This is a genomic window from Allobosea psychrotolerans (genome assembly GCF_002917105.1).
Taxonomy (GTDB): domain Bacteria; phylum Pseudomonadota; class Alphaproteobacteria; order Rhizobiales; family Beijerinckiaceae; genus Allobosea; species Allobosea psychrotolerans.
The window spans coordinates 1-42,952 of record NZ_PQFZ01000031.1 but is presented as its reverse complement, the minus strand read 5'-3'; the positions used below and the strand labels follow the sequence as shown (position 1 = coordinate 42,952).

The 42,952-nt window shown below is 66.2% G+C and carries 40 protein-coding genes and 1 pseudogene; 22 read left to right on the top strand and 19 right to left on the bottom strand.

The features are described 5' to 3' along the window. Positions 1–84, top strand: a pseudogene (locus CYD53_RS28390) (IS5/IS1182 family transposase); the annotation flags it as partial. Positions 85–121: 37 nt separating this feature from the next. Here CYD53_RS28390 and CYD53_RS28385 read toward each other — a convergent pair. Both CYD53_RS28385 and CYD53_RS28380 read right to left on the bottom strand, forming a co-directional pair. Then, positions 122–586 (bottom strand): Lrp/AsnC family transcriptional regulator, encoded by a 465-nt coding sequence (locus tag CYD53_RS28385; RefSeq protein WP_069690296.1) that lies wholly within the window; start codon positions 584–586, stop codon positions 122–124. A gap of 160 nt (positions 587–746) precedes the next feature. Then, on the bottom strand, positions 747–1,259 hold the full coding sequence (locus CYD53_RS28380; RefSeq protein ID WP_103721439.1) for a tyrosine phosphatase family protein: 513 nt from the start codon (positions 1,257–1,259) through the stop codon (positions 747–749). A 118-nt stretch (positions 1,260–1,377) separates the two neighbouring features. Between CYD53_RS28380 and CYD53_RS28375 the strand changes: the two genes are divergently transcribed. Continuing rightward, positions 1,378–1,938 carry a thioesterase family protein gene (locus tag CYD53_RS28375; protein WP_103721436.1) on the top strand — a complete coding sequence of 187 codons (561 nt, stop codon included), beginning with the start codon at positions 1,378–1,380 and terminating at the stop codon, positions 1,936–1,938. On the opposite strand, the gene CYD53_RS28370 is transcribed toward CYD53_RS28375, so the two are convergent. From CYD53_RS28370 to CYD53_RS28360, 3 genes are all read right to left on the bottom strand, one after another. Beyond that, positions 1,927–2,439 carry an HPP family protein gene (locus CYD53_RS28370; protein ID WP_103721435.1) on the bottom strand — a complete coding sequence of 171 codons (513 nt, stop codon included), beginning with the start codon at positions 2,437–2,439 and terminating at the stop codon, positions 1,927–1,929. The genes CYD53_RS28375 and CYD53_RS28370 overlap by 12 nt on opposite strands. Positions 2,440–2,448: 9 nt before the next feature. Beyond that, positions 2,449–6,030: a hybrid sensor histidine kinase/response regulator gene (locus CYD53_RS28365; RefSeq protein WP_103721434.1), complete on the bottom strand. Its 3,582-nt coding sequence runs from the start codon at positions 6,028–6,030 to the stop codon at positions 2,449–2,451. A gap of 318 nt (positions 6,031–6,348) precedes the next feature. Continuing rightward, on the bottom strand, positions 6,349–6,642 hold the full coding sequence (locus CYD53_RS28360) for a hypothetical protein (RefSeq protein ID WP_103721433.1): 294 nt from the start codon (positions 6,640–6,642) through the stop codon (positions 6,349–6,351). 303 nt (positions 6,643–6,945) lie between these two features. On the opposite strand from CYD53_RS28360, the gene mscL reads away from it, so the two are divergent. The 3 genes from mscL (at position 6,946) to CYD53_RS28345 (ending at position 9,873) form a co-directional block, all read left to right on the top strand. Beyond that, complete coding sequence (mscL, locus tag CYD53_RS28355) at positions 6,946–7,365, top strand: large conductance mechanosensitive channel protein MscL (protein WP_103721432.1); 420 nt, start codon at positions 6,946–6,948, stop codon at positions 7,363–7,365. Between the two features lie 120 nt (positions 7,366–7,485). Beyond that, positions 7,486–8,679 carry a pyridoxal phosphate-dependent aminotransferase gene (locus CYD53_RS28350; RefSeq protein ID WP_103721431.1) on the top strand — a complete coding sequence of 398 codons (1,194 nt, stop codon included), beginning with the start codon at positions 7,486–7,488 and terminating at the stop codon, positions 8,677–8,679. A gap of 129 nt (positions 8,680–8,808) precedes the next feature. After that, the gene (locus CYD53_RS28345; RefSeq protein WP_181012065.1) at positions 8,809–9,873 is read left to right on the top strand and encodes an AbrB family transcriptional regulator; all 1,065 of its coding nucleotides are present in this window, start codon (positions 8,809–8,811) and stop codon (positions 9,871–9,873) included. A gap of 170 nt (positions 9,874–10,043) precedes the next feature. On the opposite strand, the gene CYD53_RS28340 is transcribed toward CYD53_RS28345, so the two are convergent. From CYD53_RS28340 to CYD53_RS28330, 3 genes are all read right to left on the bottom strand, one after another. Beyond that, positions 10,044–11,633 carry an ABC transporter substrate-binding protein gene (locus CYD53_RS28340; protein WP_103721429.1) on the bottom strand — a complete coding sequence of 530 codons (1,590 nt, stop codon included), beginning with the start codon at positions 11,631–11,633 and terminating at the stop codon, positions 10,044–10,046. A gap of 308 nt (positions 11,634–11,941) precedes the next feature. Continuing rightward, on the bottom strand, positions 11,942–12,868 hold the full coding sequence (locus CYD53_RS28335) for an SMP-30/gluconolactonase/LRE family protein (RefSeq protein WP_103721428.1): 927 nt from the start codon (positions 12,866–12,868) through the stop codon (positions 11,942–11,944). 73 nt (positions 12,869–12,941) lie between these two features. After that, positions 12,942–13,847: a LysR family transcriptional regulator gene (locus CYD53_RS28330; RefSeq protein ID WP_103721427.1), complete on the bottom strand. Its 906-nt coding sequence runs from the start codon at positions 13,845–13,847 to the stop codon at positions 12,942–12,944. Between the two features lie 232 nt (positions 13,848–14,079). Here CYD53_RS28330 and CYD53_RS28325 point away from each other — a divergent pair, with 232 nt between their 5' ends. The 4 genes from CYD53_RS28325 to glcF all read left to right on the top strand — a co-directional run bounded on the left by CYD53_RS28325 (position 14,080) and on the right by glcF (position 18,976). Continuing rightward, positions 14,080–15,516, top strand: a complete 1,437-nt coding sequence (locus CYD53_RS28325; protein WP_103721426.1) for an FAD-linked oxidase C-terminal domain-containing protein — start codon at positions 14,080–14,082, stop codon at positions 15,514–15,516. Positions 15,517–15,687: 171 nt separating this feature from the next. Continuing rightward, positions 15,688–15,975, top strand: coding sequence for a GIY-YIG nuclease family protein (locus CYD53_RS28320; protein WP_103721438.1), 288 nt, complete (start codon positions 15,688–15,690; stop codon positions 15,973–15,975). Positions 15,976–16,147: 172 nt separating this feature from the next. Continuing rightward, positions 16,148–17,461, top strand: a complete 1,314-nt coding sequence (locus CYD53_RS28315) for an FAD-binding protein (protein WP_245928471.1) — start codon at positions 16,148–16,150, stop codon at positions 17,459–17,461. A 138-nt stretch (positions 17,462–17,599) separates the two neighbouring features. After that, complete coding sequence (gene glcF / locus CYD53_RS28310; protein WP_103721424.1) at positions 17,600–18,976, top strand: glycolate oxidase subunit GlcF; 1,377 nt, start codon at positions 17,600–17,602, stop codon at positions 18,974–18,976. A gap of 247 nt (positions 18,977–19,223) precedes the next feature. Here glcF and CYD53_RS28305 read toward each other — a convergent pair whose 3' ends face one another. Beyond that, a complete protein-coding gene (locus CYD53_RS28305) occupies positions 19,224–19,925 on the bottom strand; it encodes a DUF3053 family protein (RefSeq protein ID WP_181012064.1) in 702 nt (233 codons plus the stop codon). A 361-nt stretch (positions 19,926–20,286) separates the two neighbouring features. Here CYD53_RS28305 and hisS point away from each other — a divergent pair, with 361 nt between their 5' ends. From hisS to CYD53_RS28285, 4 genes are all read left to right on the top strand, one after another. Further along, a complete protein-coding gene (gene hisS, locus CYD53_RS28300) occupies positions 20,287–21,849 on the top strand; it encodes a histidine--tRNA ligase (RefSeq protein WP_103721422.1) in 1,563 nt (520 codons plus the stop codon). Positions 21,850–22,115: 266 nt separating this feature from the next. Beyond that, a complete protein-coding gene (locus CYD53_RS28295; protein WP_103721421.1) occupies positions 22,116–23,228 on the top strand; it encodes an ATP phosphoribosyltransferase regulatory subunit in 1,113 nt (370 codons plus the stop codon). Beyond that, positions 23,225–24,199 carry an ATP phosphoribosyltransferase gene (gene hisG / locus CYD53_RS28290; protein WP_103721420.1) on the top strand — a complete coding sequence of 325 codons (975 nt, stop codon included), beginning with the start codon at positions 23,225–23,227 and terminating at the stop codon, positions 24,197–24,199. Before CYD53_RS28295 ends, hisG begins: the two co-directional genes overlap by 4 nt. Before the next feature lie 261 nt (positions 24,200–24,460). Then, on the top strand, positions 24,461–24,943 hold the full coding sequence (locus tag CYD53_RS28285; RefSeq protein ID WP_103721419.1) for an META domain-containing protein: 483 nt from the start codon (positions 24,461–24,463) through the stop codon (positions 24,941–24,943). A 181-nt stretch (positions 24,944–25,124) separates the two neighbouring features. On the opposite strand, the gene CYD53_RS28280 is transcribed toward CYD53_RS28285, so the two are convergent. From CYD53_RS28280 to groES, 3 genes are all read right to left on the bottom strand, one after another. After that, a complete protein-coding gene (locus tag CYD53_RS28280; protein WP_103721418.1) occupies positions 25,125–27,212 on the bottom strand; it encodes an ABC transporter ATP-binding protein/permease in 2,088 nt (695 codons plus the stop codon). Between the two features lie 188 nt (positions 27,213–27,400). Continuing rightward, positions 27,401–29,038 (bottom strand): chaperonin GroEL, encoded by a 1,638-nt coding sequence (gene groL / locus CYD53_RS28275; RefSeq protein WP_103721417.1) that lies wholly within the window; start codon positions 29,036–29,038, stop codon positions 27,401–27,403. 47 nt (positions 29,039–29,085) lie between these two features. Beyond that, positions 29,086–29,373: a co-chaperone GroES gene (gene groES / locus CYD53_RS28270; protein ID WP_069690314.1), complete on the bottom strand. Its 288-nt coding sequence runs from the start codon at positions 29,371–29,373 to the stop codon at positions 29,086–29,088. A 215-nt stretch (positions 29,374–29,588) separates the two neighbouring features. On the opposite strand from groES, the gene CYD53_RS28265 reads away from it, so the two are divergent. The 3 genes from CYD53_RS28265 (at position 29,589) to CYD53_RS28255 (ending at position 31,097) form a co-directional block, all read left to right on the top strand. Then, positions 29,589–30,044, top strand: a complete 456-nt coding sequence (locus CYD53_RS28265) for a MarR family winged helix-turn-helix transcriptional regulator (protein ID WP_181012063.1) — start codon at positions 29,589–29,591, stop codon at positions 30,042–30,044. Positions 30,045–30,110: 66 nt separating this feature from the next. Then, complete coding sequence (locus CYD53_RS28260) at positions 30,111–30,587, top strand: PaaI family thioesterase (protein ID WP_103721416.1); 477 nt, start codon at positions 30,111–30,113, stop codon at positions 30,585–30,587. Positions 30,588–30,740: 153 nt separating this feature from the next. Further along, positions 30,741–31,097, top strand: a complete 357-nt coding sequence (locus CYD53_RS28255) for a response regulator (protein ID WP_103721415.1) — start codon at positions 30,741–30,743, stop codon at positions 31,095–31,097. Between the two features lie 9 nt (positions 31,098–31,106). Here the strand turns inward: CYD53_RS28255 and CYD53_RS28250 are convergent, their stop codons facing one another. Continuing rightward, positions 31,107–31,469: a sensor histidine kinase gene (locus tag CYD53_RS28250; RefSeq protein WP_181012062.1), complete on the bottom strand. Its 363-nt coding sequence runs from the start codon at positions 31,467–31,469 to the stop codon at positions 31,107–31,109. A 258-nt stretch (positions 31,470–31,727) separates the two neighbouring features. Between CYD53_RS28250 and CYD53_RS28245 the strand changes: the two genes are divergently transcribed. Then, on the top strand, positions 31,728–31,937 hold the full coding sequence (locus CYD53_RS28245) for a cold-shock protein (RefSeq protein WP_057193656.1): 210 nt from the start codon (positions 31,728–31,730) through the stop codon (positions 31,935–31,937). Between the two features lie 216 nt (positions 31,938–32,153). On the opposite strand, the gene CYD53_RS28240 is transcribed toward CYD53_RS28245, so the two are convergent. Then, on the bottom strand, positions 32,154–33,098 hold the full coding sequence (locus CYD53_RS28240; RefSeq protein WP_103721414.1) for a helix-turn-helix domain-containing protein: 945 nt from the start codon (positions 33,096–33,098) through the stop codon (positions 32,154–32,156). 84 nt (positions 33,099–33,182) lie between these two features. On the opposite strand from CYD53_RS28240, the gene CYD53_RS28235 reads away from it, so the two are divergent. Continuing rightward, a complete protein-coding gene (locus CYD53_RS28235) occupies positions 33,183–33,683 on the top strand; it encodes a hypothetical protein (RefSeq protein WP_103721413.1) in 501 nt (166 codons plus the stop codon). A gap of 23 nt (positions 33,684–33,706) precedes the next feature. After that, positions 33,707–34,081: a VOC family protein gene (locus CYD53_RS28230; protein WP_103721412.1), complete on the top strand. Its 375-nt coding sequence runs from the start codon at positions 33,707–33,709 to the stop codon at positions 34,079–34,081. Positions 34,082–34,211: 130 nt separating this feature from the next. Here CYD53_RS28230 and CYD53_RS28225 read toward each other — a convergent pair whose 3' ends face one another. The 3 genes from CYD53_RS28225 to CYD53_RS28215 all read right to left on the bottom strand — a co-directional run bounded on the left by CYD53_RS28225 (position 34,212) and on the right by CYD53_RS28215 (position 36,382). Next, a complete protein-coding gene (locus CYD53_RS28225; protein WP_103721411.1) occupies positions 34,212–35,054 on the bottom strand; it encodes a DMT family transporter in 843 nt (280 codons plus the stop codon). Then, complete coding sequence (locus CYD53_RS28220; protein WP_103721410.1) at positions 35,051–35,554, bottom strand: GNAT family N-acetyltransferase; 504 nt, start codon at positions 35,552–35,554, stop codon at positions 35,051–35,053. The genes CYD53_RS28225 and CYD53_RS28220 overlap by 4 nt, the downstream gene beginning before the upstream one ends. A gap of 63 nt (positions 35,555–35,617) precedes the next feature. Continuing rightward, a complete protein-coding gene (locus tag CYD53_RS28215) occupies positions 35,618–36,382 on the bottom strand; it encodes a sulfite exporter TauE/SafE family protein (protein ID WP_103721409.1) in 765 nt (254 codons plus the stop codon). A 300-nt stretch (positions 36,383–36,682) separates the two neighbouring features. Here CYD53_RS28215 and CYD53_RS28210 point away from each other — a divergent pair, with 300 nt between their 5' ends. Together CYD53_RS28210 and CYD53_RS28205 are read left to right on the top strand one after the other, a co-directional pair. After that, positions 36,683–38,101 (top strand): lipopolysaccharide biosynthesis protein, encoded by a 1,419-nt coding sequence (locus CYD53_RS28210; protein WP_103721408.1) that lies wholly within the window; start codon positions 36,683–36,685, stop codon positions 38,099–38,101. 206 nt (positions 38,102–38,307) lie between these two features. Then, positions 38,308–39,108: a L,D-transpeptidase gene (locus tag CYD53_RS28205; RefSeq protein WP_103721407.1), complete on the top strand. Its 801-nt coding sequence runs from the start codon at positions 38,308–38,310 to the stop codon at positions 39,106–39,108. Between the two features lie 270 nt (positions 39,109–39,378). On the opposite strand, the gene CYD53_RS28200 is transcribed toward CYD53_RS28205, so the two are convergent. Then, positions 39,379–40,188 carry a DUF2076 domain-containing protein gene (locus CYD53_RS28200; protein ID WP_103721437.1) on the bottom strand — a complete coding sequence of 270 codons (810 nt, stop codon included), beginning with the start codon at positions 40,186–40,188 and terminating at the stop codon, positions 39,379–39,381. Positions 40,189–40,391: 203 nt separating this feature from the next. Beyond that, positions 40,392–41,135 carry a L,D-transpeptidase gene (locus CYD53_RS28195; protein WP_103721406.1) on the bottom strand — a complete coding sequence of 248 codons (744 nt, stop codon included), beginning with the start codon at positions 41,133–41,135 and terminating at the stop codon, positions 40,392–40,394. Positions 41,136–41,654: 519 nt separating this feature from the next. Here CYD53_RS28195 and CYD53_RS28190 point away from each other — a divergent pair. Continuing rightward, a partial coding sequence (locus CYD53_RS28190) for a HAMP domain-containing protein (protein WP_181012061.1) occupies positions 41,655–42,952 on the top strand: 1,298 nt, incomplete at its 3' end.

Here is a 42,952-nt window from a genome sequence, read left to right as displayed (position 1 = left end):
AGGGTCGCAACCCGCTTCGAAAAGACCGCCAGGAACTACCTCGCCGTCGTCACTCTCGCCGCAACCGTCCTATGGCTCCGATAAGTGTCCACAGGACCTAAGGGATGTCCTTGGCGCGGCGTTACACCGGCAGTGCCGAGCTCTTCTTGATGGTGCGCAGCGTCAGCGTCGATTGCACGCGGGTGACGCCGGGCAATTGCGTGATGATGTCGGTGTGGATGCGCTCGAAATCGGCGCTGTCGCGGTAGATCACGCGCATCAGATAATCATGCGCGCCGGCGAGCAGATGGCATTCCAGGATCTCGGGCAGGTTCTGCACCGCCTGCTCGAAGCCTTCGAGCGAGGCGCGGCCCTGCTGGTCGAGCGTGACGAAGACGAAGGCGGTGCCCGGAAAGCCCGCGATCTTGTCGTCGAGCAGCATCGCATAGCCACGGATCAGCCCGCTCTCCTCGAGCTGGCGGACCCGGCGCAGGCAGGCCGAGGGCGACAGATGCACCTTCTCGGCAAGGTCGGAATTGGTGATCCGCCCGTCCATCTGCAGGATGCGCAGGATGGAGCGGTCGCGGGAATCGAGTTCGATCGTCATGGCGCTGGCAAAACCCCTCTTGCCGGATGCATTGTCGCAAAATCCGGCGGGCGCAAGCAATATTCTGCGTCGGAACGGAAAAATCGCGCCGTCTTCGACGCGAGCTGCGCTGCAACCCGCACGATGCTGCCGGGCCTGAGGGCCGGATTCCGCCCGTCTTTCAGGCCAGGGCGAGCCGAAACGGCGTGCCCTCGAAGGCGTCCTCGCCGCGGCCGATCCGGTCGATCGCGGCGCTCATCCGGCCCTGCCGGCCGAGCATCCCGTCGGCGATGGCGACGAGGCGCGCATTGGGCGTCGCCGAGGGCGAGGCAGTGCGCAAGGCGGTGGCGATCTCCTCCTCATCGCGCTTCGGCCCGAGCGCGCAGGCGGCGATGAAGGCGGCCGCCGTCGAGCGGCTGATGCCCGCCCAGCAATGGATCACCAGCGGTGCGGCGCGGTCCCATTCGCTGACGAAGCCCAGGAAGCGCTCGACATGCGCCTCGGCCGGCGCGACGTGCCCGTCCATGGAGGCGACGATATCCGACATGCCGAGGAAGAGATGGCGTTCCGGCGCGATGCCGGCGGGCCGCTCGACCACCGTGTTGACGTTGATCAGCGTCACCACATGGCTGGCGCGCACGGCCGCCACGGTCTCGTGGAGCCGCGACAGCGAGGAGACGTGCAAGGTCGGCATGCCGAAGGTCCTGTGGGTCGCAAGCAGCATGAGCCGATCTCGACGGTCTAGCCAAGCGGGATCTGGTCACATATGCGCAAACGTTTACAAGTAAACCATCGAGAATCGGGACGCTGCCATGAATCTCTGGTTCCGCCTGCTCTGGCTGCTCCTGACCAGCCCGTTGCGCCCAAGGCTCAAGCCGCTGGAGGCGCCCTCGCTGCTAGCCTTCCGCGTCTGGCCGCATGATCTCGACTCCAGCCTGCACATGAATAATGGCCGGTACTGGACGCTGATGGATCTCGGCCGCACCGACCTGATGCTGCGCACCGGGCTGTGGCGCGCCGTGCTGCGCCATCGCTGGGTGCCGGTGGTGAATGCGGGCACCATCCGGTTCCGCCGGGAATTGCGGTTGTTCCAGCCCTTCCGTCTCGAGACCACGATCCTGTGCTGGAGCGATAGCTGGCTGGTGATGCAGCATCGCATGCTGAGCCGGGCGCGTGACGGCAGCGAGATCGTCGCGGCCGTCGCGCTCGTCCGCGCCGCGCTGTACGACCGCGCCAGCAAGAGCTATGTGCCCGTCGCGACGCTGATGGCGGAGGTCGGCGTCGGGGCGCCGAGCCCGGAGCCGGGCCCCGAGGTCGTGGCCTTCCTCGCTTCGGAGGAGGCGATGCGGCAGGCGAGTTACTCAGGGCGCTGAGGCGCGCGAGATCCTGCTCCAGAGCGCGGCGAAGCCGGCGAGCAGCAGCGCTCCCGGGATCACGACGAAGCCCAGGAAATCCAGGCCGAGCTGCTGGTGGACGATCAGCAGCGGGTCGATGCCGGCTGGCGGGTGCATGGTCCGGGTCAGGTGCATGGCCGTGGCTGACAGTCCGACCGCCAGCGCAACCGCGAGAGCTGTGTCTCCGAGCAGCCAGAACACGCCATAGCCCACGAGGCTCGCGACCAGATGGCCGCCGATCAGCGCGCGTGGGCGCGCCGGCTCGGCCGTGGGCAGGCACAGCACCAGCACGATCGAGGTCACGAACGGGATCAGTGCCAGCGGCTTGCCGAAATGGTTGGCGATGAATTCCATCGCGCCGATGGCGAGCGAAGTGCCGAGGCCGCCCAGCACGCCGAGCCGCAAGCGTCGCGGCAATGCGCGTGCCGGCGAGAGCCGGTTGCGGAAGGCGTCGCGCCAGGCAGGGGAGGTGTCGGCCATGGGGCGACGCTACTCCGCCGCCAGTCGCGTCGCCCGCCACTGCGCCAGGAGCGCGCGCAGGGCGGCGGGCTTCAGCGGCTTGTTCAGCAGGTGGACGTCGAGCGCGGCGGCCGCCTCGCGCACCTGCGGCGTGCGGTCGGCCGTCAGCAGGATCGCCGGCAAGGCCGTGCTGGTACGCTGGCGCAGCGTGCTGATCGCGGTCAGGCCGTTGCCATGATCGAGGTGGTAATCGGCGATCAGCACGTCGGGATCGCCCTTCGTGCGCAGCAACAGTTGGGCCTCCTCGACGCTGGCCGCGGTCGCGACGACGCAGCCCCAGCCGCCGAGCAATTGCTTCATGCCGTCGAGGATCGCCGGCTCGTTGTCGAGCACCAGCAGCTTCAGCCCGGCGAGCTGGCCTGCCGGCGCATGGCGCGGCGCGGCGCTCGTCGACATCGCCGGCAGCGGCGAGGCGCGCGGCACCAGAACCGAGAAGCGCGTGCCGCGCCCCGGCGTCGAGACCAGGGTCAGCCTGTGGTCGAGCGTGCGGGCGATGCGCTGGACGATGGAGAGGCCGAGCCCCAGGCCGCGCGCCACCTTCGCCCCCTGGTCGAGCCGCTGGAACTCGCGGAACACCGTCTTCTGCTTGCTTTGCGGGATGCCCAGCCCGGTATCGAGCACCTCGACCGAAACCTGTGCGCCGCGCCGCCTGCAGCCGACCACGATCTTGCCGCTGGGGGTGTATTTGATCGCGTTCGAGACGAGGTTCTGCAGCAGGCGGCGCAGCAGGCGCCGGTCCGAGCGCAGCGCCAGCGCCGTTGGCATGAAGATGAGCTTCAAGCCCTTCTCCTGCGCGCTCGGCTCGAATTCGCGCTGGAGCTGGCGCATCAATTCGTCGACGCGGAAGGCTGTGATCTCGGGCTTCAACGCGCCGCCGTCGAGCCGTGAGATCTCGAGCAAGGCGGTCAGGATCTCCTCGACCGCGTCGAGCGAGGCGTCGATGTTCTCGGCGAGGTCGGGGCTGCCGGCGGCGCGGTCGCGCTCGACCAGAGAGGTGGCGTAGAGCCGCGCCGCGTTCAGGGGCTGCAGGATGTCGTGGCTCGCGGCGGCGAGGAAGCGGGTCTTCGAGGCGTTGGCCTCGTCGGCCTCGGCCTTGGCGCGCTGCAACTCGGTGTTGACCCGCAGGATCTCCTCGGTGCGCTCGGCGACGCGCCGTTCCAGGGATTCGTTGGTGCGCTCGAGCTCCTCATGCGCCTCCACCGCCTGGGTGATATCGGTATAGGTCGTGACCAGGCCGCCATCGGGCAGCGGGTTGGAGCGGATCTCGATGACCTTCTTGGACGGGTAGAGCTTGAGCCGCACCGGCTCGCGATCCCTGACGAAGCTCTCCAGCCGCGCCGCCATCAATTCGTCCTGCTGACCGTCGCCATAGGCGCCGCGCGCCGCATTGTAGCGCACGACCTCGTCGAGGCCGGTGCCGAAGCGCACCAGCGAGGGCGGCAGGTCGTAGAGCTGGATGAAGGCCTGGTTCCAGGCGAGCAGGCGCAGGTTCCGGTCGAGCACGGTGATGCCCTGGCCGGCATGGTCGAGCCCGTGCTGGAGGATGTCGCGGTTGTATTGCAGCGCAGCCGAAGCATCGTCGAGCAGCTTGAAGGCGGCTTCCGTCGAGAGGTTGCGCCGCCGCAGCAGCAAAGACAGCACGAGGCGCGACGAGGCCGCGCCGATTGCCGAGGAGAGCAGGTGCTCGCCGAAGCGCAGCATGTGGATATCGGCTTCGCGATTGGCGTTGGGCTCTTCGCCGCGCCCGCTGGCGAAGCCCTCGAAGGCCCGCTGCGTCCGCTCCTGGCCGAGATAGCGACCGATGGTCGATTGCAATTCGGCTTCCGTGACGCTGGAGCGCCAGAGCGAGAAGGATTGTGCCATCGTCGCCTTGTCGGATTCGACGAAGGCGTTGGCCTGCAGCCGCTCCATCGCATTGGCGGGCCGCAGCAGGGAGAAGCCGATATAGGCGAGGATGTTGAGGCCCAGGCTCCAGACCACGCCATGCGGCAGAGCCGGCAGGTCGAGCCCCAGCAGCGCTTCCGGCCGTAGCGCCGCGATGCCATAGGGCCCCTTAGTGACCACCGCCTCCCAGATGCTGCCGACATGGACAAGGCTCGGCAGCAGGAGCGTATAGGTCCAGGCCAGGATGCCGATGGTCAGGCCCGCCGCGGCGCCGAGCGCCGTGCCGCGCCGCCAGACCAGCCCGCCGAAGAAGGCCGGTGCGATCTGCGCCGTCGCGGCGAAGGAGAGCAGGCCGATCGAGACCAGGGCGGCTTCGCCGGCGACGCGGTAATAGGCATAGCCGAGCAGGATCACGAGCAGGATCGCGGCCCGGCGAATGATCACGACCTGCGAGCCGAGATCGCCGCCCGTCGTGCCGTTGCTGCTGCTGCCGCCGCGCTGCGCGGTCAGCATCGCCATGGATCTCGCGGGGTCGCTCAGGCCGCCGCGCCCGCGCAGCAGCAGCGGCATGACGAGGTGGTTCGAGATCATGATGGCGAGCGCGACGGAGGCGACGATCACCATCGCGGTCGCGGCCGAGAGCCCGCCGACGAAGACGACCAGCGCGAGCAGGCTGGCCTCGCTCTGCAGCGGCAGCAGCAGCACGGTCATGTCGCGGTCGATTTCGGCGCCCGGCATCAGCAATTCGCCGGCCATCGCCAAGGGCAGCACGAAGAGATTGATCAGGATGAGGTAGAGCGGGAACATCCAGGCCGCGCGGCGGACGTCGCGGGCGTCGCGGTTCTCGACGATCGTCATGTGGAACTGTCGCGCCAGCAGCAGCGCGGCGCAGGAGGAGAGCAGGGTCAGGGTCAGGAAGGTCGGCCAGCTCGAGGTCCGCTCCCAGAGCGGCGGCGCGCCGTTGGGCAATCGCGCCGCCTTGGCGAGGAGATCGCCGGCACCGTCGAACAGGCCGTAGACGATGAAGACGCCGAGCACGAGAAAGGCCACGAGCTTGATCAGCGACTCGACCGCGATCGCGAGCACGAGGCCGTCCTGGTGCTCGGTGGCGTCGATATGGCGCGTGCCGAAGGCGCAGGCGAAGCCGGCCAGCACCATCGCCACCAGGAAGGCGAGGTCGTTCAGGACCGGAACCTCAGGCGTCAGCGCTTGGCCGCCGGTCGCGATCAGGAAGACCGAGAGCGAGTTCGCCACCGCCTTGAGCTGGAGCGCGATATAGGGCAGCGCCCCGATGACCGCGACGATGCAGACCAGCGCCGCGACGCGCTCGCTCTTGCCGTAGCGCGCGCCGACGAAATCGGCGATCGAGGTGATGTTCTGCGATTTTGCGATCTCGACGATGCGACCGACGAAGCGGTGGCCGAAGCCGATCACCAGGATCGGACCGACATAGATGCCCAGGAAGTCGAAGCCGGCCCGGTTGGCGAAGCCGACGGAGCCGTAGAAGGTCCAGGAGGTGCAGTAGACGCCGAGCGCCAGCGCGTAGATGGTCGCGCGCGCCCGGCCGGTGATCAGCCTGTGCCCGGAGGTGTCGGCGATATGGGCGACCGCGAACAGGCCGCAGAGATAGGCCAGCGCCACCAGGACCACGGACCAAGCGGGGATCATTGCGCCTCCAGCGCCGCAATTCGGCGTTCCGCAACCTAACCTCGCTGCGTGCCCCTCGCCATAGCGCTTTCGGCGTGGCCACGAGGCCGGACCAGCCAGCAGCCGATGATGTCAGCCTCCCGCGCGAAACGCATGGACACGACGTTGCGCGTCTTGGTCGGGCTTGTCCCGACCATCCACGTCTTCGTCGGGCGAAGGTGGTGTTCAAGACATGGATGCTCGCCACGAGGGCGGGAGTTCACCAAGACCGGCACGCGATCCCGGCGATAATTCAGGTCCGTTCTTCAGGCGGGTGACGTTGCCTGCTTTCGACCCATCTCAGACATCCCGCAGATAGCTGTCTAAAGTTGCTAATGCGGCGTCCGCCAAAGCCTTCAGGTCATTGTAGTCATACCGCTCGAGGCGGTGGTCCACGCCGGGGCCAGCGAAATTTACACCGTCCGGGTAGATATCCATACGAACCGAACTCCCGCCCCAGCGGAGCGTGAAAGAACCATCACCGATATTAAAGGGTGTTGCGTCGAATTGATCGATCGATCCGAGGACAAATCGCTGCACTGCGCCGGCGGCGACCGCCGACATGAACTCCGGACCAGCCTTCACGATCATCATTAGCAGCCTCTCGCAATGAGGCCGCTTATAGCATCATTTACTCCGTCAGCTTCCGACCCTGAGTTGACACCTGGAACGGCAGCTTTCCGGGTTTGTGTCCGTTGCTGTGGAGATCTCACCACAGGGAAAGCATGACGAGTTCGAGCGGCCTTCTGATCAGGGGCGCGCTCTAGCTATCTGTGCAGGCTGCAACTTTGCGGCGAGCGGGGTCTTCTAACGCCCGCCCGACTCCGTTAGCGTTTCAAGTTCGGCTCGGAGCTAACGCGCGCCGCGAGCAAGACAGCCACGAGAAGGGGGCAGACCATGCTTGAGGAATTCAAGAAATTCGCATTGAAGGGCAATGTCGTCGACCTCGCCATCGGCGTGATCATCGGCGCGGCTTTCGGAAAGATCGTCGATTCGCTTGTCAGCGACGTGATCATGCCTTTCATCGGGGCGCTTGGCGGCGTCGATTTCTCGAACTACTTCATCGGCCTCAACAAGGCCGTGACCTCGCCCATCCTCGTCGAGGCCAAGAAGCAGGGCGCGGTCTTCGCCTATGGTTCCTTCGTGACCGTGGCGATCAATTTCCTGATCATCGCCTTCGTGCTTTTCCTGGTCGTGCGGGGCATCAACAGGCTGCAGCGCACCAAGGCCACCGAGCCGGCGCCGCCCGCTCCCCCGGCCGAGGACATCGTCCTGCTCGCCGAAATCCGCGACCTTCTGAAGAAGCAGTCGGCCTGAAGACCTTCGACCGGTTGCGGCGATTCATCACCGCGACCGATCGACCCGATCTCGCGATTTCATGCTTGCCCGCGCCGCTATCGGCTAAAGGAAGGGGGTCACTTTCGCGAGGTTCAGTTCATGACCACCACGACGTTGCCGGGCGCCAGCCTGATCGCCGATCTGAGGCCCGAAGCCCGCAACGCACCCGAGAGCGGCATCGTCGAGGTGGTCAATCACGGCCGCCTCAAGCAGGGCTTGATCCCGCTCTGGGTCGGCGAGGGCGACCTGCCGACGCCCGATTTCATCGTGCGCGCCGCCAACATGTCGCTGGCCGATGGCGAGACCTTCTACACCTGGCAGCGCGGCATCCCCGAATTGCGCGAGGCGCTCGCCCGCTACCACACCGCACTTTACGGCCAGCCCTTCTCCTCCGACCGCTTCTTCGTCACCGGCTCGGGCATGCAGTCGGTCCAGATCGCGATCCGCATGATCGCCGGCCCCGGCGACGAACTGGTGATCCCGACCCCGGCCTGGCCGAACTTCGCCGCCGCGATCGGCATCGCCGGCGCCAAGGCCGTCTGCGTGCCGATGGATCTGGAGCATGGCCGCTTCAAGCTCGATCTCGACAAGCTCGCCGCCGCGATCACGCCCAGGACCCGCGCTCTGGTGATCAACTCGCCGGCCAACCCCACGGGCTGGACCGCGACCAAGGCAGAGATGGGCGCGCTGCTTGCGCTTGCCCGCAAGCACGGCATCTGGATCATCGCCGACGAGATCTATGCCCGCTTCGTCTATGACGGCTCTCCGCGTGCCGCCTCGTTCCATGATGTGATGGAGCCCGACGACCGCGTCCTCTTCGTCCAGACCTTCTCGAAGAACTGGGCCATGACCGGCTGGCGCATCGGCTGGATCGAGGCGCCCGCTGCGCTCGGCCAGGTGATCGAGAACCTGATCCAGTATTCGACCTCGGGCTCGCCCGTTTTCGTCCAGCGCGCCGCCATCGCCGCGCTCGAGGAGGGCGAGCCCTTCGTAGCCCAGCAGATCGCCCGCGCCGCCGAGGGCCGCAAGATCATCTCCGAGGGCTTGCTGGCGACCAACCGGGTCTCGCTCGCGGCGCCTGATGGCGCTTTCTATCAGTTCTTCAGCGTCGATGGCCGCAGCGACTCGCGGGCGCTGGCGATCGAACTGGTCGACAAGGCCAATGTCGGCCTCGCGCCGGGAACCGCCTTCGGCCCGGGCGGGGAGACCGGCTTGCGGCTCTGCTTCGCGCGCAAGGCGTCCGACCTCGTCGAGGTCGTGGCTCGGCTCCAGACGGCGCTCGCCGCGCGCTAGATCTAGCGCCCGCGCGCTTTCGCTGCAGGGTATGGTTGCGCTGCCGGCGCAGCGGCGAAATTGACCTCACCGCGCCCCGCGTTCATGAGTGCGCCGGAGCCGCCCGCTTCTGGCGCGGTCGTGGATGCGATGGCGCTTTTCGGTTATCCCTCGACGCGGCCGGCTGTTCTGGGTCGCGAGGCCGTGACCATTGGCATCGCCTGGCTTGGCGGTGCCGCCTTCGCCCTGCTGGGTGCGCCTGCGGCCTGGCTGTCAGGCTCGATGATGCTGAGCGCGACGGTCGCCTTCCTGCGCCCGCTCCCTGTTCTGCGCCGGTCGTGGTTCGATTCGACGGTGCTCCTGTCCGGCACGATCATCGGCTCGGCGGCGACGCCCGAGGCACTCGCCGCCGCTGCCCGCTACCCGGCCTCGCTCGCCGTGCTTCTGCTCGGCATGGCGGCGATCATGATCTTGACCGGAGCGTATCTGCGCTATGTCGCGCGCTGGTCCTGGATCGACGCCCTGCTCGCCTCGGCACCGGGCGCGCTCGCCACGGTGCTGGCCGTGGCGCAGGCGAAGGGCGCGAATATCGGCCGGATCTCTGTGGTTCAGCTCTTTCGCCTGCTCGTCCTGGTGGCGCTGCTCCCGGGTGCAATGCAGCTGAGCGGGGTCCATTCGGCGGCGCCGGTCCCGCCCGCCGATATCGTCGGGGCCGACACGATGCTGCTCGTGCTGCTCTGCGGCCTGGCGGTCGGGCTCGTCTTCGAGCGGCTGCGCATGGCGGCGCCGATGATGTTCGGCGCGACCTTCGCCAGCGCCGTCCTGCACGGCACGGGCCTCGTCCACGGCACTTTGCCGCCCGAGATCCAGACGGCCGTGCTGGTGTTGCTGGGCTCCACCATGGGCGGGCGTATCGCGCATATTCCCCGGCCGGAGCTGCTGGGATTGTTCCCGCTCGCGGTCGGCGGCTTCTTCGTCTCGATCGCGGTTGCCTTCGCCTTCGCCTGGCCGGCGGCCCGGCTGGCCGGTGTGCCCTATGCCAGCGCGATGACCGCTTTCGCGCCGGGCGGGCTCGAGGCGATGGCGATGCTCGCCTTCGCCATGGGGCTCGACACGCTCTATGTCGGCTCCCACCATCTCACGCGCTTCCTGCTGATCGGCCTGGCGATGCCGTTCATCGTGGCGAAGATGAAGGAGGAGCCGCCGAAGGGGTGAGGCGGCAGATCTGTCCCATCAGTTCGGGCGATCCTGTCATTCCGGGGCGGCCAAAGGCCGAACCCGGAACCCACGGCCGGGCGGAGCGGGATCAAACCGATCACAAGCTCTCACCCGGTCGCGGGTTCCGGGTTCTTCGCTTTCGCGAAGCCCCGGAATGACAAAAGGGATCAGTCCACCCCGATCGTGGTCAGGTCCTGGAACCAGTGCTGGGCCAGCACGAACGTCTTGATCTTCGGGGACAGCACATGCGGGTTGGTGTCGTGCACCACCCAGACCAGCACGGCGTCGTCGACGATCTGGGCATGGGCCTTGGCGAGCAACTCGTCCTGCTTGGCGACGTCGAAGGTCTTCATCGCCTCGTCGAGATAGCCGTCGACCACCGGGCTCGCATAGGTTCCCCAGTTCACGCCGACCGGCGCAACCTGGTTGGAGTGGAAGAAGCGGATGATCGCGTAGAGCGGGTCGGAGGTGACATAGGCGATGTTGTTCGAGGTCACATCGGCGTTCATCTCGTCCTTCGCGCCCTTGCGCCAGCGCGTATAGAGCACCTCGAGCTCGACGACCTTGAACTCCAGCTCGATGCCGACATCCCTGAGGTTCTGCTGGATGAACTCGTTCATCGGCAGCGACTGCATTTGCCCGGTGCCGCCCTGGGCAATGACGAAGGTCGCCTTCAGCGGCTTCTCCTTGGAATAGCCAGCCTCGGCGAGCAGCTTCCTGGCGGCATCGGGATCATATTTGATCTGGAAATTCGGCTTGCCGAACCAGGGGCTCGCCGGATCGACCTGGCCGACCGCCGGCTTGGCGAGGCCGTTGAGCAATTCGACGATGCCGTTGCGGTCGATGGCGAGGTTCATCGCCTTCCGCAGGCGCAGATCCGTCCAGGGAGAGCCTGGGGCGACGCTGAGATGGTAGTTCCAGACATGGGGCGTGACGTTCTCGACGATCCTCATGCCGGCCTGCTTGAGGCGCGGCACGGTGTCGGGAGCCGGCGTCTCGATCAGGTCGACCTGGCCGGTGATCAGCGCATTGGTGCGCGCCAGCACCTCGGGGATCGGCAGCAGGATCAGGCGGTCGACCTTGGCGAGGCGGTTCTTGTTCCAATAATCCGGGTTCTTGACGAGCTCGGCGCGTTCGCGCGGCACGAACTTGTCGAGCTTGAACGGTCCGGTGCCCGAGGGCGTCAGCGCGAACTTGTCCCAGTCCTTGCCGAGCTTTTCATATTGCGCCGGGCTCGAAACCAGGAACCAGAGCATCTGGTAGGGGAAGAACGAGTCGACCGCCTTGGTGGTGATCTCGACGGTCTTCGCATCGATCTTGCGGTAGCTCGCGATCGACGGCAGGCGCGGCTTCACCTGCGCGGCCTGGCGGCGGTCGTAATGCGGGGCGTTCTCGTCCAGGACCTTGTCGAGGTTCCAGACCACGGCGTCGGCGTCGAAGGCGCTGCCGTCATGGAATGTCACGCCCTCGCGCAGGGTGAAGAGCCATTTCTTCTGGTCGGCGGCGTCGACCTTCCACTCGGTCGCGAGCCCCGGCACGAGCTTGCCCGGCCTGTCGGCGATATCCATCTCCCAGGCGACCAGCGGGTCGTAGAGCGTATAGCCGGTGAATTTATAGGCTCCGGCGCCGCGGTCGGGCTGACCTGAGGTCAGCGGGATGTCGGCGAGCGAGATGCCGTAGCGGACGACCGACTCCGCCTGTGCCGCACTGGCCACGGAAAGGGCGAGGGCGACCGAGATTGCCAAGCGTTTGAACATGCATGCACCTCTATGGGGGAAGCTGCATGCCGTTCAGCAAGGCCTATGCCACGAGCGGCCGGCAAGTACGATGAGGTGATCTGGAGCCACCGCCGTCATTCCGGGGCGATCCGAAGGATCGAGCCCGGAACCCAGAACCGATGCGGGTTCTCCATCATGCGCTCGCATGGTGAGCTTCACTGATCGAGCGCATCGGTTCTGGGTTCCGGGCTCAGGCCTGCGGCCTGCCCCGGAATGACGGCGTGGTTCAGGCCAAAATCATCAACCCTACGGCGTCAGACCCAATACGGCGTGATCTCGCCCCTCGCTCAGCGCGCGCCGTTGGTGTGCGTCATCACCGCATAGAGCGAGGTCGTGCCGCAGATGAACAGGCGGTTGAGCTTGGGGCCGCCCCAGGCGACATTGGCGACGATCTCGGGGATCGTGACCTTGCCGATCAGCGTGCCGTCGGGGTGGTAGATGTGCACGCCATCGGCAGCGCTCGTCCAGATCCGGCCGGTCACATCGAGCCGGAAGCCGTCGAACAGGCCGGCCGTGCAGGTCGCGAAGATCTCGGAGCGCCCGAGCGTCGCGCCATCCGCGCCGAGCCGGCAGGCGCGGATATGGCGCGGGCCGTTGACGGGATCATGACTCGCGCCGGTGTCGGCGATGTAGAGGATGCTTTCGTCGAGGGAGAAGGCGAGACCGTTGGGCTTGATGAAATCATCGGCGGCGATGGTCACGGCGCCTGACTGCGGGTCTATTCTATAGACGTTGCAACGCCCGATCTCGCTGTCGGATTTGTTGCCCTCGTAATCGGTGAGGATGCCGTAATCGGGGTCGGTGAACCAGATCGAGCCGTCCGACTTGACCACGACGTCATTGGGCGAGTTCAGCCGCTTGCCGTCGAAATGGCTCGCCAGCACGGTGACGGAGCCGTCATGCTCGGTGCGCGTCACCTGACGTCCGCCATGTTCGCAGGTGACGAGCCTCCCTTCGCGATCCACCGTATTGCCGTTGGCGTTCCGGGCCGGCTGGCGGAAGACGCCGACCTGGCCGCTCAGCGCGTCGTAGCGCAGTATCCTGTCATTGGGGATGTCTGACCAGACCAGCGTGTTGTGGGCGGGAAACCAGGCCGGCCCTTCCGACCAGCGCGCTCCGGTCCAGAGCCGCTCGACGCGGGCGGAGCCGGGGACGATGCGATGGAAGCGCGGGTCGAGAACCTCGACGCCGGTGCCTTCGAGAACGCCGAACATGATGTCCTATCCCTGGGCTGTTTTGGTGTCGGCTATCGGGAGCACAGATCGGCGGCTTCGCCAACCATGTGCCTCACAGCCCCAACCCCTCATCCCAATACGGTGTCGCGCCATAGAGCTCGCCGAGATAGTCGACGAAGGCGCGCACCTTCTGCTCCATATGCCGGCGGCTCGGATAGACCGCATAGACCGCGACGCGCTTGCCGACGGAATACTCCGGCAGGACGCGCTGCAGGGCGCCCGATTTCAGCTCCGGCCCGACATCCCAGGTCGAGCGCAGCGCAATGCCGAGGCCGGCCAGCAGCGCCTCGCGCACCACCTCGCTCGAATTGGTCCGCAAGGGCCCGTTGACGCGCACGCTGACCGGCCCGCCCGGCCCATCCAATCGCCAATGGTCGGCGTTGTGCGCGATCAGCGTATGGCGCGCCAGATCCTCGATGCTGCCGGGCGTGCCGTTCGCGGCGAGATAGCCCGGCGTGGCGCAAAGCACGCGGTGATTCGGCGCGAGCCGCTTTGCGACGAGGCTCGAATCCTGGAGGTCGGCGATGCGCACCGCCAGGTCGAAGCCCTCGCCGACGATGTCGACGAAGGCGTCGCTCAGGATCAGGTCGACCGTCACCTGCGGATGCGCATCGAGGAAGGGCTTGAGATGCGGCGCGATATGCAGCCGCCCGAAGGAGGTCGGCGCCGAGACGCGCAGGGTGCCGCGCGCCTGCCCGGCGCCGCTGGCGACCCAGGCCTCGGCATCCTCGATCGAGGACAGCACCGAGACCACGCGCTCATAGAAGCCCTGGCCGGCCTCGGTCAGCGAGAGCTGGCGCGTCGTGCGCTGCAGCAGGCGCACGCCGAGCCGCTCCTCCAGGCGCCGGATGCGCTTGGAGATGACGGCCGGCGAGAGGTTGAGCTGGCGGCCCGCCGCCGACATGCTCTTGGCCGTGACGACATGGGCGAAGACGTCGAGATCGCCGAACCGGTCCATAGCGCCCTCATCTTTTCCGAATTGGAAATAATCATGGACGTTGGTTGCACTGCAAGCCAGTTGGAATTGGTCTAGAGTCTCAATCGCTCCGTCCCGTGAGCCCTCATCCTGAGGAGCCGCGAAGCGGCGTCTCGAAGGATGCTCCAGCGCGCTCTGGACCATCCTTCGAGACGCGAGCTTGGCTCGCTCCTCAGGATGAGGGCTGGTGTGGCGGGCGACGCAGGAGTTCACAATGTCCGCCATCGCCTTTCCCGTGCCCGACGAGAGCATCCTCGCTCGGCGCGACGAGATCATCGCCGGCCTCAGCCGTCTGGTCGCGCCGGAGGCGCTGATCACCTCGGCTGATGAGCGCCGGCCTTACGAGACCGATGCGCTGACCGCCTATCGTCGCCTGCCGCTCGCCGTCGTCTTGCCCTCGACCACGCAGGAGGTCGCGGCGGTGCTGAAATTCTGCAGCGCTCAGGGCGTGCCGGTCGTGCCGCGCGGGGCGGGCACTTCGCTCGCCGGCGGCGCGATCCCGCAGGAGGATGCGGTCGTCATCGGCGTCTCCAAGATGAACCGCATCCTCGAGATCGACTACGCCAACCGCGTCGCCAAGGTGCAGGCCGGCGTCACCAACCTCGCGGTGACCGGCGAGGTCATGGCGGAAGGCTTCTTCTACGCGCCCGACCCGTCCTCGCAGCTCGCCTGCTCGATCGGCGGCAATATCGGCATGAATTCGGGCGGAGCGCATTGCCTGAAATACGGCGTCACCACCAATAATGTGCTCGGCGTCACGCTGGTGATGCTCGACGGCAGTATCGTTGAAATCGGCGGCGCTCATCTCGATTCCGGCGGGCTCGACATCCTCGGCCTGATCGTCGGTTCGGAAGGCCAGCTCGGCATCGTCACGGAAGCGACCGTGCGCATCCTGCGCTCAGCCGAGGGCGCGCGGCCGGTGCTGTTCGGCTTCCCCACGAGCGAGCAGGCGGGCGAGGCGGTCGCCGCCATCATCGGCGCCGGCATCATTCCCGTCGCGATGGAGTTCATGGACAAGCCGGCGATCGAGATCTGCGAGGCCTTCGCCCATGCCGGCTACCCGATGGATGTCGAGGCGCTCCTGATCATCGAGGTCGAGGGCTCGGATGCCGAGATGGACGCCCAGCTCGCCCGCATCGTCGCGATCGCCCGCGAGCATGGCGTCAAGACGGTCAAGGAGAGCAAGTCGGCGATGGAGACGGCGGCGATCTGGAAGGGCCGCAAATCCGCCTTCGGCGCGACCGGTCGCATCGCCGACTATATCTGCATGGACGGCACGATCCCGACGGGACAATTGCCGCATGTGCTGCGGCGCATGGACGAGATCGTGAAGGGCTATGGGCTTCGCGTCGCCAATGTCTTCCATGCCGGTGACGGCAACCTCCACCCGCTGATCCTGTACAACTGCAACGACCCGGTCGAGGCGCAGAAGGCAGAGGATGCCGGCATGGACATCCTCAAGCTCTGCGTCGAGGTCGGCGGCTGCCTGACCGGCGAGCACGGCGTCGGCATCGAGAAGCGCGACCTGATGACGGTGCAGTTCAATCCCGAGGATCTGCAGCAGCAGATGCGGGTGAGGGCGGTGTTCGACGGGCAGTGGCTGCTCAATCCCGCGAAGGTGTTTCCGCTCGAGGGCAGGGTGGCAGCGTGAGGAACCTCCCCGTCATTCCGGGGCGGCCCGAAGGGCCGAGCCCGGAACCCAGAACCGATGTGAGAAATCGCTTTCGAGGCCCGATCGATCGGCTTCATTTTGAGGCGGTATCGGTTCTGGGTTCCGGGCTCGCTGCTTCGCAGCGCCCCGGAATGACGGGGGAGGGTGTTCTTGCCGTTTCACGTCTATCTTTTGGCGAGCGGTCAGCATGGCACGCTCTATCTCGGCGTGACGCGAGATCTGGCTCGTCGTGTCCACGAGCACAAGTCCAAGGTGCTGCCGGGATTCTCACGCAAATACGAAGTCCATCGGCTGGTTTGGTACGAGGAGCATCCGACTGCCCAAGACGCAATCGATCGCGAGAAGGACATCAAGAAATGGCGTCGGGACTGGAAGGTTCGCCTCATCGAGGAGCACAATCCGCTTTGGATGGATCTCTATCCGCTTCTGGCGCGGTAAACCTCCGCCGTCATTCCGCGGCGCGGCAAAGCCGCGAGCCTGGAACCCAGAACCGATGCCTGGTCCTGGTAGGGCTCTCCGGCCTGCAGCGCCCATTTCCCAGACGCATGGGTACTGGGAGCCGGACACGCTACTTCGCTGCGCGAAGCCCCGGAAAGACAGGAGGTGGCGCGTGATCATCCACACCCCCACCACCGAGGCGCAGGCCTGCTTCGTCGTCAAATCCGTGGTCGCCAGCGGCATACCGCTCGCCATTCGCGGTGGCGGCACGCGCAGCGGTCTCGGGCGGCCGTCGCAGGCGGCGAGCACGCTCTCCAGCGCCGGCCTCACCGGCATCACGCTGTATGAGCCTGCCGAGATGGTGATCGGCGCGCGCGCCGGCACGCCGCTTTCGCTTGTGCAGGAGACGCTGGCCGAACGCGGCCAGATGCTGCCCTTCGAGCCGATGGACCATCGTTTGCTGCTGGGCACGGAAGGAGAACCGACGATCGGGGCGGTTGCGGCGGGCAATATTTCCGGCCCGCGCCGCATCAATGCCGGCGCGGCGCGCGATTCGCTCATCGGCATCAGGCTGATCAATGGCCGCGGCGAGGCGATCAAATCCGGCGGGCGGGTGATGAAGAACGTCACCGGGCTTGACCTCGTGAAGCTCGTCGCCGGCAGCTTCGGGACATTGGGCTTCCTCACCGAGGTCGTCTTCCGCGTGCTGCCGAAGCCGGAGCGCGTGGTCACGCTGGTCTGGCGCGGCTTGCCGGACGAGGCGGCGGTCGCGCTGCTCTCGACGGCGCTCGGCTCGCCCTTCGAGCCTTTCGCGGCGGCGCATCTGCCGGCCGGCATCGGCGCTAGAGCGTTTTCGAGCGAAGTGGACACCGGTTCCCCGGCGACAAACGCGAAGCGTTTGCGTGAAGAAAACGCGTCAAAACAAGGAGCTGGAGCTGTTGAACGATCCAATTGGATCGGAAACGGCTCGAGCGAGGCCCGCACGCTGCTGCGGCTGGAGAATTTCTCCGCCTCGATCGACTATCGCTCGGCCGAGCTTGCCGCCCTCCTCACCGCCCATGGCGCGCCGGAGATGCTGGAGGGCGCGGACTCCGAGGCGCTGTGGCAGGATGTGCGCGACGCAGGCTTCTTCGCGGGCACGCAGGAGGCAGTCTGGCGCCTGTCGCTGGCGCCGACAAACGGACCCAGGGCGACGGCCGCGATCGCGAATGTGCTGCCACAGGCGCGCTGGTTCTATGATTGGGGCGGCGGGCTGGTCTGGCTCGCGGTTCCCGATGCGGATGACGCCGGCGCAGCCGCGATCCGGGCTGCGATCAGGCCGCTCGGCGGCCACGCCACGCTGGTGCGCGCGCCGGACGCGATCCGCGCCAGCGTGCCGGTGTTCGAGCCGCTGGCGGAACCGCTGCTACGGGTGACGGCGGGCATCAAGACGAGTTTCGACCCGGCCGGGATTTTCGAGCCGGGCCGGATGTATGCGGGGATATGAGAGGGCCGTCATACTCGAGCGGAGCCCTCGGTCCGATCTTCGATCGGCTCTAGGATAAACTCCGCGCAGACTCGAGAAACTCGGGACGAGATGGTCGGGTCAAGCCCAACCATGACGGGCTAGCGAAACGGACAGACCATGCAGACCAACTTCTCCCCCGCCCATCTCGCCTCCGATCCGCGTCTGCCGGCTTCGGAGAAGATCTTGCGAACCTGCGTGCATTGCGGCTTCTGCACCGCGACCTGCCCGACCTATCTCTTGCTCGGCGACGAGCTCGATAGCCCGCGCGGGCGCATCTACCTGATCAAGGACATGCTGGAGAACGGCAAGCCCGCCACCGAAGAGGTGGTGAAGCATGTCGACCGCTGCCTCTCCTGCCTCTCCTGCATGACGACCTGCCCCTCGGGGGTGAATTACATGCACCTCGTCGACCATGCCCGCGCCCATATCGAGGAGACTTATCAACGCGGCTTCGCCGACAAGGCGCTGCGCCGCCTGCTCTCAGTGATCCTGCCGCATCCCGGTCGCTTCAGGCTCGCCATGCTGGGCGCGATGCTGGCAAAGCCATTCGCCGGCGTGCTTGGCAGCCTGCCGGGGGTCGGCGCGCGCCTGAGGGCGATGCTGGCGCTGGCGCCTGCCCGCCTGCCGTCGCGCTCGACGATGGAGGGGCCGCAAAGCTTCCCCGTCACCGGCGTGCGCCGCAAGCGCGTCGCGCTCCTGTCGGGCTGCGCCCAGCCGGTGCTCGATCCCGCGATCAACGAGGCGACGATCCGCCTGCTGACGCGCCATGGCGTCGAGGTCGTGCTGCCCAAGGGCGAGGGCTGCTGCGGCGCGCTCGTCCACCATATGGGCCGCGAGCATGACGCGCTTGCCTTCGCCCGCCGCAACATCGACGCCTGGATGGCCGAAATCACCGGCGAGGGGTTGGATGCGATCCTGATCACGGCCTCGGGCTGCGGCACCACGATCAAGGATTACGGCTTCATGTTCCGCAACGAGCCGGCCTACGCCAAGACGGCGACCACGGTCTCCGCGCTGGCCAAGGACGTGACCGAGTTCCTCGAGACCATCGACCTGCGCCATGCGCGCGATCTCGCGATCCCGATCGCCTACCACTCCGCCTGCTCGATGCAGCATGGCCAGCAGCTCAAGGACGGTCCCAAGCGCCTGCTCTCGGCCGCCGGCTTCAAGGTCAAGGAGGTGCCGGAGGGGCATATCTGCTGCGGCTCGGCCGGCGTCTACAACATCCTCCAGCCTGAGATCGCCGGGCAGCTGCGCGAGCGCAAGATCGGCAATATCGAGAAGACCCGGCCGATGCTGGTCGCGACCGGCAATATCGGCTGCATGACCCAGCTCGCCAAAGGTTTTGCCGACAAGGGCGCGACGACGCCGGTCGTCCACACAGCCGAACTGCTGGACTGGGCGACGGGCGGCCCCTTGCCCGACAAGCTGGCGGCAGCGGGGATCGCCGATGTGCCGGTGAGGGAGCCGGCGCGGCTGCTCGCGGCGGAGTAGCGGGTTTCGTTCCTGCTCGCGCAGTGCCTCTGCCTGAAATCCAGCGGACGCGGGGAACCCTCTCCCGTAGGGAGAGGGCAGGGTGAGGGGTCGGCCGTTTTGACGCTTTGGCCGCGACCTCACCGCGGCTTCGCTGTGAGGTGTCCACGCCACTGGTCCAGGGGCCGACACCTCACCCCTACCCCTCTCCTTACAGGAGAGGGGTTCCCCGCGCCCTTCTCGTCATTCAGAACCCAAACAGCGCGCCCTAACTCCCGTAAACTGCCCGGCGCAGCGTCTGCTGCGCCTCGGTCATGCCGCGCTGTTTGGCGTTCATCGCTTCGAGCGCGGCTTGCACTTTCGTTCGCAGCGCGGGGTTGGAAATCTCCATCTGCGAGCCGTTGAGCTTGATCGCCGCTCGGTTGTTCTGGATCAGCTCGGCAAGCGCGATGATCGCTGCAAAGGCGTCGTCGGCGGTCGGGAAGATCTGGCGGAATGCGGTGGCGGGCGCAGTGACGGCCTTGTCGTAGACCGCAGCATAGACACCAGCGAGATCCTCGGGCTGCTTCAACGCCGCCTTCTCGCTGCCGGCTGCCGCGAGCGCCTGATCGAGCGCGTCGCGCATGCCCACGAAGCCGCTGCGCACGGTGACGAGATCGGTCTTGCGCGCGACGATATCCTCGATCGAGCGCGGCATGCTCTTGGCCAGCGTCTCCTGCATGGGCTTGGCGACGGAGGCGTTCATGCGCTCATGGAAGCGGGAGATGACGGCATAATGCTCGGCATAGGCGCCGAAGGATTTCTGCTTTTCGGCGTCGGGTTGCGGCAGGCGCAAGCCGGTCTTGGCGAGCACGTCATCCCGGAGGAAGGCGATGAAGGCCTTGCGCTGGTCGGCCTCGCTGGGGCTGCAGGCCGCCAGCAGGACGGCGGCGAAAAGGCAGGCGAAGACGCCCAGGAGCCGGCGGGTCATCATGTCTTCCCCCTGTTGAAGGCGCCAATCCTAGAGCATGCCGTCTTTGCTGGGAAACGCGCCGTCATCCTGGGCGTAGCCGTCGGCTCCGATTTTCGATCGGCTCAAGGATGAACTCTGCGGAGGCTCGGGATCCGAAGTGCATCATGGTCGGGCTTGATCCGACCATCTCGTGATGGAGAGCTTGCCTTTGCCGACACCCCTTCCGGCATGAGATTCTCGGGGCGCAGGCCCGAGAATGACGCTCTATGATGGATCCCCGAGCCGCCGCGCTTGCCCCCTTCGCGCCAGCGGGCTAACCCCTCGCGCAACACTTATGGCGCCCGCAAGCGCCCGGCACGATTGAGAGAAGCGAAGTTCCATGTCGAAGCCCGACAAGCTCAAAGCCCGCCAGCCGCGCGGTTTCGTCGATCGCGGCCCCGCCGACGTCGCGGCGACCGAGCGCATGCTCGGCGTCATCCGCGAGAGCTTCTCGCGTTACGGCTTCGATCCGGTCGAGACGCCCTTCGTCGAGTTCTCCGACGCGCTCGGCAAATTCCTGCCCGACCAGGACCGGCCCAACGAGGGCGTCTTCTCCTTCCAGGACGATGACGAGCAGTGGCTCTCGCTGCGCTATGACCTGACTGCGCCGCTCGCCCGCTATGTCGCGGAGAATTACGACGCGCTGCCAAAACCCTATCGCAGCTATCGCGCCGGCTACGTCTTCCGCAACGAGAAGCCGGGTCCGGGACGTTTCCGCCAGTTCATGCAGTTCGACGCCGATATCGTCGGGGCGGGCTCGGTCGCCGCCGATGCCGAGATCTGCATGCTCGCCGCCGATACGATGGAAGCGCTCGGGATCAAACGCGGCGACTATGTCGTCAAGGTCAACAACCGAAAAGTGCTCGACGGCGTGATGGACGCCGCTGGTATTGATGCTGTTCAGCGCCTAGGCGTTCTGCGTGCCATCGATAAGGCTGACAAATTCTCTCTCGACGAAGTTGGGAAACTGCTTGGCGAGGGGCGCAAGGACGAGAGTGGAGACTTCACCAAAGGAGCGGGCCTTTCGGCAGCGCAGACAGATAAAATCCTTCGCTATCTCGACATAGGCAAGAATCTGGCTGATCTCGGCAAGGCTTACGGGCACAATCTAGCCAAATCAGCTGAGCTGTCGTCTGCGGCTCTACAGGAGTTGCGCCAGCTCGTTGTTGGCGCAGATGCCGGGGGCGAAGGGATTGATGAGCTAGAGCAGATAAATGCGCTCATTAGCGGAGCAGGCTACCTTGGCCGCATCATCATCGACCCCTCTGTCGTCCGTGGCCTGGAATATTACACCGGCCCGGTCTACGAGGTCGAACTGACCTTCCCCGTGACCAATGATGACGGCCAGGTCGTGCGCTTCGGCTCTGTCGCCGGCGGCGGGCGTTATGACGGGCTTGTCGGCCGCTTCCGGCCCGAGCCCGTGCCGGCGACGGGGTTCTCGATCGGCGTGTCCAGGCTTTATTCGGCGCTGAAGGCGGTGAAATCGCCGATCGTCGACGCCAAGGCGGAGCTCCCGCTCGTCGTCGTCACCGCAATGGACAACAAGTCGCCCGAGCACATGCCGGGCTATCAGGCTTTCGTCTCGCAGCTTCGTCAGGCCAGGGACGAGGCGGGCAAGCCCCTGCTGCGGGCCGACCTCTATCTCGGCTCGTCGGGCTTCAACGCCCAGATGAAATATGCGGACAAGCGCGGCGCGGTCTGCGCGGTCATTCAAGGTTCTTCTGAACGGGACGCCGGCACCGTGATCATCAAGGACCTGATCCTGGGGGCCGAGCTCGCTGCCGCCGGGCGCGAGGTCAAGGATTCCGCCGAGCACAAGGAGCGGCAGGCGCAGGCGCAGATCACACGCCCGGCCAACCAACTCGTTGAAGGCGTCAAGGAGGTTCTAGCGCGTTACAAGTGAAACGCGGGGAACCCTTCTCCCGGATGGGAGAAGGGCAGGGATGAGGGCCCGCCGCCGATCGTCAAGGCACGACGGAGCCGTTGCGCTTTACATTGCAACGGCACACCCTCATCCGGCCCTCCGGGCCACCTTCTCCCATCCGGGAGAAGGGAAGCGGCGTCGGCCCTTCCCGCGCCCTGCCGAATCCCGTTCACCCAATTCCCTAAAAACCGTCGAAAATACCGCACGCCGCTGCTAGGACAGCGGCCGCAACAGGATCAACCGCCGTGCCCGCCATCCGCGCCAGCATCGAGACCGTGATCGCGCTTTTCGCGCGCGAGGGCTATGGCCGCGCCGAACCGGCGATCCTGCAGCCCGCCGATGTCTTCCTCGACCTCTCCGGTGAGGATATCCGCCGCCGCATCTTCATGACGCAGGACGCCGAGGGGCGCGACTGGTGCCTGCGGCCCGAATACACCATTCCCGTCGCGCTCGATCACATCGCCGCGCGCTCGACGCAGCCTGCCGCCTACGCCTATGCCGGTCCGGTCTTCCGCATGCGCTCGGGTGAGCCCGGCGAGTTCTCGCAGGCCGGGCTCGAATCCTTCGGCCGCACGGATTTCGCCGCCGCCGACGCCGAGATCATGGCGCTGACGATCGAGGCCGCCGCCGCGCTCGGGCTCGCCCAGTCGAAGATCGTGATGGGCGATGTCGCCTTGCTCAACGCCTTGCTCGACGGGCTCGCCGTGCCTCAGGGCGCGCGCCGTCGCTTCATGCGCGCGGCGGTGCAGGGCAAGGGCGCAGATGCCACCGCGGCGCTCGACGCCCCGCAGCCTGAGGGCGATGCCGCTCATGCCGGCCTGCTCAAGGCGCTGGAAGGCCAGGATCCCAAGGCCGCAAAAGCCTTCGTCGAGGATGTCCTGTCGATCGCCGGCATCTCGACGGTGGGCGGCCGCACGGCCGGTGACATCGCCGAGCGCTTCCTGGCGCGGGCGGCCGAGCGTGAGAACCCGGTCAATGCCGACGTCAAGGCGCTGCTCGGCCAAGTGCTCGCCATCTCCGGCGATCCCGATACGGCGTCGGCCTCCCTGCGCGCGCTGGCCGAGCGCGCCTCGCTCGATCTCGGCCGTGAGCTCGACGCCTTCGACGAGCGCACCGGCTTCCTTGCCGTGCGCGGGGTCGATGTGACGCAGATCGCCTTCGCTGCCGGTTTCGCCCGCAATCTCGACTACTACACCGGCTTCATCTTCGAACTGCACGATGCCGCCCGCGCCGACGGCAAGCCGGTCGCCGGCGGCGGGCGCTACGACCATGTGCTGGGGCGGCTCGGGGCGCCCGGTTCCATTCCGGCGGTGGGCGCTTCGCTCTGGCTCGACCGGCTGGCGGGAGACAAGTCATGAGCGATCCGGCCCTCGTCCTCGCCGTCCCCTCCAAGGGCCGGCTGCAGGAGAACGCCACCGCCTTCTTCGGCCGTGCCGGGCTGAAATTCGTGCAGTCGCGCGGCGCGCGCGATTACCGCGGCACCATCGCCGGGCTTGAGGGGGCCGAAGTCGCTTTCCTCTCTGCCTCCGAGATCGTCGCCCAGCTGGCTTCGGGCGCGGCCCATCTCGGCGTCACCGGCGAGGATCTGGTGCGCGAGCAGGTTCCCGATGCGGATGCCGCCGTCGAGATGCTGACCCCGCTTGGCTTCGGCCACGCCAATGTCGTCGTCGCAGTGCCCCAGGCCTGGATCGATGTGCGCAGCATGGCCGATCTCGACGATGTCGCTTCGACCATGCGCACCCGCCAGGGCCGCAAGCTGCGCGTCGCCACGAAATACGTGAACCTGACCCGCCGCTTCTTCGCGCAGCACGGCCTTGCCGATTACCGCATCGTCGAGAGCCTGGGCGCGACCGAGGGAGCGCCCGCGGCCGGCACGGCCGAGATCGTGGTCGATATCACCACGACCGGCAGCACCCTGGCGGCCAACGCGCTGAAGGTGCTCGACGATGGCGTGATGCTGGCGTCGGAAGCCAATCTCGTCGCCTCCGTGCGGGCGCCCTGGGGCGCGCGGGCGCGCACTGCGGCGACCGCCATCCTGGCGCGAATCGCCGCCGAGGAAGAGGCGCGCACCGTGCGAGAGATCCGCGCCCGCGATATCGGCGTGACGCCGGAAGCGCTCGAGACGATCACCACCCGGTTCGGCGCGAGGCTGCCTTTCGGCCTGGCCGGGCAGGGCGGCGTGCAGGTGCTGCACTGCCCGGTGAAGTCGGTTTTCGCGCTGGTCGAGCATCTCGCGCGGTCGGGCGCGGACGAAATCACGGTGAGCGCGCCCGATTACGTCTTCCGCAAGGCCAATCCGCTGATCGAGCGGCTGCTGGCGCGCATCTAGGGCAATTGCACGATCCTGCTGGATCGTTCAATTGCCCTAGGCCTTTGTTTTGACGCATTTTCTTCGCGCGAAAACGCTCTAGCCGCCGCGCCGGAGACGGGGCGGCGGAGATTGCTGATGTCGGTGGCGCAGGCCCCATAAATCCCGCAATTCGGGTCCATGGCTCACCTTCCTGATTGATCCCGGAACAATACGCCGTTACGCGCTTTCAACAGGGAGAACCCGTGCGCTATCGTCACGGGCATGACTGCGGGTGATAGAATGACGAACCGACGCTTTGGCTATGCCGCCCTTCTCGCCGCGCTCGTGCCGATGGCTTCGCTCATGGCTGGTTCTGCCGAGGCCCAAAGCCGGCGCGGCCGGCAGGCACCCCAGGAGCAACAGCAGCAGATCCCGCCAGCCGAGCAGGAGAAGTCCTTCCCGGTCGGCGCCTCCTGGGCCGCAAGTTCGCTGAACGGCAAGCCGATCTCCGATCGCCGCGCCACCTTCCTGATCGACGCCAATCTGCGCGGCACGGGCTTTGGCGGCTGCAACACCTTCTCGGCGGCCGCCTATCCGCTGCGCCAGCAAGGCCTCGCAGTTGGGCCGATCGCCCTGACCAAGCGGACCTGCGACAAGGGCCTGCTCGAGTTCGAGCGCGCCTATCTCACCGTGCTGCGCGCCGCCCGCAATTGGGACCTCGTCGATGGCAAGCTGGTCGTCAAGGGCCCGGCCGGCGAGCTGCGCTTCGACCGCGGTCTCTGAGAGCGGGAGCCACGATCCGCACCGTCATGCTCGGGCTTGACCCGAGCATCTCGTAAACCAGAGCATTCTGGTCATGAGATTTTCGGGGCAAGCCCGAGAATGACGCCCTCCGAGGGACCGCGAACCTGCGGCGCTTTGCGGCTTGTCTTGGAAACCGATTCCCCCTTTTCGGGCGGATGCCCTAGCCGACCATCTCCCGGCTTTCCGCCCTGGGGCTGAATGTGCCGTCCTCGTTCGGCTGCATGATCACGATCGAATCGTGCATCGCCCGCAGCGTCGAGCGGTGGCCGATCGAGACGATCTTGGTCTGCGGCAGCGCCTGCTCGATAGCGGCATAGATCTCGCCTTCCAGCTTCTCGTCGAGCGAGGCCGTCGCCTCGTCCAGGAAGAGCCAGTCGGGCTTCGCCAGCAGGGCGCGTGCTACGGCCAGGCGCTGCTGCTCGCCGCCGGAAAGACGCTGGCCCCAGAGATCGACCTCGTCGAGTCGTTCGGAAAGATGGTCGAGCTTGGTCAGGTGCATCGCCGCCTTGATCTCGGCCTGGCCATAGGCATCCGCCGGCGCGGGATAGGCAAGAGCCGCGCGCAGGCTGCCCTGGGGTAGATAGGGGCGCTGCGGCAGCAGCATGATCTCGGCCCCGGCCGGGATGCCGACCTTGCCCTGGCCGAAGGGCCAGATTCCGGCAATGGCGCGAAACAGCGTCGACTTGCCCGAGCCCGAGGGGCCGATGACCAGGGTCCGCTGGCCAGCGCCGAGGTCGAGATCGCGGACCCGCACGATCGGCTGGCCGTTGGGCAGGCTGAGCGTGGCCTCGTCGATATGCACAGCCTCGCCCTTGGCGGACACGTTATGGATGCCCTTGTCGCTGGAGCGGGCCGCCTGTGCGATCGCGGCCTCGAAGGTGGTGAGGCGGTTGATCGAGGCGACATAGGAGGCGATCGACTGATAGCGATCGATGAAGAAGGACATCGCGGTCTGGACGCGGTCGAAGGCCGAGGCGACCTGTGTCATGATGCCCAGCGTGATCTTGCCCGAGAAATAATGCGGCGCGAGCAGCAGATAGGGCACGACGACGTTGGCCTGGCCGAAGGAGAGCGTGAAGGTGGTCAGCCGAACGCGCGCCCAGACGAGCCTGTAGAAGTTGGTGACGATATCGCCGAAGCGCCCGCTCAGGTGCTTCTGCTCGGCATCCTCACCGCGCATGAGCGCGATCTGCTCCGAATATTCGCGCAGTCGCGCCAGCGAGAAGCGGAAATTCGCCTCTCGTTTCTCCTGTTCGAATTCAAGTCCGATCAACGGCTTCCCGATCAGATGGGCGATCCAGGTCGCGGCGACGGAATAGATCAGCGCCATCCAGAAGATGAAGCCGGGAACGGTGATGTCCGTACCGGGCAGGACGCTCGCGACCGGGATCGACCACAGGATGATCGAGAAGGAGACGAGCGTGGAGACCTGCGTGAGCAGGGGCAGCGCGAAATTATAGGTGTTGTTGACGAAGGCGCGCGTGTCCTCGGCGATGCGCTGGTCGGGGTTGTCGGCACTTCCCGCGAGCGAGACCCTGTAGTGATTGGAATTGTCGAGCCAGGCGCTGCTGAACTTCTCCGCCATCCAACGCCGCCAGCGGATCAGCAGCGTATAGTTGGCGACCATTTCGATCAGGTTCGAAATCACCAGGATCGCCGCCCAGACGCTGAAGACGAAGACGAGCTGATACCAGAAGCTGGCGGCGTCCTTTTCCTGGATCGCGTTGTAGAAGTCGCGGTTGAAGAAGCTCAGCCGCAGCGAGATGGCGACCTGCAACTGATTGATGACGACCAGGAAGACCAGCAGGAACGTGCCGAGGCGGCCGGCGCCGATCCGAAAGGACTTCAAGGGCCACAGATGTCCGGTGGTCAGCTCGGGGGCCTCGAAATAGGGCGAGGCCAGCCTGGCGATGCGCGCGATGCCAGGGACGAAGGAGATGGCGTAGACGATCAGGCCGAAGACCGCGATCGTGATCGTCAGGCTGGCCGGCGGCACGAGCGCCTGCCAGGCCTGGGGCCAGGCGCCGGATTGGGCGACCAGGAAGGCGGCGCCGGTGAGCACGTACTCCACGCCGAAGATGACCGAGAAGATCCTGAGGAAGGTCGCGATCGCGAGGGCCCGCCATGTCGCCGCAGCGAGCAGCAGCCCGATGACGCCCATGCCGATGGCTCCGGCGCTGCCGCTCTGCTGGCCCAGGATAAGGGCGATCACGGCAAGCACGGCGACGGCGATGCTCAAGGGGCGCATGGGCGAGGATCCTGCGGAAATGGGCTGGGGATGACGAGATGCCATCGCGATTCTGACCATGTCGCAGAGGATGCGGCCATTCAATGGCGGCACCGGAAGATCAGCAAATTGTCATCGGCCGGACATGAAAAAGGCCCGGCTTGCGCCGGGCCTCCATAGTCTTCGCAAGGAGCGAAGGCTGGCTTGGATCAGAAATCCATGCCGCCCATGCCGCCGCCGCCCATCGGGGGCATCGGGGCGTCCTTCTTCGGCAGCTCGGCGATCATCGCCTCGGTGGTGATCAGCAGGCCAGCGATCGAAGCCGCGTCCTGGATCGCCGTGCGCACGACCTTGGTCGGGTCGATGATGCCGGCCTTGACCAGATCGCCGTAGACGCCGGTCTGGGCGTTGTAGCCGAAGGCGTAGTCCTTGGACTCGAGCAGCTTGCCGACCACGACAGCGCCGTCATCACCGGCGTTGTCGACGATCTGCTTGGCCGGGGCCATGATCGCCTTGCGGACGATCTCGACGCCGGTCTTCTGGTCGTCATTGGCGGTCTTGATCGCCTTGACGGTCGAGAGGGCGCGCAGGAGGGCGACGCCGCCGCCCGGCAGGATGCCTTCTTCGACCGCAGCGCGGGTCGCGTTCAGGGCATCGTCGACGCGGTCCTTCTTCTCCTTGACTTCGACTTCGGTCGCGCCGCCGACGCGGATCACCGCGACGCCGCCAGCGAGCTTGGCCAGACGCTCCTGGAGCTTCTCACGGTCGTAGTCCGAGGTGGTCTCCTCGATCTGCGCCTTGATCTGCGCGACGCGGCCCTCGATGTCCTTCTTCTTGCCGGCGCCGTCGATGATCGTGGTGTTCTCCTTCTCGATGCGCACCTTCTTGGCGCGTCCGAGCATGGCGAGCGTCACGGTCTCGAGCTTGATGCCGAGGTCTTCCGAGATCATCTGACCGGCGGTCAGGATCGAGAGATCCTCAAGCATGGCCTTGCGGCGATCGCCGAAGCCCGGAGCCTTGACGGCCGCGACCTTCAGGCCGCCACGGAGCTTGTTGACGACGAGCGTGGCCAGAGCCTCGCCCTCGACGTCCTCGGCGATGATCAGCAGCGGCTTGCCGGTCTGAACGACGGCCTCGAGGATCGGCAGCATCGCCTGGAGCGACGACAGCTTCTTCTCGAAGATGAGGATGTAGGGATCCTCGAGCTCGGCGACCATCTTCTCGGCGTTGGTGATGAAGTAGGGCGAGAGATAGCCACGGTCGAACTGCATGCCCTCGACGACGTCGAGCTCGGTCTCGGCGGTCTTGGCTTCCTCGACGGTGATGACACCCTCGTTGCCGACCTTCTGCATGGCGGTCGCGATCATCTTGCCGACCGACTCGTCGCCGTTCGCCGAGATGGTGCCGACCTGCGCGACTTCCGCGTTGGACGTGACCTTCTTGGAGTTCTTCTTGAGGTCGGCGACGATGGCTTCGACAGCCAGATCGATGCCGCGCTTCAGATCCATCGGGTTCATGCCGGCGGCAACCGACTTCAGGCCTTCGCGCATGATGGCGGCGGCCAGAACGGTGGCGGTCGTGGTGCCGTCGCCGGCGGCGTCGTTCTGCTTCGAGGCCACTTCGCGCACCATCTGGGCGCCCATGTTCTCGAACTTGTCGGCGAGCTCGATCTCCTTGGCGACGGTGACGCCGTCCTTGGTGATGCGCGGGGCGCCGAACGACTTGTCGATCACGACGTTACGGCCCTTGGGACCGAGCGTGACCTTGACGGCGTTGTTGAGGATTTCGACGCCGCGCAGCATGCGGTCGCGTGCGTCGGTGGAGAACTTGACGTCTTTGGCAGCCATAAGAGCTACTCCTTACATGAAAACGGGGATGGGCGGTCGCTTGGCGTTCAGCCGATGACGCCCATGACGTCGGATTCCTTCATGATCAGGAGATCCTGGCCATCGATCTTGACCTCGGTGCCCGACCACTTGCCGAACAGGACGCGATCGCCCTTCTTGACGTCCAGCGGGGTCAGCTTGCCGGCTTCGTCGCGGCCGCCCGGGCCGACGGCGATGACTTCACCCTCTTGGGGCTTTTCCTTGGCGGTATCGGGGATGATGATGCCACCCTTGGTCTTCTCTTCGCCATCAAGGCGACGGACCACAACGCGGTCATGCAGCGGACGGAACTTCATGGTTCTGTCTTCCTCTTGGATCTAATTCGATGCGGGTGCTCGATGGCGAACCCGCGATGGGCATCTGTTAGCAGTCTCAGCTATCGAGTGCTAACCGATGGCGGGGAGATAGGCGCGTCCCCTCGGAGAGTCAAGAAATCATCCGGCGATAAAGTGAATGCGGGGCTGTGCCGGGGCTTGCTGCCAAAGCTGGTTGAACACGCTAGCATGGCGGAATGACGACAGCTGCGCCCGATCCCCGGCTCGACGATATCGCCCGCTCCTGCGTGGCGCTGCATGTGCGCATGACGGCGCGGGCGGTGACGCGCGCCTATGACGAGGCGATGCGCCCGAGCGGGTTGAAGATCACGCAGTTCGTGCTGCTGTCGGCGCTCAGCACCGGCGCCTGGCGCTCCGTCACCGAATTGGCCGAGCGTTTCGCCCTGGAGCGCACCTCGCTGACCCGCAATCTGCAATTGCTGGCGGCCGAGGCGCTGATCGTTCCCGTCGCCTGCAAGGGCCGCGCCTCGGTCTACGCCGTCACCGAAAAGGGCAGGGCGGCGATCGAGGCCGCCATCCCCTATTGGCAGCAGGCGCAGGAGCGGATCGAGGGCGGCCTCGGCAGGGAGCGCTGGAGCGAAACCCGCGAGGGGCTGAAGGCGTTGCGCCGCGTGGCACGCCTGGCGGAATGAGACGCGGCTTGACCGGTGGTCCTCGATCCACTTAACGTGTAGCTACACAATAGGTGAGAGGCCACGATGACGCGTAGATTCGGGGTGGTGACGCGGGACGTGCTGCTCGCCGAGGACGGGCTCGGTTTCCTGCGCGGCATAGTCGAGGGCCGCCATCCCGGCCCGCCCATCGCGGAGGCGATGGATCTCGATCTCGTCGAGGTCGAGGAGGGGCGCGTCGTCTTCGTCGGCAAGCCCTCGGTGCGCTTCTTCAACCCGCTCGGCACGATCCATGGCGGCTGGACGGCGACGATCCTCGATTCCGCCATGGCTTGCGCCGCACACACCACGCTGAAGCTGGGCGAGGGCTACACGACGCTGGAGATGAAGCTCAATTATGTCCGCCCGGTCATGCCCGATAGCGGCACGTTGCGTTGCGAGGGCAAGCTGATCCATCGCGGCGGCACGGTCGCGACGACCGAAGGCCGCCTCGTCGACGAGCGCGGCAAACTTCTCGCGCACGGCACCGAGACCTGCCTGATCTTTCCGGCGAAAACGCCCTAACTACGTCGGCTTGGCTGCCTCACCTTGGCTCGACCGGGGAGGGCGCGCCTTTTGCGTCGAGGCGGTGGGTTGAGCATCGGCGATCAGTTTCATTGCGAACCGACGCAACCATACGGCTCCAGGGCAGTTGGAGGGATACAACCTGGAGCTGCCATGTCCGCCCCCGTCGTCCTTGTCGTCGAAGACGACACCCTGATCCGCATGGATGCTGTCGCGATGATCGAGGATGGGGGCTACGAGGTCATCGAGGCGATTGGCGCCGATGAGGCCGTCATCCTGTTGGAAACCCGCTCGGACATCCGGGTTGTCTTTACCGATATCGAGATGCCCGGATCCATGGACGGCCTGAAGCTGATCCACGCAATTCGGCAACGCTGGCCACCTATCGTCCTGATCGTCGCATCAGGACGCCCGCAGCCTGCGCCTGCCGATATGCCTCAAGATACCGTGTTCCTGCAAAAGCCCTATCGGGCGGCGCAGATATTGGAGGTCCTGGCGGGCATCAAGTAGAAACGCGGCTTATTTTGCGAGCTTGCTCGTTCCCATCTTGAGGGTCACGATGACCCCATCGGCCGACCAGTCATAGCTTATGGAACCGCCGAGCTGGCTCGATATGCTTCGAATGACGAGCTTGCTGCCGTACCCGCCGGCTCCATTGGGAGGTTCGACGGAAGGCCCGCCCCGTTCCGTCCAGATGATCGTGGTTTCGTCGTCGTCGGAAGACCCTGAAACGTCGAGCGTACCCGTATCGGCTGAAAGCGCGCCATATTTAAGCGAGTTTGTCGCCAGCTCATGGATGATCAGGGATAAGGTCGTGGCGGCTCCCTCGCCGACCCCCATGCGAGGAACGGCGACACGGATGCGCCCGCTGAAGGCGCCCAATGCGTCGAAGCTCCAGAACCAATGTACTGTTTTCAGTGATCATCGCTCTTTAGAGCGTATTATTGCGATGTGCGATAATCAATCATTGACATTATTAGCGCGAGCGGTTAATCTGGATTTTGTCGATATTTGCTTGGACGGTCCTTGTTATTTTCGCGCTTCGGCGCGGCTCTGATGAACTCCCCCTTTCGAAATCGTTCTGAACTCGCTGAGCACTCGTTCGGCGAACGACAGGTCTTGCCAAAAGGAGGGTTTCTCATGACCACCGGCACAGTGAAATGGTTCAATTCCACCAAGGGTTTCGGCTTCATTCAGCCTGACGACGGCAGCCAGGATGTGTTTGTCCATATCTCCGCCGTCGAGCGCGCTGGAATGCGCGATTTGCAGGAGGGCCAGAAGCTCGGCTTCGAGGTCGCCCGCGACAACAAGTCTGGCAAGATGGCTGCCGAGCAGCTCCAGGCCGCGTGAGCTGACTGCGTCTTCGACGATGACCACGGATGTACTGGCATCGTCGACAGTCATGATTCAAGAAAGGCCAAGCTTTTGCTTGGCCTTTTTTGTGTGTCGGGCAAAGCGACCGCCGCACCTGAGATGGCGGTGAGCTGCCCGCGCTCGGCACCGAGACCGGCCTGACTTTCCGGCGACAGCGATGGCCTGGCTGGGATCCGTGCGACGACAGCATATCTAGGCGGCGCGGCTATCCTGGCGATAGGCGCTGGGGCTTTTGCCCATCGCCAGGCGGAAGTGGCGGTTGAAGGTCGAGAGATCTCCGAACCCACAATCGAAGGCGATCCGCGCGACCCCGTGCTCCGAGCCGCGCAGCAGGAGCGCGGAGCGGTGCAGGCGCGTCCTGAGCAGGAACTGATGCGGCGTCATGCCGATCAGCGTCTTGAATGTCCGCAGGAAATGATAGCGGCTCATCGCCGCCTCCCGGGCGAGCTCGGTCAAGCTCAGCGTTTCCTGGGAGCGCGTCTCGATGCGCCGCAGGGCCCGGGTGACGCGGCGGGCGTCGCGCGTCGACGGCGCGGCGGTTGCCGGCGGTTCGTCCACGAGCCTTGCCGCCACCGCGCCGGCGAGCCGGACGGCGAGCTCTTCATAGGCGGCAGCGCCGCCGCCAGAGCAATTTCCGACCGGCTTGGGTCGTTCAATGGCTCTCGCCCTTAGGCTTGACGCGTTTTCTCCGGGCAAACGCTTCGCGTTTGTCGCGGGCGAGCCGGTATCCACTTCGCTCGAAAACGCTCTGGTCGCCATCTCGGCCATCAGCCCCGCGAGTGCGGGAGACGGCGGCAGATGGGCGCGCGAGAACGCAAGCCGCCGCACGCCGGGGACGCCGGCAAGGATGTCTTCCAGATAGGCCGGGTCGAACTGGAAGGCGAGGCAGCGGTCGCCGGCAGCATGGTCGTGGCTGCATTCGAAGCAGGCGCCCTGATTGCCGAGCAGGAGTGCGCCCGGCGCCAGCAGCGCGGTGCCCTGGGGTGAGCGGTAGCCGAAGCTGCCGTTCGTCACGGCTGCAATGCAACAATACGCGTGCTGCTCCTCGAAGACGCGCTCGCCCGGTCCGGCCGTGCAGACGATGTCGCGCACGCGCCAGCCGGGGCCCGAGGCCAGGAGATGTGAGGTCGCAGCCATCACCGCAGTTTAGCAATTTTCCCCAAGCGCCGGGAGGGGCGGGGGCTCTAGATCGAGGGGTATGCCTCCAGCGGGAGCCCGAACATGGCAGCAGAGTCAGCGCCCTTCCTCGACATGCTTCACGCCATTGCGCCCGCGCCCGACAGGGTCGGCGGACTGGCGCTCTATGGCTGGCTCATCGGCGCTTGGACGATGGACGCCGTCATTCATGCCGATGACGGCACCCGGCATGAGGCCAAGGGACGTATCGGTTTCGGCTGGGTTCTGGAGGGGCGCGCGATTCAGGATGTCTGGATCCTGCCCGGCTTCTTCCACGGCACGACGCTGCGGGTCTACGACCCCGCGCTCGATGCCTGGCACATCCTTTGGAGCGACCCGCTGAAGCAATATTACGCGCGCCAGATCGGCCGCGCCGAAGGCCGCGACATCGTCCAGCACGGCACTGCCGGGGACGGCGTCGCGATACGCTGGCGCTTTACCGAGATCACGCGCGATTCCTTTCGCTGGCTTGGCGAAGTCTCGTCCGATGACGGCGTGAGCTGGAGGCTGCAGGCCGATTTCCAGGCACGCCGTACGACGCCCTGATCCACACTGAGAAGGAGACGACCATGCTCGATCATGTTTCCATCGGCGTTGGCGAGATCGCCCGCTCGAAGCGCTTCTACGATGCCGCGCTTGGCGCGCTCGGCTATCGCTGCCTGAGCGAGGATGAGACCTCGCTGGGCTATGGCCGGGACGCCGTCGCCTTCTGGCTCGGGGCGGTCGCGAGGCCGGTGCCGCCCGATCCCGGCTCGAACCTGCATTTCTGCTTCGTCGCGCCGACGCGGCAGAGCGTGGATGCGTTCCATGCCGCCGCGATCGCTCAGGGCGGAGCCGATAACGGCCGGCCCGGCCTGCGGGAGGCCTATGGTCCCGATTACTATGCGGCTTTCGTGGTCGATCCGGACGGCTATCGCATCGAGGCCTATTGCGCCGCCGCTTGAGGCCTTGAAGCGTTCTAGAGCGAAGTCGATACCGGTTTCCCCGCGATAAACGCGAAGCGTTTGCGCGGAGAAAACGCGTTAAAACAACAAGCTTGAGTAATAGAGCGATCAAATTAGGTCGGAAGTTGCTCTACCTCCGGCTCACCGCCACCGCGCCCGCGACGATCAGCAAGGCGCCCGCAAAGGTCGTGAACAGCGGCACCTCGCCGAACATCAGGTAGCCGAGCAGGCTCGCCCAGATCAGCGCGGTGTATTCGAGCGGCGCAAGGCGCGAGGCTTCGGCGCGCGCATAGGCCGAGACCAGCAGCAAATGCCCGCCGACGCCCAGTGCGCCGGCCAGGGCATAGGTCCCGATGTCGGCCGAGTTCATCGGCACGAAGGCGAGCGCGGCGGGAATGGCGAGGCACAAGGCCGGCCCGCCATTCTGGAACAGCACGATGATCGCCGGATGCTCCTTCTGCGCGATGCGCCGGAGCAGGACCAGGTTGAAGGCATAGGCCACGGCCGAGAACAGGGCGGCCGCGACACCGAGCTCGGCGTTGGTGACATGGCCCTGCAGGCGCGGCCAGACCATGATGAGCATCCCGGCGAGGCAGAAGCCGAGTGCCTGGAAGACGCGTCCGCTAAGCTTTTCCTTGAGCAGGAGGGCGCCCAGCAGCGCGACGAACACGGGGGCCAGGAAGGCGAGCGTCAGCGCCTCCGCCAGCGGCAGCAGCGAGACCGAATAGAAGAAGCTGCCGGCGGTGAGCACGACGACCGGCACGCGGATCGTATTGCCGATCACGCTTGCCCGCGTTGGGCGCGGCGGGCGGGCGAGCGCGACGAAGATAAGCGCGAACAGGCTGCCCATGGCGAAGCGCATGAACAGGGCCAGGAAGAAGGGGTGCTCGCGCATCTGCCCCTTGACCACCGCATCCATGGCGGTGAGCAGCGCGATGCCGAGAACGCCGCGGAGCGCCGTCGGCAGCGTCATGCCGAGACGCCGGTCAGGCGCTTGCGGAAATGATATTCCCAGGTCTCGGAGACGTCGGCGAGGTAACGCGCAGCCGGCCAGCGCACGAAGCCGAGCTTCTCGTAGAAGCGGTGGCCGCGCGCAAAGCGCGTATCGGACCACAGCATCATCTCGTCATAGCCGCCGGCCTGCGCGAAGCGCAGCGCTTCTGTGAACAGTGCCTGCGCCAGGCCGGAACCGCGAAAGGCCGGGTCGGCATAGACCTTGACGATCTCGGCCGCGTTCTGCTCCGGCACGGGCACGACCCCGAGCGAGCCGGCGATGCCGCCGCCGGGCGCGTCGGCGATCCAGAGCCGGCCGCCTTTCCCGGCGAAGTGCCTGGCGGGCGCGCGCAGTTCGGGGAATTCCGACCATTCGAAAAAGCAGTTCGGATACTCCGCGAAGCTCGCGGCGATCAGGGCAGCGAGCGGCTCGGAATCGGAATCGCGGGCGTCGCGGATGGGCGGGAGCAGGGCGGTCATGATGACCGCTTAAGGCTTATGCGGTTGCACGAATAGAGTGCGGTTCCGCAAGTCCGCATTCCCTCAGCGCAACAGCGCCAGCGCCGCATCGACCGAAAGCTTCGCGGCAGCGACCGCCAGCAGGCCGTAGCACCAGATGAACAGCGTCTTCTGGTCGAGCTTGCGGTGCACGACATGCCCGAGCCAGATGCCGATCGGCACGGCCGGCGCGAGCGCAAGCGCGCCCCAAAGGGCCTCGGTATGCTTCAGCCCCAGCGCGAAATAAGGCGGCAGCTTCAGCCAGTTGCCAAGGGTGAAGAGCGCGATGGTCGTGCCCACCAGCGTGCTCTTGGGCAGGCCGCGCCCGAGCAGATACATCGCGACCGGCGGTCCGCCCGCATGCGCGACGAAGGTGGTGAAGCCCGAGGCCGTGCCGGCGAGCAAAGCGAGCTTGCCCGAGACCGGGCGCGAGCCCGCAGCCGCGAGCCGCCCCTTCAGGAACCATTGCGCGGTGAAGGCAAGCGTCGTCAGCCCGATCAGAAGCGTGACGATACGCGGATCGATCCGGACGAAGACGAGATAGCCGATGCCGATTCCGACGACGAGGCCGGGCAGGAGCCAGGCGAGATCGGGCTTCGACCAGGTCGAGGCGCCGAAGCTGCGCAGCGCCATCATGTCCATCAGCGAGACCAGCATGGCGACCATGATCGCGGCGTCGAGCGGCTCGGTGACGATCGCCAGCAGCGGAATGCCGAGAATGGCCAGCCCGCCGCCAAAGGCGCTCTTGCCGATGGCGATGACGAGCGTCGTCGCCCAGCCGACGAGGTAGAACAGCGCTTCGCTCGGCATCAGATGATGGGGGCTGCCATGGCGGGGACGAACCGGTTTTTCGAGCCCTCATCCTGAGGAGCAAGGCGAAGCCTTGCGTCTCGAAGGATGCTCCAGCTCGCGGTGGCAGCGCCTCCTGGATCATCCTTCGAGACGCGATCCTGCGGATCGCTCCTCAGGACGAGGGCTATGGGGGTGAAGGCACGCGCTGCTCCCGCTTGGAAAACCGCACCCAGCCGGTTAGGCCAGTGAGACGGCACGATTCCGGCTTTCGCCTGAGTCGAGGGACCCTTGCCGCATTGGCGCCGAGACCGAGACGACATGACCGTCCTGCTGCCCTTCGTCATCAATGCCGGGCTGAACTTCGTCCTCGGTCTGCTCATCGCCTTCTTCCTCGGCCCGGCCGAGTTCGGCCGTTACGCCATAGGCGCGGCCATCATCGTGCTGGTCAATACGGCGCTGCTCGACTGGCTGAAGATATCGGCCCTGCGCTTCTATTCGTTGAAGACGCGCGAGACCCAGCCCGAGATCCGCGCGACGCTCGATCTTCTGGTCGCGGGCATCAGCATCTCGCTTTGCGGTCTGCTCGTCGTCGCCGTCGCTGTCGGCATCGACTTCAAATTGCCCGCGATGCTGCTCGCGGCCTCGGTGCTGGCGGGGATCGGTGCGGGGCTGTTCGACTATCACGGCGCGATCGCCCGGGCCCGCTTCCTCGATGCCGCCTATGCCCGGCTGATCATCGTCAAGAACATCATGGCGCTGATCCTGATGGTCGGCGGGGCCTGGCTGACGCGGGATCCGACGGTCGTGCTGCTAGGCGGCCTGCTCAGCGCCGCGGTCTCGCTCCTGGCGGTGCGCCGCGCGCTTGCCGATGCACCGCTCTCACTCGCCGCCGCGCGCAAGGACGTCGCCTGGAGCTTCTTCGTCTACGCACTGCCGCTCGTGGCGGGCAATGCGATCTATTCCTTGATCCCGCTGCTCAACCGTTCGCTGCTGGCCGATGCGCAGGGCTATGCCGAGGCCGGCTATTTCTCGCTCGCCTCCGATATGGGCCTGCGCCTGTTCGGGACGCTGGGGGCGACGCTCGAGATCGTGCTGCTGCGCGAGATCATCCGCCTCGACGAGACGCGCGGCCGGATCGCCGCGCAAAAGCGCATCGCCAAGAACGTCCCGCTCGTGCTGATGGTCGCCCTGCCGGTCGCTGTCGGGCTGTGGATGGTGCTGCCGGCCTTCGACCGCCTGATCGTGCCGCCGAGCTTCCAGGGCCGTTTCGCCACCTATATGGCGATCCTGATCCCGGGCTTCGCGGCGATCACGATCTTTCAGGCCGCCCTCTATCCGGTCTTCCTGATCGGCAAGCGCACCGGCATCGCAACGCTTGCCGCGCTGCTCGGGCTTGGCGTCAATCTCGCGCTCGGGCTCGGACTGGCGTCGACGCTGGGGCCTGCGGCCTACGCCTTCGGCCAGACGGCGGCCTTCCTGGTCGTGCTCGCGGTGATGGCGACGGCCGCCATGCGCGCTCTGCCGGTCTTGCCGCCGCTGCGCGATTGCGCCCTCGTCGTGCTGGCGACGGTCGTGATGGCTACCGTGATCTGGCCGCTGCGGCGGCAATTCTCCGCCCCGCTCGAACTCGCCTTGCAGGTCTCCATTGGCATTGCGGTCTATGGCGCGCTCATCCTTGCCTGCGATGTCGCGCGCTGCCGCACGACGGCGCGGCTCTGGTGGGCGACGCGGCGATAGGGCGCGGTTGAGAAGGGCACCTGCGGGCGCCTGAGGCAAGGCGCGGAAACGCTTCGTTCACCCTGTCCCTTGCCGGATCGCTAAGGTTAATTCGTTGATTTGGCGGGATTAACCGCCCGCCGCGCGCCGCAGAGTCAACGATTCACCATTCCTTCTCCAGCCGCTCGGCAGGCTCTCCGGCAGATTGATGTCGAGAGAGTTGCGTCATGCGCCCAGTCCTTCTCCTGCCGCTCGCCGCCCTTGTGCTGAGCGGGCCGGCCCTGGCCCAGAACTATGCCCAGCCGCTGCCGGGGGATCCGATGGCGACCGCCGCCTCGGGGCGGGGCAATTACGGCGGCGGTTTCATCGAGATGTTGATGACCGGCCGCGACCCGACGCCGATGGGCCGGGGTGGGGCGGTTTATAATCGCCCGGGCGCCTATGCCACCTATGGGCGTAGCACCCAGCCTGCGGCTTATCCGGCCGATCCGTTCGAGCCCGCGGCCCAGCCGCGTGCGCCCGGCCGCCGCATGGCCGCGCTCGGCCAGCCCGCAGAGATGGAGCGCCCGATCGAGCGCGTCATCGATCCGCGCTTCCGCAAGCAGGAGGTCGCCTATGACGGCCCGCAGAAGCCGGGCACGATCATCATCGACACGCCGCAGCGCTTCCTCTTCCTGGTTCAGCCGGGCGGGCGCGCCTTGCGCTATGGCATCGGCGTCGGTCGCCCCGGCTTCTCCTGGGCGGGCATGAAGACGGTCAGCCGCAAGGCGGAATGGCCGAGCTGGACGCCGCCGGCCGAGATGCTGAAGCGCCGCCCCGACCTGCCGCGCTTCATGCAGGGCGGGCCTGAGAACCCGCTGGGCGCGCGCGCCATGTATCTCGGCTCCTCGCTCTACCGCATCCACGGCACCAACGAGCCCTATACGATCGGCCAGGCGGTCTCCTCGGGCTGCATCCGCATGACCAATGACGATGTCATGGACCTCTATGAGCGCGTCCGCGTCGGCGCGAAGGTCCTGGTGATCTGAGATCATCCGGCTCGCATCGTCATTGCGAGGAGCGTGAGCGACGAAGCAATCAAGGAGGGCTCGCGCAAACCTCTGGATTGCTTCGCTTATGCTCGCAGTGACGGGTTGAACCCGCGCGAAAACTGATCGGAAAAAACGAAAGCCCGCCCGGCGCGAACCGGGCGGGCTTCGTGTTTGTCGACCCTGCGCGTCAACGGCTCTCTTCTTAAGAGTCCGAACAGGATCAATGCGAAAAACCGGTTCCCACTTTCTCGCATCCTGCTCTAGCGATCAGGTCCAGCTATCGTCGTCATCCCCGGCGAAGCTGGAGCCGTCGTCATAGCCGTCATCGGCGGGCACGTCGGCGTTGGCGTTCTGGTAGTTCGCCGGATCGGACGAGCCGTCATTGTAATTCGCATTGTCGCCCGCATTCTGCGTGCTGGCGGCGTCGTTGCTCTTGGTGGCGTCGGGCGTCGGCGGGTTGAACTTGGCGCTGTCCGAGATCGAGCCCAGATCGGCCGCCTTGGCTGCACCGCCGCCATGACCGCCGAAGGCATTGGTCAGGACATTGCCGAGCACCATGCCGCCGGCGACGCCGGCCGCGGTCGTGAGCGCGCTGGCCATGAAGCCGCCGCCTGACGGCGCCGGGGGCGCAGCCGCCTGGCCGGCCCAGGGGCCGGGCTGGGGCGCCTGCATCGGAGCCGCCTGCATCGGGCCGGGCTGGGGGCTGTTCCAGGCCGGGGAGGGCTGCCCCGCCGAGCGCTGCGGGAAGGCCGGCACCGAGCCCGGGCGCTGCGGTTCGGGCGCGCGTGGCGCGCCGCCGAAGATGCCTGACAGGAAGCCGCCGGATTGGGGGGCGGGCTCCGCCTGCCGGCTCTGCAGATCGCGGATTTGCGCCTGCAGATCCTCGACCTGCGCCTGCAGGTTGGTCAGCGCTTGTTCCTGCACATAGACCGCCTGCGCCATGGCGTAGGGTGCATAGGGCTGCTCGCGCAGGCGCTCTGAGATGAAGCGCTCAGCCTCGGGGTCGCGGGGCTGGTTGGCCGCCTGTTTCAGGCGGTCGAAAATCCCGGCGATCACGTCGCGTTCTTGCGGCGTCATCGTCATCTCCTCTTGTTCTGGGCGGCGCGGTCGCGCCGCCGCATCAAGAGGTGGTGGGTGCGTGTGACGGTATCAAGGCGGTGCCCCGGAACCGTCGGCTAAAGCGTTCTCGAGCGACGTGGATACCGGTCTGCCTGAAAACCGCGTCGAGGCGAAGTCCGAGGGCCATGTCCGATCCTGTTGGATCGGACATGGCCCTGGCCTCACATCGTGTCGGAGGTGAACTCGTCGAACTCCTCGCCCGGGGCCGGCTTCAGCAAGGTGCCGCGGTTCAGCACGACGACGGTCGTCCCGGTCGGCACCCGGCTGTGCAGGTCGATGATGTCCTGGTTGAACATCCGGATGCAGCCGCTGGAGACCGACTGGCCGATCGACCAGGGCTCCGAGGTGCCGTGGATGCGGTACATCGTGTCGCGGTCGCCCTGGTAGAGATAGAGGGCGCGTGCGCCGAGCGGGTTGTCGAGGCCGGCCTGCATGCCACCGGCCCAGGGGCCGTTCTTCTGGGGATCGCGCGCGATCATGGCAGGCGTCGGAGTCCAGCGCGGCCATGTTGCCTTGCGGCCGACGGTGGCGCGCCCGCGCCAGGACATGCCCTGCTTGCCGACGCCGATGCCGTAGCGGATGGCGCGGCCGTTCTCGCGGACGAGATAGAGGAAGCGGTTGTCGGTATCGACGACGATGGTGCCGGGCCGCTCGCGTGTCGGGTAGGACACTTCCTGGCGCAGGAACTTCGGATCGACCTCCGAAATATCGGTCGCCGGCAGCGGATAGGTCTCATCGGGCTGTTCGCCATACATGGCGAGGTATTCGGGGCTGACGCCAGGTGCGTGCGCCGCTTCGAAAGGCTCCTGCCGCGTGCTCACGCAGGCCGCGAGCAGAAGAGGCATCAGCAGCGCCGCGAGGCGCTTCAGGGGGAGGCTGGCGAAGGCGTAGGGCACGAAGGACATGAATGGGGCTCGATGGGTGAATCTGGCGGGCGACGGGTAACGAGGGAGCGACGCTCAAGTTCCAACGCCATGTCCCGATGCCTCTTTCAAGGTGCGCGACGTGGCCGTGGGGTGAACAGTGCGTGGCGAAATTGTGGCGGACATAAGCTGTGACGAATCAGCAACAATCATAATTCCTGTACGGGAGGCGACGAGCGCACTGCAATCATTGCGGGAATTCAGAGGCCGGTGTCGCGCGTGCAGGAGCTTTTATTGGTTCTAAACAAGGCGATAAGCTCCGATTTTAAGCATTTATTTAGCGATTTGGCAGCGAATCCGGAGATGTCGCGACGGCAACTGGCGACGATCGATGCTCCGGCTTCCGCTACAGAGGCGGCGAATCGCGCATGGCTCGGATCTCCTGGACGCATTGCGGCAGCGACCATGCCGATGCCTAACCAATCAAAAACTCCGGCTGGGTCAGATGCGCCAGAGATGCGCCTCGATTCAGCGGACCAACAGGCCGGGGAGGCCGGGTCCTTGAAGTCCATTCGCATCAAGATCGTCGCGATGTTGGCAATCGTCGCAGTCGGCGCCATCGTCTCGGCCGGGCTCAGCCTCTACGCCTTGTCGCGGGCCAACGACCTCAACCAACGCTCGAGCCTGCAGGGCGACATCGCTCTGCTGACCGAGCGGCTCAACGGCCTCGTCACCGGCGTGGTGATGGAGGCACGCGGTGTCTACATGTCGAAAGCTGCGGCGGAGGCCGAGCCTTTCGCCAAGGGGATGGAAAGCCGCTTCGAGCAGCTGCGCAAGCTGACAACGGACCTGAAGCGGCTTGCGCCCGCAAATGAGGGCGTGACGCGGATCGAAAAGGCAATCGGCGAATTCATCACCTTCCGCTCGGAGACCATCCGCCTTGGCCGCGAGGTCTCGACGACGGCGGCGAATGCCCAGGGCAACAACGAGCTCAACCGCGCCAACCGCAAGGCGCTGAACGACGTCCTCGTTACTTTCGGCGCGCAGAATGAGGCAGCCGCCAATGCGCTCGGACAGGAGGCCGATGTCTTCACCAAGCAGGTGCAATGGATCTTGCCGACCGTGCTGCTGGCGGCGCTGCTGGCGTCACTGGCCGCGGCATTGCTGTTCGCGCAACGCTCGATCACGCGGCCGCTGATTGATCTGGGCGGCGTCATGCAGCGCCTGACCGCTGGCGATACCAAGCTCGAGGTGCCTCACATCGGACGCCAGGACGAGATCGGCGCGATGGCGCGCGCGGTTTCAGTCCTGCGCGAGAGCACCGAGCAGGTTGCCGTGCTTCAGGAGCAGGAGCGCGCAGCCTCGGCCGCTCGCCTGGCGCGGGTGCAGTCGATGGAAGCAGTGGTGACGGATGTCGGTGAGGTCGTCGCGGCCGCGGCGTCGGGCGATTTCTCGGCGCGGCTCGAGATCGAGCATGCCGACGAGCAGATGCAGAAGCTGGTGGCCGGCATCAACGAGATCAATGCGGTGGTTGATTCCGCCACATCCGAATTCGCCGCCGCCCTGCAGGCGGTGGCGGGCGGCGACCTGACCGCCCGGATCGAGACTGCCTATCGCGGCAAGTTCGCCGAGCTCAAGGGCGCGATCAACGAGACGGTCGACCGGCTGTCTTCGACGGTGCGCACGATCCAGACGACCTCGGCGGATGTCGGCCTGGCCGCGCGCGAGATCACCATGGGCGCCGACGACCTGTCGAAGCGCACCGAGGAGCAGGCCTCGTCGCTGGAGGAGACCGCGGCCACGACCGAGGAGCTCGCCGCCTCGGTGAAGGCCTCGGCCCAGGCCTCCAGGCAGGCCGC

Bases quoted from the DNA above. Each gene is read 5' to 3' on its own strand.
- CYD53_RS28385 (WP_069690296.1), bottom strand. From the start codon at position 586: ATGACGATCGAACTCGATTCCCGCGACCGCTCCATCCTGCGCATCCTG.
- CYD53_RS28380 (WP_103721439.1), bottom strand. From the start codon at position 1,259: ATGCCGACCTTGCACGTCTCCTCGCTGTCGCGGCTCCACGAGACCGTG.
- CYD53_RS28375 (WP_103721436.1), top strand. From the start codon at position 1,378: ATGAATCTCTGGTTCCGCCTGCTCTGGCTGCTCCTGACCAGCCCGTTG.
- CYD53_RS28370 (WP_103721435.1), bottom strand. From the start codon at position 2,439: ATGGCCGACACCTCCCCTGCCTGGCGCGACGCCTTCCGCAACCGGCTC.
- CYD53_RS28365 (WP_103721434.1), bottom strand. From the start codon at position 6,030: ATGATCCCCGCTTGGTCCGTGGTCCTGGTGGCGCTGGCCTATCTCTGC.
- CYD53_RS28360 (WP_103721433.1), bottom strand. From the start codon at position 6,642: ATGATGATCGTGAAGGCTGGTCCGGAGTTCATGTCGGCGGTCGCCGCC.
- mscL (WP_103721432.1), top strand. From the start codon at position 6,946: ATGCTTGAGGAATTCAAGAAATTCGCATTGAAGGGCAATGTCGTCGAC.
- CYD53_RS28350 (WP_103721431.1), top strand. From the start codon at position 7,486: ATGACCACCACGACGTTGCCGGGCGCCAGCCTGATCGCCGATCTGAGG.
- CYD53_RS28345 (WP_181012065.1), top strand. From the start codon at position 8,809: ATGGCGCTTTTCGGTTATCCCTCGACGCGGCCGGCTGTTCTGGGTCGC.
- CYD53_RS28340 (WP_103721429.1), bottom strand. From the start codon at position 11,633: ATGTTCAAACGCTTGGCAATCTCGGTCGCCCTCGCCCTTTCCGTGGCC.
- CYD53_RS28335 (WP_103721428.1), bottom strand. From the start codon at position 12,868: ATGTTCGGCGTTCTCGAAGGCACCGGCGTCGAGGTTCTCGACCCGCGC.
- CYD53_RS28330 (WP_103721427.1), bottom strand. From the start codon at position 13,847: ATGGACCGGTTCGGCGATCTCGACGTCTTCGCCCATGTCGTCACGGCC.
- CYD53_RS28325 (WP_103721426.1), top strand. From the start codon at position 14,080: ATGTCCGCCATCGCCTTTCCCGTGCCCGACGAGAGCATCCTCGCTCGG.
- glcF (WP_103721424.1), top strand. From the start codon at position 17,600: ATGCAGACCAACTTCTCCCCCGCCCATCTCGCCTCCGATCCGCGTCTG.
- CYD53_RS28305 (WP_181012064.1), bottom strand. From the start codon at position 19,925: ATGACCCGCCGGCTCCTGGGCGTCTTCGCCTGCCTTTTCGCCGCCGTC.
- hisS (WP_103721422.1), top strand. From the start codon at position 20,287: ATGTCGAAGCCCGACAAGCTCAAAGCCCGCCAGCCGCGCGGTTTCGTC.
- hisG (WP_103721420.1), top strand. From the start codon at position 23,225: ATGAGCGATCCGGCCCTCGTCCTCGCCGTCCCCTCCAAGGGCCGGCTG.
- CYD53_RS28285 (WP_103721419.1), top strand. From the start codon at position 24,461: ATGACGAACCGACGCTTTGGCTATGCCGCCCTTCTCGCCGCGCTCGTG.
- CYD53_RS28280 (WP_103721418.1), bottom strand. From the start codon at position 27,212: ATGCGCCCCTTGAGCATCGCCGTCGCCGTGCTTGCCGTGATCGCCCTT.
- groL (WP_103721417.1), bottom strand. From the start codon at position 29,038: ATGGCTGCCAAAGACGTCAAGTTCTCCACCGACGCACGCGACCGCATG.
- groES (WP_069690314.1), bottom strand. From the start codon at position 29,373: ATGAAGTTCCGTCCGCTGCATGACCGCGTTGTGGTCCGTCGCCTTGAT.
- CYD53_RS28265 (WP_181012063.1), top strand. From the start codon at position 29,589: ATGACGACAGCTGCGCCCGATCCCCGGCTCGACGATATCGCCCGCTCC.
- CYD53_RS28260 (WP_103721416.1), top strand. From the start codon at position 30,111: ATGACGCGTAGATTCGGGGTGGTGACGCGGGACGTGCTGCTCGCCGAG.
- CYD53_RS28255 (WP_103721415.1), top strand. From the start codon at position 30,741: ATGTCCGCCCCCGTCGTCCTTGTCGTCGAAGACGACACCCTGATCCGC.
- CYD53_RS28245 (WP_057193656.1), top strand. From the start codon at position 31,728: ATGACCACCGGCACAGTGAAATGGTTCAATTCCACCAAGGGTTTCGGC.
- CYD53_RS28240 (WP_103721414.1), bottom strand. From the start codon at position 33,098: ATGGCTGCGACCTCACATCTCCTGGCCTCGGGCCCCGGCTGGCGCGTG.
- CYD53_RS28235 (WP_103721413.1), top strand. From the start codon at position 33,183: ATGGCAGCAGAGTCAGCGCCCTTCCTCGACATGCTTCACGCCATTGCG.
- CYD53_RS28230 (WP_103721412.1), top strand. From the start codon at position 33,707: ATGCTCGATCATGTTTCCATCGGCGTTGGCGAGATCGCCCGCTCGAAG.
- CYD53_RS28225 (WP_103721411.1), bottom strand. From the start codon at position 35,054: ATGACGCTGCCGACGGCGCTCCGCGGCGTTCTCGGCATCGCGCTGCTC.
- CYD53_RS28220 (WP_103721410.1), bottom strand. From the start codon at position 35,554: ATGACCGCCCTGCTCCCGCCCATCCGCGACGCCCGCGATTCCGATTCC.
- CYD53_RS28215 (WP_103721409.1), bottom strand. From the start codon at position 36,382: ATGCCGAGCGAAGCGCTGTTCTACCTCGTCGGCTGGGCGACGACGCTC.
- CYD53_RS28210 (WP_103721408.1), top strand. From the start codon at position 36,683: ATGACCGTCCTGCTGCCCTTCGTCATCAATGCCGGGCTGAACTTCGTC.
- CYD53_RS28205 (WP_103721407.1), top strand. From the start codon at position 38,308: ATGCGCCCAGTCCTTCTCCTGCCGCTCGCCGCCCTTGTGCTGAGCGGG.
- CYD53_RS28200 (WP_103721437.1), bottom strand. From the start codon at position 40,188: ATGACGCCGCAAGAACGCGACGTGATCGCCGGGATTTTCGACCGCCTG.
- CYD53_RS28195 (WP_103721406.1), bottom strand. From the start codon at position 41,135: ATGTCCTTCGTGCCCTACGCCTTCGCCAGCCTCCCCCTGAAGCGCCTC.